The organism is Sphingomonas sp. GC_Shp_6 (assembly GCF_026540835.1).
Taxonomy (GTDB): Bacteria; Pseudomonadota; Alphaproteobacteria; order Sphingomonadales; family Sphingomonadaceae; genus Sphingomonas.
This window is the reverse complement of the sequence record NZ_JALNUO010000019.1, coordinates 1-57,671: the sequence shown is the minus strand read 5'-3', so window position 1 is coordinate 57,671 and position 57,671 is coordinate 1. Positions and strand designations below refer to the sequence as shown.

43 protein-coding genes, 1 tRNA gene and 1 pseudogene (1 of these 45 running past the window's edge) are annotated in these 57,671 nt (G+C 69.1%); 24 read left to right on the top strand and 21 right to left on the bottom strand.

From position 1 onward, the window contains the following. From OXQ95_RS16420 to OXQ95_RS16380, 9 genes are all read left to right on the top strand, one after another. Positions 1–848, top strand: part of the annotated coding region (locus tag OXQ95_RS16420) for a YDG domain-containing protein (RefSeq protein WP_267382566.1) (this coding region is incomplete at its 5' end). Its footprint begins 350 nt before the window's first position; 848 of its 1,198 annotated nt are in view. Further along, positions 848–3,406: a CHAT domain-containing tetratricopeptide repeat protein gene (locus OXQ95_RS16415; protein WP_267382565.1), complete on the top strand. Its 2,559-nt coding sequence runs from the start codon at positions 848–850 to the stop codon at positions 3,404–3,406. The genes OXQ95_RS16420 and OXQ95_RS16415, both read left to right, overlap by 1 nt. A gap of 22 nt (positions 3,407–3,428) precedes the next feature. Next, entirely contained in the window at positions 3,429–4,202 is a 774-nt protein-coding gene (locus OXQ95_RS16410) for a hypothetical protein (RefSeq protein WP_267382564.1), read from the top strand. After that, positions 4,199–6,142: an adenylate/guanylate cyclase domain-containing protein gene (locus OXQ95_RS16405; RefSeq protein WP_267382563.1), complete on the top strand. Its 1,944-nt coding sequence runs from the start codon at positions 4,199–4,201 to the stop codon at positions 6,140–6,142. The genes OXQ95_RS16410 and OXQ95_RS16405 overlap by 4 nt, the downstream gene beginning before the upstream one ends. Beyond that, entirely contained in the window at positions 6,142–7,842 is a 1,701-nt protein-coding gene (locus OXQ95_RS16400; RefSeq protein WP_267382562.1) for a POTRA domain-containing protein, read from the top strand. The genes OXQ95_RS16405 and OXQ95_RS16400 overlap by 1 nt, the downstream gene beginning before the upstream one ends. Positions 7,843–7,858: 16 nt before the next feature. Next, on the top strand, positions 7,859–8,707 hold the full coding sequence (locus OXQ95_RS16395; RefSeq protein ID WP_242097081.1) for a phosphodiesterase: 849 nt from the start codon (positions 7,859–7,861) through the stop codon (positions 8,705–8,707). A gap of 3 nt (positions 8,708–8,710) precedes the next feature. Continuing rightward, positions 8,711–9,151 carry a hypothetical protein gene (locus OXQ95_RS16390; protein ID WP_242097082.1) on the top strand — a complete coding sequence of 147 codons (441 nt, stop codon included), beginning with the start codon at positions 8,711–8,713 and terminating at the stop codon, positions 9,149–9,151. After that, positions 9,148–11,442: a GAF domain-containing protein gene (locus tag OXQ95_RS16385; protein WP_267382559.1), complete on the top strand. Its 2,295-nt coding sequence runs from the start codon at positions 9,148–9,150 to the stop codon at positions 11,440–11,442. The genes OXQ95_RS16390 and OXQ95_RS16385 overlap by 4 nt, the downstream gene beginning before the upstream one ends. Before the next feature lie 94 nt (positions 11,443–11,536). Then, entirely contained in the window at positions 11,537–12,733 is a 1,197-nt protein-coding gene (locus tag OXQ95_RS16380; RefSeq protein WP_267382557.1) for a DUF2252 family protein, read from the top strand. 135 nt (positions 12,734–12,868) lie between these two features. Here the strand turns inward: OXQ95_RS16380 and OXQ95_RS16375 are convergent, their stop codons facing one another. Genes OXQ95_RS16375 through OXQ95_RS16365 form a run of 3 tightly spaced genes read right to left on the bottom strand, consistent with a single transcriptional unit; the run spans position 12,869 to position 16,349 of the window. Further along, positions 12,869–13,441, bottom strand: coding sequence for an ABC-type transport auxiliary lipoprotein family protein (locus OXQ95_RS16375; RefSeq protein ID WP_267382555.1), 573 nt, complete (start codon positions 13,439–13,441; stop codon positions 12,869–12,871). Beyond that, on the bottom strand, positions 13,438–15,081 hold the full coding sequence (locus OXQ95_RS16370) for an MlaD family protein (protein WP_267382553.1): 1,644 nt from the start codon (positions 15,079–15,081) through the stop codon (positions 13,438–13,440). Before OXQ95_RS16370 ends, OXQ95_RS16375 begins: the two co-directional genes overlap by 4 nt. Then, positions 15,078–16,349 (bottom strand): paraquat-inducible protein A, encoded by a 1,272-nt coding sequence (locus OXQ95_RS16365; RefSeq protein ID WP_267382551.1) that lies wholly within the window; start codon positions 16,347–16,349, stop codon positions 15,078–15,080. The genes OXQ95_RS16370 and OXQ95_RS16365 overlap by 4 nt, the downstream gene beginning before the upstream one ends. A 281-nt stretch (positions 16,350–16,630) precedes the next feature. On the opposite strand from OXQ95_RS16365, the gene OXQ95_RS16360 reads away from it, so the two are divergent. From OXQ95_RS16360 to OXQ95_RS16335, 6 genes are all read left to right on the top strand, one after another. Beyond that, positions 16,631–19,741, top strand: a complete 3,111-nt coding sequence (locus tag OXQ95_RS16360) for a helicase-related protein (RefSeq protein ID WP_267382549.1) — start codon at positions 16,631–16,633, stop codon at positions 19,739–19,741. Between the two features lie 227 nt (positions 19,742–19,968). Then, positions 19,969–20,724, top strand: a complete 756-nt coding sequence (locus tag OXQ95_RS16355; protein ID WP_267382547.1) for a Crp/Fnr family transcriptional regulator — start codon at positions 19,969–19,971, stop codon at positions 20,722–20,724. Positions 20,725–20,757: 33 nt separating this feature from the next. Further along, on the top strand, positions 20,758–22,419 hold the full coding sequence (locus tag OXQ95_RS16350) for an MFS transporter (RefSeq protein WP_267382545.1): 1,662 nt from the start codon (positions 20,758–20,760) through the stop codon (positions 22,417–22,419). Beyond that, on the top strand, positions 22,416–23,552 hold the full coding sequence (locus OXQ95_RS16345) for an HlyD family secretion protein (protein WP_267382544.1): 1,137 nt from the start codon (positions 22,416–22,418) through the stop codon (positions 23,550–23,552). Before OXQ95_RS16350 ends, OXQ95_RS16345 begins: the two co-directional genes overlap by 4 nt. A 32-nt stretch (positions 23,553–23,584) precedes the next feature. Further along, on the top strand, positions 23,585–24,970 hold the full coding sequence (locus OXQ95_RS16340) for an efflux transporter outer membrane subunit (RefSeq protein ID WP_267382543.1): 1,386 nt from the start codon (positions 23,585–23,587) through the stop codon (positions 24,968–24,970). Next, positions 24,967–25,623, top strand: coding sequence for a hypothetical protein (locus tag OXQ95_RS16335; protein WP_267382542.1), 657 nt, complete (start codon positions 24,967–24,969; stop codon positions 25,621–25,623). Before OXQ95_RS16340 ends, OXQ95_RS16335 begins: the two co-directional genes overlap by 4 nt. 9 nt (positions 25,624–25,632) lie before the next feature. On the opposite strand, the gene OXQ95_RS16330 is transcribed toward OXQ95_RS16335, so the two are convergent. Next, positions 25,633–28,521 carry a PAS domain-containing protein gene (locus OXQ95_RS16330; protein WP_267382541.1) on the bottom strand — a complete coding sequence of 963 codons (2,889 nt, stop codon included), beginning with the start codon at positions 28,519–28,521 and terminating at the stop codon, positions 25,633–25,635. A gap of 2 nt (positions 28,522–28,523) precedes the next feature. Then, complete coding sequence (locus OXQ95_RS16325; protein ID WP_267382540.1) at positions 28,524–29,435, bottom strand: CoA ester lyase; 912 nt, start codon at positions 29,433–29,435, stop codon at positions 28,524–28,526. A 143-nt stretch (positions 29,436–29,578) separates the two neighbouring features. On the opposite strand from OXQ95_RS16325, the gene cyoA reads away from it, so the two are divergent. Genes cyoA through cyoD form a run of 4 tightly spaced genes read left to right on the top strand, consistent with a single transcriptional unit; the run spans position 29,579 to position 33,493 of the window. Next, positions 29,579–30,451: a ubiquinol oxidase subunit II gene (gene cyoA / locus OXQ95_RS16320; protein WP_267382539.1), complete on the top strand. Its 873-nt coding sequence runs from the start codon at positions 29,579–29,581 to the stop codon at positions 30,449–30,451. Beyond that, complete coding sequence (cyoB, locus tag OXQ95_RS16315; RefSeq protein WP_267382538.1) at positions 30,448–32,460, top strand: cytochrome o ubiquinol oxidase subunit I; 2,013 nt, start codon at positions 30,448–30,450, stop codon at positions 32,458–32,460. Before cyoA ends, cyoB begins: the two co-directional genes overlap by 4 nt. Then, entirely contained in the window at positions 32,457–33,095 is a 639-nt protein-coding gene (locus OXQ95_RS16310) for a cytochrome (ubi)quinol oxidase subunit III (RefSeq protein WP_267382537.1), read from the top strand. Before cyoB ends, OXQ95_RS16310 begins: the two co-directional genes overlap by 4 nt. Then, positions 33,092–33,493 carry a cytochrome o ubiquinol oxidase subunit IV gene (cyoD, locus tag OXQ95_RS16305; protein WP_267382536.1) on the top strand — a complete coding sequence of 134 codons (402 nt, stop codon included), beginning with the start codon at positions 33,092–33,094 and terminating at the stop codon, positions 33,491–33,493. Before OXQ95_RS16310 ends, cyoD begins: the two co-directional genes overlap by 4 nt. A gap of 134 nt (positions 33,494–33,627) precedes the next feature. On the opposite strand, the gene OXQ95_RS16300 is transcribed toward cyoD, so the two are convergent. From OXQ95_RS16300 to OXQ95_RS16260, 9 genes are all read right to left on the bottom strand, one after another. Then, positions 33,628–35,223 carry a choline dehydrogenase gene (locus tag OXQ95_RS16300; RefSeq protein ID WP_267382534.1) on the bottom strand — a complete coding sequence of 532 codons (1,596 nt, stop codon included), beginning with the start codon at positions 35,221–35,223 and terminating at the stop codon, positions 33,628–33,630. 81 nt (positions 35,224–35,304) lie between these two features. Continuing rightward, positions 35,305–36,594 (bottom strand): dicarboxylate/amino acid:cation symporter, encoded by a 1,290-nt coding sequence (locus tag OXQ95_RS16295; protein WP_267382532.1) that lies wholly within the window; start codon positions 36,592–36,594, stop codon positions 35,305–35,307. Next, positions 36,591–38,429 carry a glycogen debranching enzyme gene (locus tag OXQ95_RS16290; RefSeq protein WP_267382531.1) on the bottom strand — a complete coding sequence of 613 codons (1,839 nt, stop codon included), beginning with the start codon at positions 38,427–38,429 and terminating at the stop codon, positions 36,591–36,593. Before OXQ95_RS16290 ends, OXQ95_RS16295 begins: the two co-directional genes overlap by 4 nt. Then, positions 38,426–40,039, bottom strand: coding sequence for an alpha-D-glucose phosphate-specific phosphoglucomutase (locus OXQ95_RS16285; protein ID WP_267382530.1), 1,614 nt, complete (start codon positions 40,037–40,039; stop codon positions 38,426–38,428). Before OXQ95_RS16285 ends, OXQ95_RS16290 begins: the two co-directional genes overlap by 4 nt. Further along, a complete protein-coding gene (gene glgA, locus OXQ95_RS16280) occupies positions 40,036–41,457 on the bottom strand; it encodes a glycogen synthase GlgA (protein ID WP_267382529.1) in 1,422 nt (473 codons plus the stop codon). The genes OXQ95_RS16285 and glgA overlap by 4 nt, the downstream gene beginning before the upstream one ends. Positions 41,458–41,584: 127 nt before the next feature. Beyond that, positions 41,585–42,841: a glucose-1-phosphate adenylyltransferase gene (gene glgC / locus OXQ95_RS16275; protein ID WP_242097104.1), complete on the bottom strand. Its 1,257-nt coding sequence runs from the start codon at positions 42,839–42,841 to the stop codon at positions 41,585–41,587. Between the two features lie 35 nt (positions 42,842–42,876). Then, positions 42,877–45,051: a 1,4-alpha-glucan branching protein GlgB gene (glgB, locus tag OXQ95_RS16270; protein WP_267382528.1), complete on the bottom strand. Its 2,175-nt coding sequence runs from the start codon at positions 45,049–45,051 to the stop codon at positions 42,877–42,879. Beyond that, positions 45,048–47,480, bottom strand: a complete 2,433-nt coding sequence (locus tag OXQ95_RS16265) for a glycogen/starch/alpha-glucan phosphorylase (protein ID WP_267382567.1) — start codon at positions 47,478–47,480, stop codon at positions 45,048–45,050. Before OXQ95_RS16265 ends, glgB begins: the two co-directional genes overlap by 4 nt. A 331-nt stretch (positions 47,481–47,811) precedes the next feature. Continuing rightward, positions 47,812–49,146 carry an Nramp family divalent metal transporter gene (locus OXQ95_RS16260; protein ID WP_267382527.1) on the bottom strand — a complete coding sequence of 445 codons (1,335 nt, stop codon included), beginning with the start codon at positions 49,144–49,146 and terminating at the stop codon, positions 47,812–47,814. 178 nt (positions 49,147–49,324) lie between these two features. Between OXQ95_RS16260 and OXQ95_RS16255 the strand changes: the two genes are divergently transcribed. After that, on the top strand, positions 49,325–49,765 hold the full coding sequence (locus OXQ95_RS16255; protein WP_267382526.1) for a DUF2147 domain-containing protein: 441 nt from the start codon (positions 49,325–49,327) through the stop codon (positions 49,763–49,765). Between the two features lie 36 nt (positions 49,766–49,801). On the opposite strand, the gene OXQ95_RS16250 is transcribed toward OXQ95_RS16255, so the two are convergent. Next, a complete protein-coding gene (locus tag OXQ95_RS16250; protein ID WP_267382525.1) occupies positions 49,802–50,431 on the bottom strand; it encodes a DNA-3-methyladenine glycosylase 2 family protein in 630 nt (209 codons plus the stop codon). Between the two features lie 120 nt (positions 50,432–50,551). Between OXQ95_RS16250 and OXQ95_RS16245 the strand changes: the two genes are divergently transcribed. After that, complete coding sequence (locus OXQ95_RS16245; protein ID WP_267382524.1) at positions 50,552–50,869, top strand: 2Fe-2S iron-sulfur cluster-binding protein; 318 nt, start codon at positions 50,552–50,554, stop codon at positions 50,867–50,869. A gap of 1 nt (position 50,870) precedes the next feature. Here OXQ95_RS16245 and rlmB read toward each other — a convergent pair whose 3' ends face one another. Continuing rightward, the gene (gene rlmB, locus OXQ95_RS16240) at positions 50,871–51,623 is read right to left on the bottom strand and encodes a 23S rRNA (guanosine(2251)-2'-O)-methyltransferase RlmB (RefSeq protein ID WP_242097110.1); all 753 of its coding nucleotides are present in this window, start codon (positions 51,621–51,623) and stop codon (positions 50,871–50,873) included. A 147-nt stretch (positions 51,624–51,770) separates the two neighbouring features. Here rlmB and OXQ95_RS16235 point away from each other — a divergent pair. Beyond that, positions 51,771–51,856: transfer RNA gene (locus OXQ95_RS16235), tRNA-Tyr, on the top strand. Between the two features lie 77 nt (positions 51,857–51,933). Here OXQ95_RS16235 and OXQ95_RS16230 read toward each other — a convergent pair. The 5 genes and pseudogenes from OXQ95_RS16230 to OXQ95_RS16210 all read right to left on the bottom strand — a co-directional run bounded on the left by OXQ95_RS16230 (position 51,934) and on the right by OXQ95_RS16210 (position 54,860). Beyond that, positions 51,934–52,116 (bottom strand): hypothetical protein, encoded by a 183-nt coding sequence (locus tag OXQ95_RS16230; RefSeq protein WP_267382523.1) that lies wholly within the window; start codon positions 52,114–52,116, stop codon positions 51,934–51,936. A gap of 256 nt (positions 52,117–52,372) precedes the next feature. Beyond that, positions 52,373–52,663 carry a hypothetical protein gene (locus tag OXQ95_RS16225; protein WP_267382522.1) on the bottom strand — a complete coding sequence of 97 codons (291 nt, stop codon included), beginning with the start codon at positions 52,661–52,663 and terminating at the stop codon, positions 52,373–52,375. Between the two features lie 261 nt (positions 52,664–52,924). Further along, a pseudogene (locus tag OXQ95_RS16220) lies at positions 52,925–53,863 on the bottom strand (IS1182 family transposase); the annotation flags it as partial. Positions 53,864–54,014: 151 nt separating this feature from the next. After that, positions 54,015–54,434, bottom strand: coding sequence for a DUF3617 family protein (locus OXQ95_RS16215; protein WP_267382521.1), 420 nt, complete (start codon positions 54,432–54,434; stop codon positions 54,015–54,017). 171 nt (positions 54,435–54,605) lie between these two features. Next, positions 54,606–54,860, bottom strand: coding sequence for a hypothetical protein (locus OXQ95_RS16210; RefSeq protein ID WP_267382520.1), 255 nt, complete (start codon positions 54,858–54,860; stop codon positions 54,606–54,608). Between the two features lie 506 nt (positions 54,861–55,366). Here OXQ95_RS16210 and OXQ95_RS16205 point away from each other — a divergent pair. Further along, a complete protein-coding gene (locus tag OXQ95_RS16205) occupies positions 55,367–55,813 on the top strand; it encodes a DUF2231 domain-containing protein (RefSeq protein WP_267382519.1) in 447 nt (148 codons plus the stop codon). Between the two features lie 5 nt (positions 55,814–55,818). Further along, a complete protein-coding gene (locus tag OXQ95_RS16200; protein WP_267382518.1) occupies positions 55,819–57,129 on the top strand; it encodes a sorbosone dehydrogenase family protein in 1,311 nt (436 codons plus the stop codon). Positions 57,130–57,671 lie beyond the last annotated feature (542 nt).

The window sequence follows — 57,671 nt, the reverse complement described above, 5'->3', positions numbered from 1 at the left end:
CGACGAGCGGCAGTTACGACACCAAGAACGTCGGCACCGCGAAAACCGTGAGCGTCGGCAACCTGGCGCTGACCGGGAGCGACGCGGGCAACTACACCGTCAACACCAGCGCGAGCGCGGCGATCGGCAGCATCGCGGCCAAGGCGCTGACGGCGTCGCTCACCGGCATCGTCACGCGCACCGCGAATGGGGGCACGGCGGCGACGCTGTCGGCCGACAATTTCGTGCTCGCCGGGTTCGTGCCGGGCGAGGGGGCGAGCGTGACGCAGACGGCGGGCGTCTATGCCTCGCCGGGCGCGGGCACGGCGATCATGGTGTCGACGATGCTCGCCGAGGGCGATTTCGCGGCGAACGGGGGCACGGCGCTGGCGAATTATGTGCTGCCGCTCGGCGCGCTGTCCGGCACGGTCGGCACGATCAACCCGCAGATCATCGTGACGATCGCGGCGCAGCCCGTGCTGTCGGTCACCTCGGTGCCGGTGCCGACCACGCCCGCGCCGGCCGAAGCGGCACCCGCGCCCGCGCCGGTCCCGGCGGCGGCACCCGCCGCGGCGGTGGCCACGGTCGCCGCGCTGCCAATCGCCGCCGGGCTCGACCGGTCGCCGCCTTCGCCGGTCGCCGCGCAGAAGCCCCCGACGCCCGTCGATACGGCGGATGCGGGCGATCCGATCCTGGCGAGCGTCGAGCAGCCCTCGGGCGAGAAGCCCGCGAGCCACGGCACGCCCCAGAAGACGGTGACCACGCCCATCGCGGGCGGCCTGCTCGCCGAGCAGCGCACGCTGCCGTCGCGCGGCGGCACGGTGCCGGGCGTGGACGAGGCGTTCTCGGGCGGCGGCGCGTCGTTCTGATGGGGCTGGTGTCGATCCTGCTCGCGGGCGCGTTCGCCGCGGCCGCGCCGGTGCCCCAAACCGCGCCCGCGCCTGCGCCGCCCCCAGCCGCCGCCACGCAGACCCCGACCGCGCGGCTCGCTGCGGCGCTGCGCGCGGGGCGGACCGCCAACGCGCTCGGCAAATATGCCGATGCCGAGGCCGCGTTCCGCGAGGCGCTGGAGCTCCAGACCGGCGCGGCGAAGGCCGGGGACGAGGCGGTAGGCGCGACCCTGCTCGATCTGGCACTGAACGTCAGCAACCAGTCGCGCGGCGAGGAGGCGGCGGCGCTGTTCCGCCGCGCCGAGCCGCTGCTCCAGGCCTCCGCCAGTTCGCGGCTGCGCGCGCGGCTCGCCACCTATCAGGCGATCGACGGCGCGAATCGCGGCGATTACGCGGCCGGGCTCGCCTTTGCGCGTCGCGCCGCCGAGCAATGGGGCGCGCTCGTCGCCGCGCATGATTCGCAGGGCGTGACCGCAGACGGGGCGGGGCTGACGACCGGGGGCGGCAGCGGCGAGGCGGATCGCGGCGAATTCGCCAACATCCTCAACCTGCAGGCGCGGCTGGAGCTGCGCGCGGGCAACGTCCTGCCCGCCTACGCCGCCGCCAGCCAGTCGCTGCTGATCCTCAACACGCTGACTGCCGCGCCGCGCTGGTGGAAGGCGGATGCGCTCGTGGCGCTCGGCGAGGTGAGCGTGGCGCAGAACCGCCTGTCCGCCGCCGAAGCCTATTTCAACGCCGCGATCGCGATCCGCCGCCAGGTGTTCGGCGACGGCGCGCCCACGCTTCAGGTAATGGCGAGCCTCGGCCGCGCCTACCAGCAGGAGGGCATGAACAGCTCGGCGATCGTCACCTATCGCCAGGTCTTCGCGCTCGCTGCCAAACTGCCTTCCACCGCAGGCGTATTCACCGCCGACATGCTGGTGCCCTTCGCCACTGCCGTCGTCGCGACCGCGGCGACGCTGCCCGACGCCAAGGCCAGGCGCGGCCTCTATGCCGAGGCGTTCGACGCGTTCCAGCTCGTCCAGTCGCCGCTGGTGGACCAGACCATCGCGCAGGCCGCGGCGCGGCTGTCGACCGACGATCCCCGGATCGGCGCGCTGATCGGCGACCTGCAGGATCGCCAGCGCGAGGCGGACCAGGCGCATGTGAAGCTCGCATACCAGCAATCTTTGCCCGACAACGAGCGCGGCAGCGTGGCCGAGGAGGCGCTGAAGGCGCAGATCGCCGCGGCGATGGCGGCGGTGGCGGCGGACCGCAAGACGCTTGCCACCGAATTTCCCAATTACGAGCGGCTCGCTGCGCCCGCGTCGCTGTCGCTCGACCGGCTGCGCGGCACGCTGCGCGCGGGCGAGGGGCTGGTGGCGTTCCTGATCGGGCGCGATCAGTCCTTCGCCGAGCTGGTGACGCGCGACGGCGTGACGATCGCCGCGGTGCCGAGCGGTGCGGCGGCGCTGCGCGAGACGGTGACGGCGCTGCGCCGCCCGCTGGAGATCCAGGGCGGGGCAATCGGCGAATTCGATCTCGCCGCGGCGAACCAGCTTCACGACACGCTGCTCGGCGGGCTGGCACCGGCGATGACCGGGCTCGACCATCTGGTGGTGGTGTCGGCCGGCCCGCTGTCGAACCTGCCGTTCGGCCTGCTGGTGGAAAAGCCCGCGACGGCGGGCGATTATGCCGGCGCGGCCTGGCTCGTGCGGCGTCGGACGCTTGCCTATACGCCCTCGCTTCAGGCCTTCGGGCAATTGCGCACCGCAGCGCGCAAACAGGCGCCGACCCGACCGATGCTCGGCTTCGGCGCGCCGTCGCTCGACGGCCATGTGGGCGCGAAGGCGGAGGCGGGCGCGATGGCGCTGATCGCGGGCACCTGCCGGCAGGGCGGGCCGATGCCGCCCGCGCTGCTGCTGGCGCTGGCGCCGCTGCCTGACACCGCCACCGAACTCGCGACCGTGGGGCGGACGCTCGGCGCGCCGGGCGACGCACTGTTCCTGGGCGCGAACGCCACCGAGGCGAAGCTGCGCCAGCAGCGGCTGGACGAATACCGCGTGCTGTATTTCGCCACGCACGGGCTGCTGCCGGGCGAGCTGAAATGCCAGGCGGAGCCGGGCCTCGTCCTCACCCCGCCGGCCACCCCGACCAGCAAGGCCAATGACGGGCTGCTCGAATCGAGCGAGATCGCCAGCCTGCGGCTCAACGCCGATCTCGTCGTGCTGTCGGCCTGCAACACTGCGGCGGGCGACAACCGCTTTGGTGGTGGCGAGGCGCTGTCGGGGCTGGCCGAGGCGTTCTTCCACGCGGGCGCGCGCAACATGGTGGTCAGCCACTGGCAGGTGCCGTCGGCCGCGACGACCGCGCTGATGGCACGGATGTTCACCGGGTGGAGCAAGGGCGGCGCGGACGTGGGCGACGCGCTGCGCCAGGCGCAGCTTGCGCTGATCGGCGATGCCAAGACGGCGCACCCGTTCTTCTGGGCGGCGTTCGTGGCGATGGGCGACGGGATGGGGCGGCCCGCGACCGCCGCGACGGTGGCGGCACGCTGATGGGGGGACGGACATGGGGGGCATGATGCGCAGGGCGCTGGCCGGGGGGCTGGCGCTGGCGACGGCGGCGACGCTGATGGGGGTGGTGACGCCTGCCGGGGCGACGACGCTGATCGTGATCGACGCGCGCGGCGGCGGGCTGAAGCCGGGTCAGAAGATCGACAGCGCGAAGCCGATCGTGCTGAAGGAAGGCGAGCGGGTCACCGTGATCGGCCCCGACGGCAAGGCGATCACGCTGAAGGGCAAGTTCGCCGGGCCGCCGCTCGCGCATGCCGGCCCCGCGGCCGATCCGCGCTCGGCGCTGGCCGCGCTGATCTCGACGCGGAGCGCGCGGACGAGCTCGGTCGGTGTGGTGCGCGGCGGCAGCGACGCCGCGCCCTTGCCCGATCCCTGGCTGATCGACGCCTCGCGCTCGGGCGAGCGCTGCCTGAAGGCGGGTGACAAGCTGGTCTGGTGGCGGCCCGTGAAGACGAGCGCGGCGGAATTCACCCTCTTCCCGATCGACCGGTCTTGGCGCGCCGATTTCGCGTGGAAGCCGGGGCAGGACCGGATGGGCATGCCGTCGCTCGGCAAGATCGAGGGGCAGACGATGTTCGTGCTGCGTGCCGATCAGCAGGACCGCGTGATCGACGTGAACGTGATCCCCGCGGGCATCGATAGCGACGTCGTGCTCGCATCGTGGATGCTCGAAAAGGGCTGCACGCAACAGGCCGACGCGCTGCTCCGCCAGCTCCAGCAGGCGCAGGCGACGACCGCCGCGCCCGCCATTCCCGACTCCAATCAGGTGCGCCGATGACCAAGCCACTCCGCACCGGCCTGACTGCCGCCGCGCTCGCGCTGTTCGCGACCCTGATCGCCGTGCTGGCGATCGAGTATCTGCCGTTCATTCGCAGCCTGGAAAATAGCGCGAGCGATTTGCGCGTCGCGGCCAAATCGCCGCCGATGCCGCCATCCAAGGATATCGTGATTGCGGCGATCGACGAAAGCACGGTTGCGCAATTCCCCTATCGTTCGCCGGTCGATCGCGCCTTCCTCGCCACGCTCATCAAGCAGCTCGAGGCGAAGGGCGCCAAGGAGATCGGCGTCGACGTGCTGTTCGACCAGCCGACCGAACCCGCCAAGGATGCCGAACTGGCGCGCACGCTGCGCGAGGCCAAGGTGCCGCTGTTCGTCAGCTACACCAATTCCAAGAATGTGGTGGACGACGACCAGCTCAAATATCTGAACGCGTTCGTGCCGAAGAACCTGCGCGCCGGTGCGAACCTCGCGACCGATCCGTTCGACGGCAGCGTCCGCTGGATCTTCCCCGGCGAGACCGCGCCCGGCATGCCGATGGGCTTCGTGCGCAAGGCGCTCGCGCTGATCGGGATCAAGACGCCGCGCGACCAGGTCGAGATCGCCTGGCGGCCGAAGCAGGATGCGGAAACGCCGGCCTTTCCGCAATTTCCGGCACAGACCGTCGGCTTCCTTCCCGACGACTGGATCAAGGGCAAGGTCGTGCTGATCGGTGCGGTTCTGTCGATCACCGATCGCCAGCGCACCCCGCTCGCGATCATCGACGATGGCGATCAGGGCATGATGCCCGGCGTCGTCATCATGGCGCACGGCATTTCGCAATATCTGGAACACCGCACCACGAACCGGCTGGATCTTCCCGCCATCGCCCTCGTGACGTTGCTGTTCGCCGCGATCGGCGTGGCACTGGGCTTTCTGAAGCGTGGCCCCGCGGTCAAGTTCGGGGCCGGTGCCGTGGTCATCCTGCTCTACTGGGCAGCGGCGATCGAGGGCTATGCCAAGGGCGTGCCGATGGTGCCGCTCGTCGGCCCGACGCTGGCGTTCGCGGTGGCGCTGTGGCTGACCGACGTCGTAATCGGCCGCGCAGAGCGCAAGCAGCGCCAGTTCATCCAGGGCGCCTTCTCGCGCTACGTCTCGCCGGCGGTGGTGAGCCAGCTCGCCGCCGATCCCGAATCGCTCAGCATCTCAGGCACGAAGCGCGAGGTGACGTTCATCTTCACCGACATCGCGGGCTTCACCACCCTGTCCGAGGGGCTGACGTCCGAGAAACTGTCCGAGGTGCTGAACGACTATCTCGACGGCGCGTGCGCGATCATCCTCAAATATGAGGGCACGATCGACAAGTTCATCGGCGATGCGATCATGTCGATCTTCAACGCGCCGATCGCGCAGCCCGATCATGCCGAGCGCGCGGTGAAATGCGCGCTGGAGCTGGACGCCTATGCGGAAAGCTTCCGCAAGGCGCAGAATGCGGTCGGCGTGCCGATCGGGGTGACGCGGATCGGGATCCACACCGGCCATGCGACGGTCGGCAATTTCGGTTCGTCGTCGCGGATGGACTTCACCGCGCTCGGCGACACGGTGAACACCGCCGCGCGGACGGAGGGCGTGAACAAATATTTCGGCACGCGGATCTGCGTGACCGAGGAGACGGTGGCGCAATGCCCCAACCTCGCCTTCCGCCGGATCGGCGACGTGGTGCTGAAGGGCAAGACCAAGCCCGTCGGCCTGTTCCAGCCGGTTTCGGCGGCCGAGGCGGCCTCGGGGCTGGTGCCGGCCTATGACGCCGCGCTGGCCAAGCTGTCGGCGGGCGCGCCCGATGCGGTGGCAGCGTTCGATTCGCTCGACGCCACCTGGCCCGGCGATCCGATCGTCGCCTATCACCGCGCGCGCTTCGCCAAGGGCACGACGTCCTCGCTGATCGTGCTCGAGGACAAATAATGCGGTTGGGGGGGAAGGCCGCGTTCGGTGCGGCGGTGATATGGGGCGTGCCGGGAATGCTGGCGGCGCAGCAGGCGGCCCCGCCGCCGCAGACGCCGCCCGCGCTGCCGAGCCAGAGCGACATCTCGCGCGCGCGTGTCGGCCTGCCGCCGCCCGAGACGCCGGGCTTCGACCTTCGCATCCAGGCGCCGGAGAAATCGGCGGTGCCGAAAGCGGTGGATTCGATCGATTTCCACCTCAGCCGCATCGTCGTGGAGGGCGCGACCGCCTATCCGCATGGCGAGGCGGAGGCATATTTCGCCAAACTCGTCGGCGCGCCGACCGATCTGGAGGCGGTGCGCAATGCCGCCGCCGCGCTCGAGGCGCATTATCATGCCGAGGGCTATTTCCTGACGCGCGTGTTCGTGCCGCCGCAGCGCGTGGTGGACGGCACGCTCACCGTGCGCGTCGTGGAGGGCTATCTCGACGCGGTGCAGGTCGAGGGGATGGATGCGGGCAGCCGCCGCGCGGTCCATGCCATCCTCGCGCCGCTGATCGGCAAGACCCCGCTCGACCTGCCGGCGGTCGAGCGGCGGCTTCTCATCCTGAACGACCTGCCGGGCATCAGCGCGAGCGGCGTGCTGAAACCGGGCGGCACGTTCGGCGCGTCCACGCTCGTCGTCACGCTCGTGCGCCCGCGCAACGGCTATCAGGCGAGCGTCAGCAACACCAATTCGCGGCTGCTGGGCCCGTGGGTCTATGCGCTCAACGCCAATCTCAACCGGCCGATCGGCATACCCGGCGCGCTAAGCCTGGGCGTCAGCGCGAGCGGCCCGGGCTTCGCGCTCTCGCAGAGCGGCAGCGCGCGCTATTCGGTGAAGCTCGGCAATCGCGGGCTCATCGCGAGCGTCGGCGTGATCGTCGCGCGCGCCGAGCCCGGCGCCTCGCTCGCGCCGCTCGACATCCGCAACGACCTGCTCTCGGTCAGCGCAAGGATGCGCTATCCGCTGATCCGCAGCCGCGCGCAGTCGCTGTTCCTCGAAGCCGGGCTGTCGGTGAACCGGTCCACCACCGATATCCTCGGCCAGCAGCTCGTCAACGACCACACCACCGATGGCGACATCGCGCTGCTCTACCAGCAGAATGGCTGGCTGAACGGATCGACCTCGGTCACGCTCGATCTCTATCACGGGCTGCCGATCTTCGGCGCCTCGCCCGCCGATACGCCGCTGCCGTCGGTGAAGGACTTCAACCCCGATTTCGCGCGGCTCACCTATGCGGTGCAGCGGCTCCAGCGGCTGCCGCACCGGTTCAGCGCGCTGATCGCGGTGCAGGGCCAATATGCCAATTCGAAGCTGCTGACGGGCGAACTCGTCGCGTTCGGCGGCCCGGCGATCGGGCGCGGCTACGATCCCTCGACGATTACCGGCGACCGCGGCTTCGGCGGGCTGGGCGAGATCCGCTACGACCTGCCCGTCGGCAAGCCATGGCTGGCGAGCGCGCAGCCCTATGCCTTTCTCGACGGCGCGCAGGCGACCAGCCTGGCGTCGCAGGGCGTGCCCGAGACCGTGCAGTCGCTGCGCTCGGGCGGGATCGGGGTGCGGCTCTACGAGCGGTTCGGCACGATCGACCTTCAGGGCGCCAAGGCGTTCCGCCGGTTTCCCGGCGCGGACGAACGCCCCGATCCGCGCGTGCTCGTCACGCTGACGCTGTTTCATTGAGCCGGGAAAGACGCCCATGCTGATCGCGCAGATCACCGACCTGCATCTGGGCTTCGATCCAGGCAATCCCGACGAGGACAACCAGCGCCGCCTGGAGGCGGTGGTCGCGCGGCTGCGCGACGGGCCGAACCGCCCGGACCTGTTGCTGGCGACCGGCGACCTGGTCGATCGCGGCGCGCCCGAAAGCTATGCGCGGGTGAAGGCGGCGCTGGGCGCGCTGCCCTTCCCGGTGCATTACACGCTCGGCAACCACGACGATCGCACCAACTTCGCCGCGGCGTTTCCCGAGACGCCGATGCCGGACGGCTTTGCGCAATATGTGCTCGAGCGCGACGGGCTGCGCCTGGTGGTGCTCGACACGCTCGAGCCCGGCCGCCACGGCGGCGGCTTTTGCGAAACGCGCGCGGCGTGGCTGGCCGAGCGGCTGGCGGAGGATCGCACCACGCCCACCGTGATCGTGATGCACCATCCGCCGTTCGAGGCCGGGATCGCCTGGATGAACACGCATCCCGACGAACCCTGGGTGAAGCGCTTCGCCGATGCGCTCGCGGGCCACGATCAGGTGTTCGCGATCTGGTGCGGCCATATCCACCGCGCCATCGTGGCGCCGTGGAGGGGCAAGACGGTGACGATCTGCCCCTCCAGCTCCGCCGAACTGACGCTGGTGCTCGACGAGATCGATCCCGAACGGCCCGACGGCCGCTCGATGGTGATCGACGGGCCGCCGGGGCTTGCCTGGCACCGCTGGACGAAGCACGGCCTCGTCACGCTGTTCGACACCGTGGAGAGCCACGACGTGCTCGCCAGCTATACCGAGCGGATGCAGCCGCTGGTGCGCCATCTCGCGCACGAACGGCCGCACTGAGCGATGGACGACGCGACGTCCGCCGAGCGGATGGGCCAGCTCACCGACCTGCGCGCGGTGAACCAGCAATTGCAGGCGACGATCGATGCGCTGCGCGTGCAGATGGAGCAGGTGCGCCACGATGCCGACGACCGCGTCGTGCGCGCGCAGGCGGTGATGGCGGACGAGGTCTCGCAGCTGAAGGCCGCGGTGCAGGCGATGCGCGACCGCGCGGATGCGCAGGCGGCCGAGCATGCCAGCGCGATCCAGGCGGTGCGCGCGGGCGGCAGCGCGGAGACGCGGCAGTTGCAGGCGACGATCGACCAGCTCCGCCGCGAGCTGGAAGCGCAGAAGGCGAGCGGCGAACGCGCGCTGGACGACCGGCACGCCGAATATGAGCGCGAGCGCCAGACGCTCCAGCACCAGGTACAGGCGCTGCGCCTCGAATTGGAGAAGCGTGCATGACGACCATCGCCCCCCGCCGTGCGCCGGCGCGCGCGAAGCCGTCGAACACGGTCGCGCTGCGCCGCGCCAACGTCCTGCTCGAAGTGGCGCGGCGTTGCGCGCAGACCTCCAGCCTCGACGGCATCCTCCAGGTGCTGGTCGAGCTGACCTCGCGCGAGCTGGATTGCGATCGCGGCACGCTGTTCCTGAACGATCCGTCGAGCGGCGAGCTGTTCAGCCGCGTCGCGCAAGGGGGGCTGTCGCGCGAGATCCGCATCCTCAATTCCACCGGCATCGCCGGCGCGGTGTTCCAGTCGGGCGAGGCGCTGGTGATCGCCGACGCCTATGCCGACCCGCGTTTCAACTCCTCGGTCGACGAACGCACCGGCTACCGCACCAAGAGCGTGATCTGCGTTCCCGTCTGCACCATGTCCGACGAGGTGATCGGTGTGATGCAGAGCCTCAACAAGCGCGACGAGGCGGGTTTCACCGAGGAGGATCTGACGCTCCTCCAGGAAATGACGCGCCAGGCCGCGGTCGCGCTGCAGAGCCTGCAATATATCGAGCAGATCGAGCAGATCCGGCTGAAGGAGATGCAGTTCCTCGAGCTCGTCTCCGACATCAATTCGGAATTCGACCTTTCGGCCCTGCTCCAGCGTGTGGTGGCCGAGACGTGCAAGATGCTCGGCTCCGAACGCGCCACGATCTTTCTCCACGATCCCGCCACCGGCACGCTGTTCAGCCGGGTGGCGAGCGGCGGCGAGATCGCCGAGATTCGCCTGCCGAGCACGGCGGGGATCGCCGGATCGGTGTTCACCTCCGCCGAGAGCATGAACATTCCCTATGCCTATGCCGATCTGCGCTTCAATCCGGGATTCGACCGGCAGACGGGGTTCTTCACGCGCTCCATCCTGTGCGTGCCGATCCTCAACAAGGAAAACCGCGTCATCGGCGTGACTCAGGTGCTGAACAAGAAGGGCGGCGTCTTCACCGACGAGGACGAGCAGCGGCTGAAGGCGTTCACCGCGCAGGTCGCGATCGCGCTCGAAAACTCGAAGCTGTTCGACGATGTGCGCCGCGTGAAGAACTACAATGACTCGATGCTGTCGAGCATGTCGAACGGCGTCGTCACGCTCGATCCGGCGCTGAAGATCGTGACGAGCAACGCGGCGGCGAACCGCATCTGGGAGGGCGCGCCGCCGCTCGTCGGTGCCAGCCTCAAGGATCTGCTGGGCGAGGACAGCCTGTGGGTGATCGACAAGATCGCCAGCGTCCAGGCGGCGCACGCAAGCGACCTGCTGCCCGATGCCGCGGTGACGCTGGGCGGCGTCGCCAAATCGGTGAACCTGACGATCAGCCCGCTCGTGTCGGAGGACAGCGACAAGGAGCTGGGATCGATGCTGATGTTCGAGGACATCAGCTCGGAGAAGCGCATGAAGTCGACCATGTCGCGCTACATGGATCCGGTGATCGCCGCGCAGATGCTGGACGGCGACGGCGCGCTCGATCTGCTCGGCGGGGTGAGCGCGGAGGCGACGATCATGTTCTCCGACGTGCGCGGCTTCACCACCATCACCGAGGAATATGGCGCGCAGGGGACGGTGTCGTTCCTCAACGAATATTTCAGCCTGATGGTCGACTGCATCACCCGCGAAGGGGGGATGCTCGACAAGTTCATCGGCGATGCGATCATGGCGTGTTTCGGCCTGCCGGTGGCGCATGACGACGATCCCGACCGGGCGCTGCGCGCCGGCATAGCGATGATCGCCGATCTGTGGACGTGGAACGGCCAGCGCCGCGCCAAGGGGCTGAAGACGGTGGACATGGGGCTGGGGCTCAACACCGACACCGTCGTCTCGGGCAATATCGGCAGCCCCAAGCGGATGGATTATACGGTGATCGGCGACGGCGTGAACCTCGCCAGCCGCCTCGAAAGCGCCTGCAAGGCCTATTCCGCGCGCATCCTCGCCAGCGAATCCACCGTGAAGAAGCTGCGCGGCACGTATCGGACGCGCGATATCGATCTGGTGGTGGTGAAGGGCAAGACCGAGCCGGTTCGCGTCTTCGAGGTGCTCGACTATCACGACGCGCAGAGCTTCCCGAACCTGACCGACGTGGTGAACCAGTTCAACGACGGTATCGTGCAATACCGCGCGACACAGTGGGACAAGGCGATCGAACGTTTCGAACGCTGCCTCGCGCTCAACCCCGGCGACCGATTGTCGCAGACCTATATCGATCGCTGCCGCATCCTTCAGGCCAGCCCGCCGGCGGACGAATGGGACGGCGTGTGGGTGATGAAGGAGAAATGATGTGCTCTATCGCTATGACGCAGGTTAGCCGCGCGCGATTTCGCCTGAACCGATGCGCCGCCCGGCGGTTCGTCGCGGCATGATCGAAGACCGCATGCACGACCCCGTCACCGCCCAGGACCGTATCGCCACGCTGGAATCCGCCCGCACGCTGAAGATGGCGCGATCCGCCCATGCCTATGTGCGCGGGAACACCGTCAAATTCTACGAATGGCTGGCCGCCTCGCCGGTCGCCGGGCGGGTGCCGATGGGCCCGGCGATCTGGATTTGCGGCGATTGCCATCTCGGCAATCTCGGGCCGCTGTCGGACGGGGAGGGGCATGTGGCGGTGCAGATCCGCGATCTCGACCAGACCGTGATCGGCAATCCGGCGCTCGACCTGATCCGCCTGGGCCTCTCGCTCGCCACTGCGGCGCGCGGCTCGGACCTGCCCGGCGTCACCACCGCGCGGATGGTCGAGGAAATGGTCGAGGGCTATGCCGGCGCGCTCCGTCGGTCGGACGAGGATGCACCCGAACCCGATGTGGTGCGATCGGTGAAGCGCCGCGCGCTCGGCCGGCGCTGGCGGCATCTCGCGCGCGAACGGATGGGCGCGGCCGAGCCCAGGATCCCGCTCGGGCACAAGTTCTGGGCGCTGGAGGATGCCGAGCGCGCGGGGCTGACCGCGCTGTTCGAGGATGCCGGCGTCAAGCGGCAGATCCTGTCGCTCCAGCCCGACAGCGCGGACCGCGACGTGCGGCTGATCGATGCGGCCTATTGGATGAAGGGCTGCAGCTCGCTCGGGCTGCTCCGCTATGCCGCGCTGATCGCGATCAAGGGCGCCAAGGGCCGCGGCGACTATGCGCTGGTCGACATCAAGGAGGCGATCGCCCCCATCGCGCCTGCCGCCCCCGGCGCGGCGATGCCGCGCGATCCCGCCGAGCGCGTGGTGGCGGGTGCGCGCGCGCTGTCGCCCTATCTCGGCGAGCGGATGATCGCCGGGCGGCTGCTCGACCGATCGGTGTTCATCCGCGAACTGGCGCCGCAGGACCTGAAGCTGGAGGTCGAGCAATTCTCGCAAGGTCAGGCGGTGAAGGCGGCGCGCTATCTCGCGCGCGTGGTCGGCAAGGCGCATGCGCGACAGATGGACGAGGCGCAGCGCGGCGCCTGGCGGCATGCGCTGCTCGATCACCGCGGCACGTCGCTCGACGCACCGTCCTGGCTATGGGACGCGGTGGTCGATCTGTCGGGCAGCCACGAGGCCGGGTATCTGGAGCATTGCCGGCGTTACGCGCTGGCCAATGCCGCCTGAGGCGTCCTTGGAGGTGATGCCATTATCTTCCTTCGTTCGCCCTGAGCCTGTCGAAGGCCCTGTAACCGCAGAGCAATTCCCGCCTGCGGGAAGCGTGTTTCGACAGGATCGGCACGAACGGATCGGATAATCGGATCAACCCGGCGTCACCCCGCCCTGGCCCCGGGCCAGCGCCGCCGCGATCGAATCCGCAAGCGCGCCCGTCATCGTCGCCAGCGCGGCGGTCTGTGCGGCGACGTCGCCTTCGCCCGCGGGCGCATCCAGCCGCAGCGCGTGCGGCCGGGCGGCGGGGCCCGCAAGCGACCAGCTCGCCTGCATCACGAAACGGTCGCCGATCCGGCGCAGGTCGAGCACGTCCACGGTGATCCGGCGCAGCCCGGCGGGGGCGGGGGCGTCGGGGAAGACGACGCTGCCGCCCGGCATCCGCGCGACCAGATCCTGCGTCAGCGCGGTGCGGAGCAGGCTGCCGGGCGGCGCGCTCCAGCGATCGAAATCGAGCACCACGATCCGGTCCGCCTCGTCGTGGCGCACCACCTCGAGCCGGTCGATCGCGAGCGGCACGTGCACCGCGGCGATCTGCACGGGAGCCGTGCCGCGAGGGGCCGCGGGTGCTGGCAGACCGGCGAGCGGCTCGATCGTCCAGTAGCGCGTCGGGCTGCTGCTGCACGCGGCGAGCGCGGGCAGGAGGAGGAGGGGCCAGCGTCTCACTTCGGTTCCTTTTTGCCGCGCAACAGCGCTTCGGGGTGGCGCGAGAGATAGTCGGTCAGCGAGCGGATCGACCGTGCCGCCTCGGTCAACTGGCGGATCGCCGCGGGCAGGTCGGCATCCTGCGCGCCGCCGCCGCCGCCCAGCGTCCGGTTCGCCGCGGCGGCGGCGCCCTGCGCCTCGGTCGCGGTCTGCTGGAGCGACTGAAGCAGCGGCCCGATCTTGGGGCTTGCCTGCTTCAGCGTCGAATCGAGCGTGCCTAGCGCGCCGTCGAGATGCGTCAGGCTGTCGCGCAGTTCGGGCGATCCGGTCAGCGTGCGCAGGTTCGCGGTGACGCCGCGCAGGTTCGCGCCGATCGCCGCGATCGGCAGCTGGTCGACCTTGGTCAGAATGCCGTTCACCTTGGCGAACATGTCGTCGTCGCCCGCCGCCGGTAGCCAGGGCCAGGGCGATCCGGGCCGCAGCCGCCCGGCGCCGCCCGCCTTGGGATCGAGCGTCACCGTATAGGCGCCGATGAACGGTGGCGACTGGGTGAGCTTCGCGCGCAGTCCGCGCGCCACCATCCGCGCGACGATGGCGTCCACCGCGTCGCGCGTAGGGGCGACGTGCAGCCGCGTGCCGTCGATCGCGATCGTGACCGGCGTGCGGATCAGTCCCGTCTCGGGCTCGAAGATCGCCTGCGTCGCGACGACACGCCCGACGGTATAGCCGCGCAGCATCACCGGCGCGCCCGCGAACAGCCCGCCGACATCGCCGCCCAGCGCCACCTGGTACAGGGTTTCGGGGCCGATCGGCGCGGCGGCGGCGGAGCCTGCATCGGGATAGAGCTGGAAGCGCGCATGCGGGGGCGCCGGGCTCTTGTCCGCGGCGTCGGCCGGGGTCTCGAAGCTGACGCCGCCCAGCGCCGCGATCGAGGGCGAGGTGAGCCGCGCCTGCAGCCCGCCCGCGGTGCGCGTGATCTGGAAGGCGTTGGCATCCCAGAAATGCGACGAGCGCGTGACGAGCTGGACATAGGGCTCGCGCACGAATGCATCGACCTTGAAGCCCGTCAGCCCCACTGGCCGGATGCCGGCGATGGTGCCGACCGGCACGCCGTGCGTGTAGATCGAGGTGCCGGGCGTGATCGAGACAAGATCGGGCGCGGTCAGCACGAAATGCCGCCCGGGCGTTCCCGCCACGATGACGGGTGCATCGCGCACCGCGACGAAATGCCGTTCTGGCTCGCCGGGCCCGGGTGCGACGCCGATGCTGGGCCCCGCCACCGCCGCGCGCAGCGATGCGATGTTGGTGAAGCTGGGGTTCGCGCCCACCACCCAGAGCCGCGTGCCCGTGCGGAACAGGCTTTCCTGCGCCGAATCGATCCGCAGCGTCAGCGCGATGTTGCGGTGATCGTCGGCCAGGCGGATGTCGGAGACGCTGCCGATTTCCAGCCCGTTGTAATCGACATGCGTGTCGCCGGTGCGCACGCCCGTGGCGGAGGGCACGATCAGCTCGATCGACACGCCGCGGTTCGTGAGCGCGCGCAGGCCCAGCCAGGCGGCGATCATCAGGGCCGCGATCGGGATCGCCCAGACGAGCCCGGGCCAGCGGCCGCGATGGACCTCGGCTTCGGTGCGCGGGCCGGCGTCGGCGGTGTCGGTCATGCGGTCTGCGGCCTCGGGGAAAGGGTTTGGGGGGCACGCGCATCCCACAACAGGCGCGTGTCGAAGCTATGCGTCGAAAACATCGTCGTGACGACCACCACGAGGAAGGCGGCCATGCCCGGCATCGCCTGCGCATGCGCGATCTGGTCGAACTGCATCAGCGGCACGAAGGTGGCGATCGCCAGCACGTCGACCATCGACCAGCGGCCGATCTCGTGGATGATATGGTGAAGCCGCGTCTTGAGCCGCCGGTGGCGGGTCGATCCCGTGTGGACGGACCAGAGCAGCCAGCACATGCCGACGAGCTTCAGCAGCGGGATGGCGAAGCTCGCCACGAACACCAGGGCGGCGAGACCCCAGAGCCCCGCCTGCGCCAGATCGACGATGCCGCCGAACACCGTATAGGGCGACGGATCGGTCAACTGGATCGTCATCGCCATCGGCATCAGGTTGGCGGGCAGGTAGAAGATCAGGCCGGCCGCGACGAGCGCCATCGTGAGCGCCACGCTGTTCGTCTTGCGCGTTTCGAGGCTGGCGCCGCAGCGCGGGCAATCCTGGCCCTCGGCCGATCGCGGCAGCACGCGCGCGCACGCCTCGCATGACAGCGCGGGGCCATCGGGCGCGGGCGCCTCGGGCAGGATCGCGCGCCACACCGCGCGTTCGTCGAGAAAGGCGCGCGTCAGCAGCGCGGTCACCGTCGCCGCCGCCATGAAGATCGCGCCGCCTCCCGTCTTGAGATCGAACAGCGCCCCCAAGCGGCCGTAGGCGACATAGATGCCGAGCAGCATGACCTCGGGCATCGCCCAGACGCCCAAGGTCTGCGCGACGCGGAACGCCGCCCCCAGCCGGGGCGAGCCGCGCCCGGCGCGCACCATGCCGAGCACGAAGGTGAGCAGCCCGAAGCGCAGTAGCGGCAGGATGCAGACGAAGACGAGCATCGCGATCGCGGGCAGCGGCCAATGCTCCTCCCAGAACAGCCGCACGCCCGAGACGACATGGCTCGCGCGCGAACCAGTCAGCAGCTCCACGCGGTAGAGCGGCATCAGGTTGGCGGGGATGAGGAAAACGAAGGTGGCGAGCGCGCAGGCCGCGCCGGCGCCGATGTTCGTGCCCCGCGTCCGCTCCAGCACGCTGCGGCATCGCCGGCAGCGCGCATCCTCGCTGGGGCGAAGGATGGGGACGGTCTGGATCTCGCCGCAACTGGGGCACGCGATCGCCCCTTGTCCCGCGACGGCGCGTGCGTCGGACCTTAGCGGAATATCAGCCACAGGACGATGATGACCGGGATCGGCACGCCCAACAACCACAGCAGACATCCCTTGCCCATAATCCCCATGCCTCGTTGCTCACACCGTCCGATCAAACCGTTACGGACCCAGGACGGTTCCGATCCCGGCGCGGTCTTTTCAGGCGCGTGACGGACCATACCGAGCGCGAGCGGTCCGGCATCGCCTATTCGCCTCCGGCCGGGAACGCGCGTGAAGCAAGCCACGTTATGCCCCTCCAATTCCCTGACTTTCCGGGATGAGGCCGGTGTGGGGAGATGACGATGGCGGCAGCGGGCGACGGCGGAACGGTGGAGATGGTGCCCGTGGCGGTGATCGCGGCGCGCCTCGCGGGTGAAGCCGGCGACATCATGTTCGCCGCCGCCGACGAGCAGCGCGCCGAAGCCATCGCCGCCGCGCTCGCGGCCTTCGCGCCCGAACGCACGGTCGTCCATGTGCCCTCGAGCGACGCGCTGCCGGGCGATGCCGCGCCGCCCTCACCCGCCAATGTCGGGCGTCGCGTCGCGGCGCTCCGTCGGTTGCGCACCGCGCTGGCGGTGGCGGACCGCGCGCCCGCGGCGCTCGTCATCACCGCCGAGGCGACCGCGATCCGCTATGCGGTGCCGGCCGCGTTCGACACCGCGCCGCCGCGTTTCGCGGTGGGCGACGCGCTCGATCTCGACCAGTTCGCCGAACTCGCATCCGGCCTCGGCTATGTGGCCGACGACCGGGTGGACGATCCGGGCGAGGTCGCGGTGCGCGGCGAGGTGGTCGACATCTTTCCCGCCGATCACCCGATGCCCGTTCGGATCGAGGTGGCCGACGGCCGCGTGACCGCCATCCGCGATTATGATCCTGTCACCCAGCGCAGCGAGGCGCCGCGCGACGCAGTGGAGATCGGCCGCGCGAGCGAGCCCGCGGTCGAGGCCGGGGTGGCGCTGCTGGATCATCTGCCCGGCGCCGCGTTCGGCATCGATGCGGACGGCGATGCGCGCCGCGCGCGGTTCCTGCGGATCGCGGGTGCGGCGTCCGGGCTGGTGGACGAGTCGGCGTGGCGCGCGGCGCTGGGCGGGCGCGCGCGGATCGAGCCGGTGGCGGCGGACGCGGTGCCGCGCTTCGTCGAGCGCCGCGATCCGCTGCGGGCGTTCGCGCGCTTCGCCAAGGAGGCGCTGGCGGACGGCCGGTTGCTGCTGGCGGGATCGCCGCGCGACCTCCGCTTCCTGGGCTCGCGGCTGAAGGCGGCCGGCGGTTTCACGCCCGTCGCCAGCCTTCGGGAGGCGCAGGCCGCACCGGCGGGCACCGCGATGACGTTGGTCGCGCCGGTCGATCGCGGCTTCGCGATCGCGGGGCTCACCGTCGTCGCGGGCGGCGACCTGCTCGGCGGCCGCGCGCGGGGCGACGAGATGGCGCCCGCCGCCGGCGCCGCGGTCTTCGCCGCCGCCGCCGAACTCCATGTCGGCGACGTAATCGTCCACGAAACGTTCGGCATCGGCACCGTAGAGGGGCTGGAATTCACCGAAGCCGAGGGCGACGCGATCGTCTTGGGCTATGCCAAGGACGGCAAACGGCTCGTGCCGGTCGCGGAAGCGGACCGGATCTGGCGCTATGGCGCGGATGCCGATGCGGTGACGCTCGACGCGCTCGACGGCAATACCTGGATCAAGCGGCGCGGCGCGATCGACGCCGCCATCGCCGAAAGCGCCAAGGGGCTGGCGGCGATGGCGGCCGAGCGCGACGCGCGCACCACGGATCCGATCGTGCCCGATCCCTCGGCCTATGAGCGGTTCGCGGCGGGCTTCGCCTTCACCGAGACGCCCGATCAGGCGCGCGCCATTGCCGCCGTCCGCGCCGATCTGGCGAGCGGCAAGCCGATGGACCGGCTGGTGATCGGCGATGTCGGCTATGGCAAGACCGAGGTAGCGTTGCGTGCCGCCGCACTGGTGGCGCTGGCCGGGCGGCAGGTCGCGATCGCCGCGCCGACGACGGTGCTGGTGCGCCAGCATCTGGAAACCTTCGCGCGGCGCTTCGAGGGCAGCGGGATCGGCGTCGCCGGCCTGTCGCGCCTGTCGAGCGCCGCCGAGAAGGCGCGGGTGAAGGCCGGCCTGGCGGACGGATCGATCCGCGTCGTGATCGGCACCGGCGCGGTGGCGGGCAAGGGCGTGGCGTATCGCGACCTGGCGCTCGTCGTGATCGACGAGGAACAGCGTTTCGGCGCGGCGGACAAGGCGAAGCTCCATGCGCTCGGCGCCGGGCATCTGCTGACGCTCAGCGCCACGCCGATCCCGCGCACGCTGCAATCGGCGATGGTCGGGCTTCAGGCGATGTCGGTGATCGCGACCCCGCCCGCGCGGCGCCAGCCGATCCGTACCGCGGTGCAGCCCTTCGTGCCCGAGACGATCCGCACCGCGCTGCTGCGCGAACATGGCCGCGGCGGGCAGAGCTTCGTCGTGGTGCCGCGGATCGCGGACATGGCGCCGCTGGCCGCGCGGATCGCCGCGCTGGTGCCCGAGATCCGGCTCGTCCAGGCGCATGGCAAGATGCCCGTGGCCGAGATCGACGAGGCGATGGTCGGCTTCGCGAACGGCACGGGGGACAGCGGCGGCGACGTGCTGCTGGCGACCAACATCATCGAGGCCGGGCTGGACGTGCCGCGCGCGAACACGATGATCGTCCACCATGCCGATCGCTTCGGCCTGTCGCAGCTCCACCAGTTGCGCGGGCGCGTCGGGCGCAGCGGCCGGCGCGGGCAGGTTCTGCTCACCACCGATGCCGACACGAAGGTCGCCGAGGCCACGCTGAAGCGGCTGCGCACGCTCCAGGCGTTCGACCGGCTGGGCGCCGGATTCGCGATCAGCGCGCGCGACCTCGATCTGCGCGGCGCGGGCGACCTGATGGGCGAGGCGCAGGCCGGGCACATGAAGCTGATCGGGATCGACCTGTACCAGCATCTGCTCGGCCAGGCGCTGCGCAGCGCGCGCGGCGAGACGGTCGACGAATGGACGCCCGAACTGCATCTGGGGCTCGCCGGGCGGCTGTCGGAGGCGTGGATCCCCGAGATCGAGGTGCGGCTCGCGCTCTATGGCCGGCTCGCGCGGCTGATGGACGGGGCGGCGGTCGATGCGTTCGAGGCCGAGCTGGAGGACCGGTTCGGCGCGATCCCCGACGATGCCGCCCGGCTGGTGCTGCTCGCGCGGATCCGCGTGGCAGCGCGGGCGGCGGGCATCTACCGGATCGATGCCGGGCCGGCGGCGATCGCGCTCACCCCGCGGCACAAGGGCGATGCGCCCGGGGGCTGGGTGGCGAAGGGCGATCGCTGGGTGCTCGCCCAGCGCATCGACGCCCCCGACGACCGCGCCGAACGCATCCTCGATCTGCTCGAGGCGATGGAGGGCTAGACCGGATGCCATCCGCGTGATCGATCACGAGATCCGTTCGTGCTGAGCTTGTCGAAGCACGCGCTCCGCAGGCATGCCTTTGCAATTGAGACCGGCCCTTCGACAAGCTCGGGGCGAACGGATCAAAGTAACGTCATCGAACTTTAGCGGCGCGATCCTTTGCGAACGTCGGCGGCCCCGTTGCGGCGAGCGGGCGTGCGTGGCATCGTCGGGCCATGATCGACCCTATGTCCCGCCTCCGGCCGAACGCCATCGTCCAGCGGCTGTCGCATTATCTGCCGCTGACCGCCGACGAACGCGAGGCGCTCGCGCTGTTCGAAAAGGGCGAACGGCGTCTGGCGCCCGGCCATGTGCTGCTGCACGAGGGCGGGCTCAGCACCTCGCTCTTCGTGGTGCAGCAGGGCTGGCTCCATTCGTCGCTGCGCCTCGTCTCGGGCGCGCGCCAGATCACCCGCTTCCATTATGCCGGCGATCTGATCGGCACGTCGAGCATCGCCTGGGCGCAGGCCTCGGCCACGATCACCGCGATCAGCGACTGCATCGTGTCCGAGGTGCCGAAGTCGGAACTGGGCCTGCTGTTCCGCACGCACCCGCGGCTCGCCGGGTTGCTCTATGCGGTGGCGTCGGCCGAGAATGTCGCGATGGGCGACCGGCTGACCGCCGTCGGCCGCCGCCCCGCGCTCGAGCGCATGGTGATGCTGCTGCTCGACATCTTCGCCCGGCTTCGCGCGACCGCAGGCGGCGTGGTCGACTCGATCGACCTGCCGCTCACCCAGACCGATATCGGCGATGCGATCGGCACCACCAAGGTGCACGTCAACCGCACGCTGCGCGAGATGGAGCGGCTCGGCATGATCGTGCGCAGCGGCCGGCGGCTGCGGCTGGTGGACGAGGCGGCGCTGGTGGCGATGACGGGCTTCGTCGACCGCTATGGCGAGGTCGCGACCGACTGGCTCGTGGCGGACGACACGATCGCCGCCTGAGCACCAGGCATGGCTTTGCGGGCCGATCCGGTTATGACGGCCGCCATGTTCTCGCCGATCCGCAACATCCTGCGCGAACAGGACTGGCAGTTCGCCGAGCACGAGCGGCCCGCCATTCCGGGATCGCCCGCCAACCCCGTGCACCGGCCGGCGGTGCGCCTCGCTTATGGCGCGATGGGCGTGCTGCTCGGGCTGACGGGCGGGTTCGGCACCGCGCTCATCTCGGTCAACCTGCCGACGCTGCAGGGCGGGCTGGGCCTCGATCCCGCCGAGATCGCCTGGCTGCCGACCGCCTATGTAATGACCAACGCGTCGATGAACCTGCTGCTCATCAAATTCCGCCAGCAATATGGCCTCAGGCCGTTCGCGATGATCTTCCTCGGCTTCTACGTGCTGTTCACCGCGGCGCATCTGCTGGTGCATGGCTTCGCGTCCGCGATCGCGGTGCGCGCGGCCAGCGGGATGGCGGGGGCGGCGCTCAGCAGCCTGGCGCTCTATTACATGATGCAGGCGCTGCCCGCGCGGTGGCGGCTAAAGGCGATCGTGATCGGGATCGGCATCCCGCAATGCGCCACGCCGATCGCGCGGCTGTTCTCGCCCGACCTGCTCGCCATGTCGCAGTGGCGCACGCTGTACCTGTTCGAGCTGGGGCTCGCGCTGTTGTGCCTTGCGGGTGTCAGCCTGCTGCGCCTGCCGCCCACCGAGCGGCGCCGCGCGTTCGAGCCGCTCGACTTCGTCACCTTCGCGCTGTTCACGGGGGCGATGGCGCTGGTCGCGGCGGTGCTGGGCGAGGGGCGTTACGTCTGGTGGACGCAGGCGGCATGGATCGGTTGGGCGCTGGCGGCGGCGATCCCGCTGTTCCTCGCCGCGATCGCGATCGAGCATCGTCGCGCCAATCCGCTGCTCAACACGCGGTGGCTGGGAAGCGCCGACATCTTGCGCTTCACGGTCGTCACCCTCATGGCGCGTATCGTGCTCTCCGAACAGACCTATGGGGCCGTGGGCCTGCTCAACGTGCTGGGCCAGAACAACGACCAGATGGGCGTGCTCTTCGCCATCATCTCGGTCGCGTCGGTGCTCGGCGTGGTGGCGAGCGCGGTGACGATCGATCCGGAGCGGCTGACGCACCCGATCATGCTGGCGATCGGGCTCGTCGCGGTCGCCGCCTTCGCCGATTCGCACGCCACCAGCCTGACCCGCGCGCCCGAGATGTACGTGACTCAGGGATTGATCGCCTTTTCCGCCACCTTCTTCATCGGGCCCGCCCTGCTGTTCGGAATGACCCGCGCGCTGAAGGAAGGGGCGGGCCACGTCATCACCTTCTTCGTGCTGTTCGGCATCCTGAACAGCATCGGCACGCTGGCGGGATCGGCGGCGCTCGGCACCTATCAGACGATCCGCGAGAAGGCGAACAGCGCCGCGCTCGTCCAGACGATCGACCCGACCGATCCGATCGTGACCCAGCGTCTCGCGGCCGGCGGCGCGGCGGTCGGCCGGGTGGTGGGCGATCCGGTGCTGCAGCGCGCGGAGGGCACCGCGCTCCTGTCGCAGACGGTCACGCGCGAGGCCAATGTGCTCGCCTATGACGACGTGTTTCGCCTGGTCGCGGCGCTGTCGGGGGTGACGACCGCCTATCTGATGTTCATCCTGTGGCGACGGGGTCGCCGCGCGCGGCGCGCGCTGGTGGCGGCATGACCGATCCCCGCGCCCCCGTCACCGAGGAACGCGCCGCCGAACGGAGCGCGCCCGCGGCCGCCAGTGCCGGCACGGGATGGACGCCGCCGCGGCCGGGGCGCGTGTCGCTGCTCGTCATCCTGCTGATCGCCATCGTCGGGGTGGGCGCGGTGCTCGCGGCGTGGCGGCTGCCGCCCTTTTCGGGCGCGCGGCAATCGACCGACAACGCCTATGTCCGCGGGCGCACCACCGTCATCAGCCCGCAGGTGAGCGGCTATGTGACGCGCGTGCTGGTGCATGATTTCGACACCGTCGCCGCCGGCCAGCCGCTCGTCACGATCGACGACCGGATCTATCGCCAGCGCGTCGATCAGGCGCAGGCACAGGTCGATGCGCAGGCGGCGACCTTGGCGAACAGCCGCCAGTCTGCGGCCTCGCGCGCCGCCAGCCTCGCCGTCCAGGATGCCGCGGTCGCCAATGCCGGCGCGCAATTGCTGCGCGCGCAGGCCGACATGAACCGGGTGAACGATCTCGTCACCGACGGCTCCGTATCCTTGCGCGAACGCGACCAGACGCTCGCCGCGCTCCGCCAGGCGCAGGCGCAGGTGCAGCAGGCGAAAGCCGCGCGCGACATCGCGCGCGCCGATATCCGCACCGTGATCGTGGGGCGCGGCGGGCAGCAGGCGGGCGTGTCGGGCGCGGAGGCGGCGCGCCAGCTCGCGCGGATCGATCTGGCCAATACCGTGATCCGCGCGCCGGAAGGCGGCCGGCTGAGCGAGGTGGGGGTGCGCGTCGGCCAATATGTTACCGCGGGATCGCAGCTCATGTTCCTGGTCCCGCCCGACACCTGGGTGATCGCGAACTTCAAGGAGGCGCAGACCGCGCGGATGACGATCGGCCAGCCCGTATCCTTCACCGTCGACGCGCTCGCCAATGCGCGGCTGACCGGCCGGATCGAGCGGATCTCGCCCGCCGCGGGGTCCGAATTCGCGGTGCTGAAGGCCGACAACGCGACCGGCAATTTCACCAAGGTGCCGCAGCGCATCGCGGTGCGGATCCGCGTCGATCCGGGTCAGCCGCTGCGTGCCCGGCTGCGGCCGGGCATGTCGGTGCAGGCCGATGTCGATACGACGGACGGGCCGCGGGTGCGGTGACGATCGCGGCTCCGTTCCGCCAACGATCCGCTATGCGGGCGACGGGCCTGCTGGCGCTCGCCGCGACGCTCGCCGCCTGTGCCGGGCCGCGGACGTCGCCGCCGGGCGCCGCCGCCGTCGTGCCGCCGCCCGCCTGGCGCACCGCGCTCGGGCCCGGCCAGCCGATCCGCGCCGATTGGTGGCAGGCGTTCGGCGATCCCGTGCTGACCGGGCTCGTCGACCGCGCGCTTGCCGACAACGACGATCTGGCGATCGCCGTCGCGCGCATCGAACAGGCGCGCGCCACCGCCCGCGTCGCCCGCGCCCAGCGCACGCCCGAGACGAGCCTCGGCGTGCCGACATCGGAGGCGCGGACGCTCGACGCCTTCGCCAACCCCTATACCGCGTTCGGCGTCTCGCCCGAAGTGAGCGTGTCGTACGATCTGGATCTCTTCGGCCGCCTCCGCGCGTCGAGTGCTGCGGCCCGCGCGCAGGCGCTCGCCAGCGTCGGCGCGCGCGACGCGGTGCGGCTGGCGGTCGCGAGTGCGGTGGCGACTGGCTATATCGGGCTGCGCGCGCTCGACCTGCGGCTGGCGGTCGCCCGGCAGACGCTGGCGGCGCGGGGCGAAGCGCTGCGGATCGCGCGCCGCCGCGCGGAGACGGGCTATACCTCCAATCTCGAGCTGCGGCAGGCGGAGGGCGAATATCACGCCACCGAGCAGCTCGTGCCGCAGGCGCAGCTCGCGATCACGCGCGCGGAGGATTCGCTGAACCTGCTGATCGGCAGCGTTCCCGGCCCGATCCCGCGGGGGTTGCCGCTCGACCGGCTGCAGCCCCCGCCGGTGCCGGACGGCCTGCCCGCCGATCTGCTGCGCCGCCGCCCCGATCTCTATCAGGCGGAGCAGAATCTGGTCGCCGCCGATCGCAGCCTGGATGCCGCGCGCGCCGCGCTGCTGCCGGACGTGTCGCTGACGGGATCGGTCGGCGTGCTGTTCTCGACGATCCTCGCCAATCCGATCGGCGTGTTCTCGCTGGGCGGCAGCGTGCTCGCGCCCGTCTTCGACGGCGGTCGCCGCCGCGCGCAGGCGGATGCGAGCGCGGCCGCGCGCGACCAGGCGGCGTTCGCCTATCGCCGCGCCGCGATTGCGGCCTTTCGCGACGTGGACGATGCGCTCGCGGGCGTGCAGCGGTCGGGCCAGCAGGCAGTCGCCCTGACCGGCCAGCGCGATGCGCTTGCGGCGGCGCTGCGCAACGCCTCCAACCGCTACCGCGCCGGCTATTCGGGCTATATCGACCAGCTCGACGCGCAGCGCGGCCTGCTCTCGGCCCAGCTCGCGCTGGTGCAGGCGACCGCCGACCGTCTCGACGCCTATGTGGCGCTCTATCAGGCGCTGGGCGGCGGCTGGAGCGCGGCGGACGTGACGGCGACGCGGCGATGATCCCGCGCGTCCTGCTCGACAGCGCGGCGGTGCCGGGCGGCGGCGAGCTGCGGCTCTATCGCCGCGGCGACGAATATTCGATCATGCTCGGCGGCAACGAGCTGATGAACAGCCGATTGAGCGGGTCCGAAGAGGCACTCGCGACGCTGGGCTGCGCCGCGCTCGGCCCGGACGCGCGGGTGCTGATCGGCGGCCTTGGCATGGGCTTCACGCTGCGGGCGGCGCTGGCGATGCTCGCCCCCGATGCCGCCGTCACGGTGGCCGAGCTGGTGCCCGCCGTCATCGCATGGGCGCGCGGGCCCATGGCCGGGATCTTCGCGGGCAGCCTCGACGATCCGCGCGTCGACGTGTTCGAAGGCGATGTCGGCGACGCGATCGGGCAGGGCGGGTGGGACGCGATCCTGCTGGACGTCGACAATGGCCCGGATGGGCTGAGCCGCCCCGGCAATGATCGCCTTTATGGCGCCGCCGGGCTCGCACGCGCGCGCACTGCGCTGCGGCCGGGCGGTGCGCTCGCGATCTGGTCCGCGGCGCCCGATCGGCGCTTCACGGCGCGGCTGGGCGATGCGGGATTTACGGTCGACGAGCACGACGTCCGCGCGCGCGGCGCAAGGGGCGCGCGCCACCGGATCTGGCTGGCGCGGCGCCTCTGACGCGGTCCGCTACCCGCCCGCGTCGATCAGCGCCTTGATCCGCGCCGCCAGCGCTTCCATCGCGAACGGCTTGGTCATCACGTGCATCCCCGCATCGAGATGCCCGTTGCCGACCACCGCATTCTCGGCATAGCCGGTGATGAACAGGATCTTCAGCCGGGGGCGATGGACGCGCGCGGCATCGGCCATCTGGCGGCCGTTCATGCCGCCGGGCAGGCCGACATCGGTGACGAGCAGATCGATCCGCACGTCCGATTCCAGGATCTTGAGGCCAGCGGCGCCGTCGCCCGCCTCGATCGCGGCATAGCCCAGCTCCTCGAGCACCTCGACCACCAGCATCCGCACCGTCGGTTCGTCGTCCACCACCAGCACCGTCTGCCCCGCGACGGCGCGCGGGGCATCGGCGAGTTCGGCGGGATCTTCGGGTTCCTCGGCAGGGCCCAGGTGGCGCGGCAGGTAGATGCAGATCAGCGCACCGTCGCCCACCTCGGAATAGATCCGCACCTGCCCGCCCGACTGGCGCGCGAAGCCGTAGATCATCGACAGGCCGAGCCCGGTGCCGACGCCGATCGGCTTGGTCGTGAAGAACGGATCGAACGCCTTGCCAATGACGTCGGGTGTCATCCCGGTGCCGGTGTCCGAGACGCACAGCGACACATATTGGCCCGGCGGCAGATCGCGTTCGCGCGCCGCGCGCTCGTCGAGCCAGCGATTGCCCGTCTCGATCGTCAGCCGGCCGCCATCGGGCATTGCGTCGCGCGCGTTGATGCACAGATTGAGTAGCGCGTTCTCGAGCTGGTTGGGATCGACCAAAGTCGGCCACAGGCCGCCCGCGGCCACCACCTCCAGCTCGACCGACGGGCCGACCGTCCGGCGCACCAGCTCCTCCAGGCCCGCCACGAGGCGGTTCACGTCGGTCGGGCGCGGGTCGAGCGTCTGCCGCCGCGAAAAGGCGAGCAGCCGGTGGGTGAGCGCGGCGGCGCGCTTGGCGGCGCCCTGCGCGGCGAGCGAATAGCGCTCGACGTCGCTCAGCCGCCCTTGCGCCATCCGCACGCTCATCATCTCGAGGCTGCCCGAGATGCCGGTGAGCAGATTGTTGAAATCATGCGCCAGGCCACCGGTCAGCTGGCCGACGGCCTCCATCTTCTGGCTCTGGCGCAGCGCCTCCTCCGCCTTCATCAGGTCGTGCGTGCGCGCCGCGACCTGCTCTTCCAGCGTGTCGTTCAGCTCGGCCAGCCGCGCGGCCTGGCGCTTGGCGTCGTCGATATCGGTGTTGGTGCCCACCCAGCGGGTGATCGCGCCATCGGCGCCGCGCACCGGCTCGGCGCGGACGAGGAACCAGCGATATTCGCCGGCGACGCTGCGGATTCGGAATTCGGTTTCGTAGATGGCGCCGGTGTCGAGCGACCGGGTCCATGCCTGCGCGGCGCGGGCGAGATCGTCGGGATGGATCACCGCGGGCCACGCCTCGGGCCCGTCGAGCGAACCCGGTTCCCAGCCGCCATAGGCATAGACCTGCTCGTTGAACCAATAGAGATGGCCATCGGCATGCGCCGCCCAGATCTGGTTGGGCACGGCTTGCGCGAACACGCGGAACTGCTCTTCGCTCTCGCGCAGCCCCGCCTCCGAACGGACGCGTTCGGTGGCGACGCGCACGCGTTCGGCCACTTCGCGGATCAGCAGGAGATCGTCCTCGGTCCAGACGCGTGGGGAGGCATGGTTGGCGTAGATCAGCGCCACGAAGCGGCCCTGTTCGAGAAGCGGCATGTTGACGAAGGATTGCGCGGCGATCCGCTTCAGCGCGGCGGCGGTGTCGCGCGTGCGCGGATCCTGTTCGGCATCGGGCACCACGACGGTCGTTCCGGCCTTCAGATCGTCGATATAGGTGCCGTAATCGCGGAAATGCAGCACGCCGGCGATCGTGCTCACGCCCGGCGCGTTCCAGTCGCGATCGATCGTGATCGTCTCCGCCACCTTGTCGATCACGCCGTATCCGGTGCGGCTCACGTCGAGCGTGCGGCCCAGCACTTCGCAGGAGACATAGGCGATCTCGGTCGGATCGGTCAGGTCGCGGATGCGGTCGCTGAGGTCGAGCAAGGTCGCCTGGCGCGCATCGGCGGCCTTGCGGTGCGTGATGTCGAAGCTGACGCCCGGGAAATGCAGCGGGCTGCCGTCCGGGTTGAACGAGCACCGCCCCTCGGCGGCGGCCCAGCGGATCGAGCCATCCGCCTGAACGAGCCGGTATTCCTCGCGGAAGAGCGCGCCCGTCGTCAGCGCGCGATCGACCGACGCCTGGACGCGGGGCCGGTCGCCCGGATGGATGCCGGCGAAGAATTCGCTGATCGGCGCGCCAGCGGCGGCGCGTTCGGGATCGACGCCGTAGAGCGCGGCGAAGCGTGCGTCCGACGTCACCCGGTCGCTCGCCACATACCAGATCCAGGTGCCGACGCCGTTTCCGGCCGACAGCGCCTGGTTCAGCTGCTCCTGGCTGTCGCGCAGCGCCTGCTCGCTGCGGCGCCGTTCGGAGATGTCGTCGAACACGATCGCGATCCGGTTCTGCCCCGGCTCGCCCACGCGAAACGCCTGCACGTCGAACCATCGGTCGAGTGCCGCCACCCGATCCTCGAACCGGGCGGGCTTGCCCGTCCGCGCGACGGATCCATAGACGTCGAACCAGCGCCGTTCGAGATCGGGAACGAGTTCGCTCGCCGTGCGGCCCACCGCGTCCACGAGCCCGGTCGCGCGTTCGAAGGCGGGGTTGACGTCGATGAACCGGTAATCGGTCGCGCGATCGTCCGCGAACAGGACTTCGACGATGCAGACGCCGGTGTCGATCGCCATGAACATCGCCCGATAGGAATCCGCATCGGGCATGGTGGCGAGAGGCGCTTCGGTCATCGTCATTCCGGATCGTGGCTGGCAGGGCGCGTAGCGAAAGGCAGTCCCGTCCCCAAACTCCGGACAGGGGCAGACGATCCGGCGATCGCGACGAGGCGTTCGGCCTCGGCCAGGTGCAGCCGCTCCACCATCGCGCCACCCAGCCGGATCGCGCCGCGCCCGTCGGCGGCGGGATCGGCAAAGGCGGCGATCACCGCGCGGGCCCATTCGAGCGTCGCGGCGTCGGGCGCGAAGGCCGCGTTGGCGGCGGCGATCTGCGCCGGGTGGATCAGCGTCTTGCCGTCGAACCCCATCGCCGCTCCTTGCGCGCATTCGACCGCCAGCGCCTCGGCATCGTCGATCGCGTTGGACACGCCGTCCAGCGCGATCATGTTGCCGGCGCGCGCCGCGCATATGGTGAGCGTCAGCGCGGGCAGCAGCGGCGTGCGGGTGGCGCCGGGCGTGCAGCGCATCTCCTTGGCGAGGTCGTTGCCGCCGAACACCAGCGCGCTCGTGCCGGTGGGCGCCGCCGCACACGCGAGCGCGCCCAGATCGAGGATCGCGGCACAGGTCTCGATCATCGCCCACACCTCGGGGCCGCGATCGCCGAGCGCCGCGCGCGCCGCGTGCAGTCCCGCCGCATCCGCCACTTTGGGGAACAGCACCGCATCCGGCGCGACGCTCGCGAGCGCCGCCAGATCCTCGGCATGCCACGGCGTGTCCGCGCCGTTCACGCGCACCACCAGCCGGCGGTGCCCGAACCCGCCGTCGCGCACCGCTGCCACCGCCTGGTCGCGGGCGCGGGCCTTCTCCTCGGGCGCCACCGCGTCTTCCAGGTCGAGGATCACCGCGTCGCAGGCGAGGCTGCGCGCCTTGGCGATCGCGCGGGCGTTGGAGGCGGGCATGTAGAGCGCGCTGCGAAGGGGGGATGGCATCCGGACGTTCTTAATCCGATGAACCGATGCGGCAAGACTTGCGCGTCACGCAACCCATGTTGGCATGACGACGGGTGGCGTCCGCCGGCATGTACGGCTATCATACTGCGGTGCAACGCCGTTTTTCCCTTCTTCGGTGCGCCGTGTCCAGCCGCAGCGCGCTCAGGTGGGTCGCGCCCGCGACATGTCCTCTCCTGACGGGTTGCGGGCAGGGCGTGCTGGATCCGGCGGGCCCGGTCGCGGCGGGAGAGCGGCTGCTGCTCTTCAACTCGCTGGCCATCATGCTCGCGATCGTCGTGCCGGTGATCGTGCTGACGCTTGCCTTCGCCTGGTGGTTCCGCGCCGGCAACACCCGCGCCCGGCACTTGCCCGATTGGTCCTATTCGGGCCGGCTGGAGCTGCTCGTCTGGTCGATCCCGGCGCTCGTCATCATCTTCCTCGGCGGCCTCGCCTGGATCGCCAGCCACGACCTCGATCCCGCGCGGCCGATCCCCGGCCGCACCCGGCCGATCGAGGTGGAGGTCGTGGCGCTCGACTGGAAATGGCTGTTCATCTATCCCGACCAGGGCATCGCCAGCATCAACCGGCTGGCGATCCCGGTCGGCACGCCGGTGCATTTCCGGATCACCTCGGCGACCGTCATGAACAGCTTCTTCGTGCCGCAGCTCGGCAGCCAGATCTATGCGATGTCGGGCATGGAGGCGCAGCTCAACCTGCGTGCGGACCGGATCGGGCGCTTCCACGGAATCTCCGCGCATTATAGCGGCAAGGGCTTTGCCGACATGACGTTCGCGGTGGACGCGATGCCGCCGGCGCAGTTCGCGAACTGGGTCGCGGGCACGCGGGCGGCCGGGCGCACGCTCGATGCGCGCGCCTATCTGCAACTGGCGCGGGTGCATGCCAGCGCGGCGCCCGTCACCTTCGGGCAGGTCCAGCCGCATCTCTTCGAAGCGGCGATCCGCCAGGCCGGCACCGCCACCGCCAAGACCGCGCAGGACGGACGGGAGGATCGATGACCCTATTCGGTAAGCTCGGATGGGACGCGATCCCGTTCGACCAGCCGATCCCGCTGGTCGCGGCGGGGCTCGTCGGCACGGTGCTGCTCGGCGTGCTGCTCTGGGTCTGGCGTGCAGGGCATATCCCCTATCTGTGGCGCGAATGGATCACGAGCGTCGATCACAAGCGGATCGGCGTGATGTACTGCCTGTTCGCGCTCGTCATGCTGGTGCGCGGCTTCGTCGATGCGGCGATGATGCGCGCGCAGCAGGCGGTGGCGATGAACGCGCCGGGCTATCTGCCACCCGACCATTACGACCAGATCTTTTCCGCGCACGGCACGATCATGATCTTCTTCGTGGCGATGCCGTTCATGATCGGTCTCATGAACTTCGCGCTGCCGCTCCAGCTCGGCGTGCGCGACGTGGCGTTCCCGACGCTCAATTCGGTGTCGTTCTGGCTGACCGCGAGCGGCGCGCTGCTCATCAACATGAGCCTGATCGTCGGCGAGTTCGCGAAGACGGGCTGGGTGGTCTATCCGCCGCTGTCCGAGCTCCGCTTCTCGCCGGGCGTCGGCGTCGATTATTATCTCTGGGCGCTGCAGATCTCGGGCGTGGGCACGCTGCTGTCGGGGGTCAATCTCGTCACCACCATCCTCAAGCTGCGCGCGCCCGGCATGGGCTATACGCGCATGCCGATGTTCTGCTGGACCAGTCTTGCCACCAATCTGCTGATCGTCGCGGCCTTCCCGATCCTCACCGCCACGCTCGCGATGCTGATCCTCGATCGCTATCTCGGCTTCCACTTCTTCACCGGCGATGCCGGCGGCAACCAGATGATGTTCGTCAACCTCATCTGGGCCTGGGGCCATCCGGAAGTCTATATCCTGATCCTGCCCGCGTTCGGCATCTTCAGCGAGGTCGTCTCCACCTTTTCCGGCAAGCCGCTGTTCGGCTATCGCTCGATGATTATCGCCACCATGGCGATCTGCCTGCTCGCCTGGATGGTGTGGCTGCACCATTTCTTCACCATGGGCGCGGGCGCCGACGTGAACGGCTTCTTCGGCGTGACGACGATGATTATCGCGGTGCCCACGGGGGTGAAGATCTTCAACTGGCTGTTCACCATGTATGGCGGCCGCATCCGCTTCTCGGTGCCGATGCTGTGGTCGATCGGCTTCATGGTGACGTTCGTGATCGGCGGCATGACGGGCGTGCTGCTCGCGGTGCCGCCCGCCGATTTCGTGCTGCACAATTCGGTGTTCCTCGTCGCGCATTTCCACAACGTCATCATCGGCGGCGTGCTGTTCGGCGCGTTCGCGGGCTATACCTACTGGTTTCCCAAGGCGTTCGGCTTCCGCCTGCACGAGGGCTGGGGCAAGGCGGCGTTCTGGTTCTGGATCATCGGCTTCTACGTCGCCTTCATGCCGCTCTATGTGCTGGGCCTGATGGGCATGACGCGGCGGCTGCAGCATTACGACGTGCCCGAATGGCAGCCCTGGCTTCAGGTCGCGGCGCTGGGTGCCGCGCTGATCGCGTGCGGCATCGCCTGCCTCGCCATCCAGCTCTACGTCTCGATCCGCGACCGCGAGGCGCTGGCCGACACGACGGGCGATCCGTGGGACGGCCGCAGCCTGGAATGGATCACGACCTCGCCGCCGCCGGCGTTCAACTTCGCGGTGCTGCCCGACGTGCGCGGCGAGGAGGCCTATTGGAGCATCAAGTCCAAGGCGCGCGACACGCAGCGATTGAGCGAGCGGCCCGACTATGCGGCGTTCGAGATGCCGCAGAATTCGCCGACCGGCTTCGTCACCGCCTTCTTCGCGACCGCGCTGGGCTTTGCGATGATCTGGCACATCTGGTGGCTGGTGGGGCTTGGGTTCCTGGGCGCCTGGGCCACTTTCGTGGTCTTCGCGTGGCGCAACGAGACCGAATATGAGATCTCCGCCGAAGAGGCCAAGCGCCTCGACGACGAGCGGCGGCGTGCGAAGGCCGCGATGCTCGGCCTGTCGCCGGATGCGGTCGCATGAGCGCGGCATCGACCCAGGGCGATCCGCACCGGTTCGGCCGCGGCGACACGCCGCTGAGCGAGCGCGGCCCCGCGCCCAAGCGGATCGTCGTCTCCTACGGCTTCTGGATCTTCCTGCTTTCCGACTTCATCATGTTCTCGGGCTTCTTCGCGGCCTATGCGGTGCTGTCCGGGGAAACCGCGGGCGGCCCCGGCGGCAAGGACCTGTTCGAGCTGCCGCTGGTCGGGGTGGAGACCGTGCTGCTGCTGCTGTCCAGCTTCGCCTGCGGCATGGGCGGCATCGCGATGCAGGCGAAGAGCACGCGCTGGTTCCAGGTGGCGATGGCGGCCACCGCGCTGCTCGGCGCGGGCTTCCTGGCGTGCGAGCTTCATGAATTCACGCATCTGATCGGGGAAGGCGCGGGGCCGTCGCGCAGCGCGTTCCTCTCCAGCTTCTTTGCGCTCGTCGGCTGTCACGGGCTTCACGTCACGCTCGGTCTCGTCTGGCTGACGACGATGATGGCGCAGGTCTGGGCGAAGGGCTTCCGCGCGGATATCGAGCGGCGCGTGCAATGCTTCATGCTGTTCTGGCACGCGCTCGACATCATCTGGGTGGCGTTGTTCACCGTGGTCTATCTGCTGGGGATGCGCGCATGAGCGAGGAACGGCGCGAGCATGCGCGCGGCGAGGCGGATTCGGCGCCGGGCGAGGGGCAGGATCATGACACGATCGCGGGCGGCGTGCGCGGCTATGCGATCGGCCTCGGTCTTGCGGCACTGCTGACGGCGGCGTCGTTCGTCCTCGTCGGCACGCACGGGCTCATCTGGGGCCCCGGCGTGCCCGTCGCGCTGATCGCACTGGCGATCGGGCAGATGGGCGTGCACCTCGTCTTCTTCCTGCACATCACGACCGGGCCCGACAACACGAACAACACGCTGGCGCTGGCGTTCGGCGTGCTGATCTGCGCGCTGGTGCTGATCGGATCGGTGTGGATCATGGCGCATCTGAACCACAATCTGATGCCCGCCGACATGATGCGCGGGATGCAGCGCTGACCAGATTGATCGGAGGCGGGTCCAACGCTCTCCGCGCTCGTGCCTTCGCATTCGGTACAGGCCCTTCGACGGGCTCAGGGCGAACGGGGCCGAGGTAAGGTCACCGCATCCTAAGATCATCCCGCTCCAGCCGATCAGCTCGCCCGGATCATGTCCGCCGCTTTTTCCGCGATCATGATCGTCGGCGCGTTGGTGTTCGAGCTGACCAGATTGGGCATCACCGAGGCGTCCACCACGCGCAGCCCGGTGAGGCCGCGTACGCGCAGTTCGGGATCGACCACCGCCTGCGCATCGTCCGCCGCGCCCATCCGGCAGGTGCCGACCGGGTGGTAGATCGTCTCGGCGGTGGCGCGCACCCAGGCGTCGATCTCGGCATCGCTGCGCACCGCCGGGCCGGGCGCCAGTTCGGCGTCGCGACAGGGATCGAGCGCGGCCTGCGACGCCACGTCGCGGCCGATCTTCACCGCCTCGCGCATCACCCGGCGATCCTCGGTGCTGGCGAGATAATTGGCGTGAATCACCGGATCGGCGAAGGGATCGGCCGACGCGATGCCGATCCGGCCGCGGCTTTCGGGGCGGAGCTGGCAGAGATGCAGCGAGAAGCCGTCCTCCACGGGCTTGTGCTTGCCATGTTCGCGCATGATCGCCAGCACCGCATGGATCTGGATGTCGGGGCGCGACAGCCCCGGCCGCGACGGCAGGAACGCGCCCGATTCGAGGAAATTCTGCCGCCCCAGCCCGGTGCCGCGCAGGAGATATTCGACGCCCACCGCCAGTTGCCGCCACCCCTTGGTCGCGGCGAACACGGTCGTCAGCCCCTTGCTGCGCCAGTTGAGGATCACGTCGAGATGGTCCTGCAGATTCTCGCCCACGCCCGGCAGATCGTGCACTACATCGACGCCCGCCGCGCGCAGCCGCCCGGGATCGCCGATGCCCGACGTCTGGAGGATCTGCGGCGATTGCACCGCGCCCGCACATAGCAGCACCTCGCGCGCGGCGTCGGCGCGCACCACCTGTTTCCGCCGCCCGGCGACATACTCCACCGCCACCGCCCGGCCGCGTTCGACGACGATCCGCGTGGTGCGCGCGCCGGTGACGACGGTGAGGTTCGGCCGCGCCAGCACCGGCCGCAGATACGCCTCCGCCGCGCTCCACCGCCGGCCGTTGGAAATGGTGAGGTCATAGGGGCCGAAGCCTTCGAACCGCTCGCCGTTGAAATCCTCCGTGGTCGGATAGCCGGCCTGCGCCCCCGCCGCGATCAGCGCGCCGTTGAACGGGCTGTCGCTCTCGCCCGCCGAGACGTGGAGCGGGCCGTCGCTCCCATGCAGCTCGCCGCCGCGATGGTGGCGTTCCAGCTTGCGGAAATAGGGCAGCACGTCGGCGAACGACCAGCCGGGCAGGCCCATCTGCCGCCATTCGTCATAATCCTGCGGGTGGCCGCGCATATAGATCATGCCGTTGATCGCCGAACTGCCGCCAAGCCCGCGGCCGCGCGGCCAGAACAGGCGGCGGCCGTCCAGATGCGGCTCGGGCTCGGTCAGGAAGCCCCAATTATGGGCGTTGCGGTCCTTCATGATCTGCGAGACGCCCGCGGGCATCCGCACCAGCATGCTCGTGTTGCGCCCGCCCGCTTCCAGCAGCAGCACCGACACGCCCGGATCCTCGCTCAGCCGCGCGGCGAGCGTGCACCCCGCCGAACCGCCGCCGACGATGACGTAATCCTGGCCCATGCGCCTCTCCCGATCGCGGCGCCGTCAGGAGCGTCTCGCGTGCATGGATGCTATGCCGCCCGGCGCGTGCGGTAAAGCCCGTCAGCCGCCGAGCGCCGCCGTCAGCCGCGCGCGGTCGAGCCCGCCCTCCCAGCGCGCGACGACGATCGTCGCCACCGCATTGCCGATGAAGTTGGTGAGGCTGCGGCATTCGCTCATGAACCGATCGACGCCCAGGATCAGCGCCATCCCCGCCACCGGCACCGACGGCACGATCGACAGCGTTGCCGCCAGCGTGATGAAGCCCGCGCCCGTCACGCCCGCCGCCCCCTTGGACGACAGCATCGCGACCCCCATCAGCAGCAGCTGCTCGCCGAACGCCAGGTGAACGCCGCACGCCTGCGCGATGAACAAGGCGGCGAACGTCATATAGATGTTGGTGCCGTCGAGGTTGAACGAATAGCCCGTCGGCACGACCAGCCCGACGATCGCCCGGTCGCAGCCCGCCGCCTCCAGCTTGGTCATCAGGTTCGGCAGCGCGGCTTCCGACGACGAGGTGCCGAGCACCAGCAGCAATTCGTCCTTCAGATAGGCGACGAGGCGCAGCACCGAAAAGCCGTGCGCCCAGCCGATCGCGCCGAGCACCACGACGACGAACAGGATCGCGGTGAGATAGAAGGTCGCGACCAGCGCGCCGAGCTGCACCAGGCTGCCCGCGCCATAGGCCCCCACGGTGAAGGCGATCGCGCCGAACGCGCCGATGGGGGCGAGGCGCATCAGCATGCCGACGATGCGGAACACGATCAGCGTCAGCCGCTCGATCAGGTCGAGCACCGGCCGCGCGGGCTCGCCGACGAGCGACAGCGCGACGCCGAACAGAATCGCGACGAACAGCGTCTGGAGGATCGATCCCTCGGTGAGTGCGGAGACCATCGTGTCGGGGATGATGGCCATCGCGAAACCGGTGAGGCTCGTCTCGTGCGCGGCGGCGGCATAGCCCGCGACCGCGCCGGCATCGAGCGTGGCGGGATCGACGTGCAGCCCGGCGCCCGGCTGGAGCAGATTGCCGATGGCGAGCCCGACGAAGAGCGCGAAGGTGGAGACGACGAGGAAATAGCCGAGCGCCTTGGCCGCCACGCGCCCCACCTGCCCCAGTTCGCGCATCCCGGCGATCCCGCCCGCCAGCGTCAGGAAGATCACCGGTGCGATCACCATCTTCACCAGCTTGATGAAGCCGTCGCCCAGCGGTTTCAGCGCCTTGCCCGTATCCGGCCAGAGATGCCCGATCAGCGCACCGATCACGATGGCTGCGAGCACCTGAACGTACAGATGCCGCCAGATCGGCAGCGGGCGGGCGGGCGCGGCGTCGGTCGCGGGGGTCGGCGGGATCATGCCGCGTTCTGGCCGGGAACCGCGCGGCTGTCGAGGATGCGCGCGCGGGCCAGCGTCACGCGGCGCGCGGGGCGATCGAAGCGTAGGATCAGCGTGTCGTCGCCATCGGGCAGCCGCAGTTCGAAGCCTTGGGCGGCGTCCCATGCCTCGGCCGTCATCGGCCGGCCGGCGAGATCGCGCCAGTCGCCATGTTCCAGCGCTACGGGGTCGGCGAGCGGGGTGCCCGCGCGAAACGCGGCGAGCGCGGCGACGAAAGCCTCGAGCGCGGTGTCTCGCCCCGCCCAATCCACCCAGCCGGTGGCATTGTCCTGCGCATAGGCATTGTTGTTGCCGCCCTGGGTGCGGCCGAATTCGTCGCCCGCGGCCAGCATGATCGTGCCCTTGGACGCGAACAGCGTGGCAAGCAGCGCGCGCCGGTCCGCATCGCGCCTGGCGAGGATGGCGGGATCGTCGCTCGCGCCTTCGGCCCCGCCGTTCCACGACCAGTTCTCGCCATGGCCATCGCGGCCGTCCTCGCCATTGGCCGCGTTGTGACGGCGTTCGTGCGCCACCAGATCGGCGAGCGTGAAGCCGTCATGCGCGGCGATGAAGTTCACGCTGCGGGTGGCGGCCCCGCGGAAGATGTCCGCCGACCCCGCGATCCGCGTGGCGAACGCGCCCGCGCCGCCGTCGCCGCGCCAGAAGCGGCGGACATCGTCGCGGTAGCGGTCGTTCCATTCGAGCCAGGTCTCGGGAAAGGCACCGAGCCGGTAGCCGCCGGGGCCGATATCCCAGGGCTCGGCGATCATGACGCGGCGGGCGAGCAGCGGATCGGCGGCGATCGCGGCGAAGAGCGGCGCGTGCGCGTCGAAGCCTGGCCCGCGCGCGAGGATGGGGGCGAGATCGAAGCGGAAACCGTCCACGCCCGCGCGCGCGAAATGGCGCAGCGCTGCGAGCGTCAGCGCGCGCACCGGCGGATAGGCGAAATCGAGCGTGTTGCCCGTGCCGCTGTCGTTCACCAGCGCGCCGTCCGCCCCGCGCCGATAGGCCCGGTCGTCGAGCCCGCGGAAGGAGAGGGTGGGGCCGCCTTCGTCGCTTTCGCCGCTATGGTTGAACACCAGATCGAGGATCGTGCCGATGCCGGCCGCGCGCAGCGCCGCCACGGTGGCGCGCAGTTCGGCCACGCCGCCTGGCACCAGGCCGGGATCGAGCGCCATCGGCACGACGGGGTTGTAACCCCAGGCGTTGACGAGCCCCAGCGGCGGCAGATGCCGCTCGTCGATCCAGGCGACGATCGGCATCAGCTCGACCGCGGCCACCTTCAGGCGTTGCAGATGCGCGATCACGCCCGGATGCGCGAGCGCGGCGAGCGTGCCGCGTTGCTCGGGCGGCACGTCGGGATGGCGCATCGTATAGCCGCGCACGTTCAGTTCGTAGATCAGCCCGCCGGCCGCGAAGATCGGCGGCGGCGGATCGGTGGCGGGCAGGGGGGCGGGCACGATGGCCTTGGGCACCAGCGCCGCCGTGTCGACGCCGCGCGCGCCGAGCCGCGGGTCATAGGCGAAGCGGCGGTCGAGTTCGGTCGCATGCGGATCGACCAGCAATTTGGCGGGATCGAAGCCCGGTGCCGCGCCATCCGCGCGGTAGCCATAGCGCGTGCCGGGCGGCGCGTCCGCCGTCTCGGCCACCCAGGCGTCGCCGCGGCGCGCCATGGCGATGCGCGTCTCGCGATCGCCGTCGAACAGGCAGAGCGCGACCCAGGCGGCGTCCGGCGCGCGCACCGCGAACCGGGTGACGCCGCCGCCGACCCGCACCCCCCAATCTCCTCCCGCGCCGGAGGAGACCGGTTCGCTCACGTCACCACGTCCGGCGCGGTGCGGCCGGTATGCGCGGCGATGCCGGCGATCGCCTCCGCCGCCGCGACGATACCGGCGAGCATCGCGGTCGTATCGCCGTCGATCGCCACGGCTTCGTAACGTTCGAGATACACGCGCAGCGTCGCGCCCTGCGTGCCCGTGCCCGACAGGCGGAACACCACGCGGCTGCCGCCTTCGAACAGCACGCGCACGCCCTGGCGCAGGCTGGTCGATCCGTCGACCGGATCGGCATAGGCGAAATCGTCCGCCGCCGCGACGACCAGGTCGCCGAACCGCGTGCCCGGCAGCGTCTCCAGCCGCGCGCGGAGCGCCGCCATCAGCGCGTCCGCGCCCGCGCTCGCCACGCCCTCATAATCATGGCGCGCGTAATAATTGCGCCCGAACCGCGCCCAGTGATCGCGCGCGATTTGCGCCGCGCTCTCGCCGCGGACCGCGAGGATGTTGAGCCACAGCAGCACCGCCCACAGCCCGTCCTTCTCGCGGACATGGTCGGAGCCGGTGCCCGCACTCTCCTCGCCGCACAAGGTCGCGCGCCCCGCATCGAGCAGGTTGCCGAAGAATTTCCAGCCAGTGGGCGTCTCATAGGCGGGGATGCCCATCGCCTCTGCCACCCGGTCCGCCGCCGCGCTCGTCGGCATCGATCGCGCGATGCCCTTCAGCCCGGCGGCATAGCCCGGCGCCAGATGCGCGTTGGCCGCCAGCATCGCCAGGCTGTCGGAGGGCGTGATGAAGATGCCCCGGCCGATAATGAGGTTGCGGTCGCCATCGCCGTCCGACGCCGCGCCGAAATCGGGCGCATCGGGGGCCATCATCGTGGCGTGGAGTTCGTGCGCATGGACGAGGTTGGGATCGGGATGGTGTCCGCCGAAATCCTCCAGCGGCATGCCGTTCCGCACGGTGCCGAGCGCGAAGCCCAGCCGGCGTTCGAGGATCTCGGTCGCATAAGGCCCCGTCACCGCGTGCATCGCGTCGAATGCCATCGTCAGCCCCGCGGCGCGGATCGCGGCGAAATCGAACAGGTTCTCCATCAGCGCGGCATAATCGGCGACCGGATCGACGATCTCGACAGGCATGCCGCCCACCGCGATCTCGCCGATCGTGTCGAGGTCGATATCGGGCGTGTCTTCCGCCAGCCAGCGGTCGATCGTCTTCGTCCGCGCGAAGATCGCATCGGTCACGCCCTCGGGCGCGGGGCCGCCATTGGCGATATTGTACTTGATGCCGAAATCGCCGTCGGGGCCGCCGGGATTGTGGCTGGCGCTGAGGATCAGGCCGCCGATCGCGCCGCACTTGCGGATCAGGTGGCTGGCGGCGGGGGTGGAAAGGATGCCGCCCTGTCCGACGATCACGCGGCCGAACGTCGCCGCCGCCGCCATCCGGATCGCGGTCTGGATCACGGTGCGGTTGAGGAAACGCCCGTCGCCGCCGATCACCAGCGTGGCGCCCGCCTTGTCGTCCACCACGTCGAACAGCGACTGGATGAAATTTTCCGCATAATGGGGTTGCGCGAAGACCGGCACGGTCTTGCGCAGGCCCGAGGTGCCGGGCTTCTGATCGGGAAAGGGCGTGGTGGCGACGATGCGGATCATGCGGTTTCCGTGAGATTGCGGTAGAGTCGGGCATAGCGCAGTCCGCTGCGTGCCCAGGAGAAATCGGCGCGCATGCCGTTGCGCTGGAGCGTGCTCCAGACGGTCGGCTGCGCGTGGAGCGCGATCGTGCGGGCGAGTGCGCGCAGCAGCGTGTCGGGGTCGACGCCGTCATGGACGATGCCCGTCGCCACGCCCGCCGCCAGCGCGGCCTCGTTCGCGTCGATTACCGTATCGGCGAGCCCGCCGGTGCGTGCGACGACGGGCACGCAGCCATAGGCCAGGCCGTATAACTGGGTCAGGCCGCAGGGTTCGAAGCGCGACGGGATCAGGATCGCGTCGGCGCCGCCCTGCAACCGGTGCGACAGCGCCTCGTCATAGCCGATCCGCACGCCGATCCGGCCGGGATGGCGCGCCGCCGCCGCCAGGAACGCGGCCTCGAGCGCGGGTTCGCCCGAGCCCAGCAGCGCGAGGCGGCCGCCCATCTGCACCAGCGCGTCGGTGAGGCCGGCGAGCACGTCCATCCCCTTCTGCCCGGTCAACCGGCTGACGACGGTGAACAGCGGGCCGCCTTCGCCGAGCCCATATTCGCGGGCGACGGCGCGCGCATTGACGCGGCGCTTGGCCAGGGTGCGCGCGGTGAAGGGCTGGGCGAGCGCGGCATCGGCCTCCGGGTTCCACACCGCCGGATCGATGCCGTTGACGATGCCGTGCACCGATGCGCTGCGCGCGGCGATCAGCCCTTCGAGGCCCATGCCGAACTGAGCGCGGTGGATCTCGGCGGCATAGGTCGGGCTGACGGTGGTGATCGCATCCGCCGCCTCCAGCCCCGCCTTCAGGAAGCCGACGCCGCCATAATATTCGACGCCGTCGAGCGCGAACGCTTCTGGCGGCAGATCGAGTTCGGGAAAGATCTCCGCAGGAAAGGCGCCCTGGAACGCGATATTGTGGATCGTCACGATCGTGCGCGTGGTGCGCGCCGGGGCATAGCGCAGATAGGCCGCCGCCATCGCCGCCTGCCAGTCATGCGCGTGGAGGATGTCGTAATCGCCCGCGATGTCGGCGGCGGCGCGGCCGAGCGCGGCGAAGCGGCGCCAATTGTCGGGATAGTCGCCCTCCGCATCGCCATAAAGGCCGCCGCCGCGCGCGAAGAGCGCGGGCGCATCGAGCACGAGGAGGGGGTGGCCGGCGATCTCGCCCTTCAGCAGCCGCGCGGGGGTGCCGAGCAGATCCGGCCAGCGCCGCACCACCCTGGCGCGGCCGATCGCCTGGCCTACCGCCGGATAGCCCGGGATCAGCGTCGTGACCGCAACGCCGTGCGCCGCCAGCGCACCGGGCAGCGCGCCCACGACATCGGCGAGCCCGCCCGTCTTGGCGAGCGGGTATGCCTCGGAGGCGACCGAGAGGACGGAAAGCGTCATCCTATGTTCCCCAGCGAAGGCCGGGGCCCAGTTGGGGGACTCAGGTGATGGAGCGAAGCGCGCGCCAAAATGGGCCTTCCCCACTGGACCCCGGCCTTCGCCGGGGAACGGTCGCGGCATCTGTCACTCACAACCGCGCCACCATCGATCCGGTAATCAGGCACACGCCATTGTCCGTCCGGCGAAAGCGCTGCGCGTCGAGGATCGGGTCCTCGCCCACGACCAGCCCTTCGGGGATCTCCACGCCGCGATCCACCACCACCTTGGACAGCCGTGCGCCGCGGCCGATCACGCAACGCGGCAGGATCACCGCCTGGTCGAGCTGCGAGAAGCTGTGTGCGCGCGTGCCGGTGAAGATCAGGCTGCGGTGGATCGCCGCGCCCGAGATGATGCAGTCGCCCGAAACGAGGCTCGACACCGCCTCGCCGCGCCGACCGTGCACGTCGTGGACGAATTTGGCGGGGGGCGTCACCTCCGAATAGGTCCAGAGCGGCCAGCTCCGGTCGTAGAGGTCGAGCTGCGGCACCACGTCGGTCAGGTCGATGTTCGCCTCCCAATAGGCGTCGATCGTGCCGACGTCGCGCCAATAGGCGGCGGGCTCGCCCTCGGTGCGCACGCAGCTGTCGGCGAAGCGGTGCGCCATCGCCTTGCCGTGTTCGACCAGATAGGGGATGATGTCCTTGCCGAAATCGCGGGTCGATCCCGGCGTTTCGGCATCGCGGCGCAACTGGTCGAACAGGAAGCGCGTGTTGAACACGTAGATGCCCATCGAGGCGAGGCTGACATCGGGCTTGCCGGGCATCGGCGGCGGATCGGCGGGCTTTTCCACGAACGCGGTGATCCGGTCGTCGCCGTCCACCGCCATCACGCCGAAGCCGCTCGCCTCGGCGCGGGGCACCTCCATACAGGCGACCGTGACGTCGGCGCCCGCATCGCAGTGCTGGCGCAGCATCAGCTCGTAATCCATCTTGTAGATGTGATCGCCTGCCAGGATCACCATATATTCGGGCGCGTGGCTCTCGATGATGTCGATATTCTGGTACACCGCATCGGCGGTGCCCTCATACCATTGGAACTCGCTGATCCGCTGCGAAGCGGGCAGAATGTCGAAGCTTTCGTTGCGCTCTTCGCGAAGAAAGTTCCAGCCGCGCTGCAGGTGACGGATGAGCGAATGCGCCTTGTACTGCGTCGCCACCCCGATCCGGCGGATGCCCGAATTGATCGCGTTGCTGAGCGCGAAATCGATGATCCGGCTCTTGCCGCCGAAATAGACCGCGGGCTTCGCGCGCGTGTCGGTCATCTCGAACAGCCGGCTGCCGCGCCCGCCCGCCAGCACATAGGCCATGGCGTCGCGGGCAAGCGGTTGCCCCCTGCGGTGATCCATCCTCGTCCCGTCCATCGCCACCGCTCCCGGCTTGTCTATGCGGCATCATTCCGCACTTGCTCGTCCAGTTCCAGCATGATCGTGGCGAGCGGCGGCAGCGTGATCCACGCCACCCCGCCACGCGCATCCACCGCGCCCAGATTGCCGAGCCCGCTGCCCGAGTAATCGAGCGCGTCGCTGTTCAGGATCTCGCGCCAGTGTCCGTCCGCGGGCATCGGCACCCGGTAGGGCGCGCGCGCGATCGGGGTCATGTTGGCGATCACCACCACCGGTTTCGCGCCCGGCGCGCGACGCACCCAGGCGAACACCGAATTCGCCGAGTCGTCCGCGATCAGCCATTCGAACCCCTCCGCCTCGCAGTCGCGCGCGTGGAGTGCGGGGTGGCTGACATAGAGGTGGTTCAGATCACGCACGAGCTTGCGCACGCCCTCGTGCGCGCGGGCCTGGCGCAGATCCCAGTCGAGCGCGCGGCTTTCGTCCCATTCGCGGCGCTGCGCGAATTCCTGGCCCATGAACAGGAGCTTCTTGCCGGGATAGCCCCACATCAGCGCATAGAGGCAGCGCAGATTGGCGAATTGCTGCCAGTCGTCGCCCGCCATCTTGGTCAGCAGCGATCCCTTGCCGTGCACCACCTCGTCATGGCTGAGCGGCAGGACGAAATTCTCGCTGAAGGCGTAGTGCAGCCCGAAGGTGATCTCGCCGTGATGGTGGCGCCGATGCACGGGCTCGCGCCGCATATATTGCAGCGTGTCGTGCATGAAGCCCATGTTCCACTTGAAGCCGAAACCCAGGCCGCCGGCATCGGCAGGCGCGGACACGCCGGGCCAGGCGGTGGATTCCTCGGCGACCGTGAACACGCCGGGATGCTGCGCATAGACCTGCGTGTTCATGTTGCGCAGGAAGCCGACCGCTTCCCAATTCTCGCGCCCGCCGGCGTCGTTGGGGATCCATTCGCCCGGCTCGCGCGAATAGTCGCGGTAGAGCATCGAGGCCACCGCATCGACGCGCAGCCCGTCGACATGATAGCGTTCGGCCCAGAACAGCGCGTTGTTGACGAGAAAACTCGACACCTCGCGCCGCCCGAAATTGTAGATCGCGGTGTTCCAGTCGGGATGGAAGCCGAGCCGCGGATCCTCGTGCTCGTAGAGCGCGGTGCCGTCGAACCGCGCCAGGCCGAACGCGTCGGTGGGGAAATGCGCGGGCACCCAGTCGACCAGCACGCCGACCCCCACCTTGTGCGCGCCGTCGACGAAGCGCGCGAAGCCCTCGTGATCGCCGAAGCGCGCGGTGGGCGCATAGAGGCCGGTCGCCTGATAGCCCCAGCTCGGATCATAGGGATGTTCGCTGATCGGCAGGAACTCGATATGGGTGAAACCCATCTCGATCACATAGGGGATCAGCCGGTCGGCCAGCGCGTCCCAGCTCAGGAACCAGCCGTTTTCGTCGCGGTCCCAGGATCCGGCATGGACCTCGTAGATGCTGATCGGCACGCGCCGCGGATCGATCCCCGCCCAATGCGCGCGGTGCGCGGCATCCTGCCACACATGTTCGGGCGGCGCGGTCGTGATCGACGCGTTGGCCGGGCGCAGCTCGGCGGCGAAGGCGAAGGGATCGGCCTTCAGCGGCTGGACGGTCCCGTCCGGGCCGATGATCTCGAACTTGTAGCGGCGGCCGGCGCCGATATCGGGCAGGAAGATCTCCCACACGCCCACGTCGCCCCGCCGGCGCATGCCGTGGCGGCGCGAATCCCAGTCGTTGAAATCGCCCACGACCGCGACGCGCTGTGCGTTGGGCGCCCAGACCGCGAAATGGATGCCGTCCGCGCCCTCGTGATGGACAAGGTGCGCGCCCATCTTGTCGTGGAGCCGCAGATGCGTGCCCTCGGCCATCAGCACGTCGTCGATCGGGCCCAGCACGGGGCCGAAGCTGTAGGGATCGGCCACCCACCATTCGCTGCCGCCACCCGTCGCGCGGTAGCGCAGCGGCTGCGGATCGCCCGTGATCGGCCCCTCGAACAGGCCCTCGTCGTCCACCCGATCGAGCGTGCCGAGCGGCGCGCCCGCCAGATCATGCGCCTCGGCGGTCTCGGCGCCCGGGATCCAGATGCGCGCGAACGCGCCTTCGGGTCCCGCATGGACGCCCAGGAGCGCGAAGGGATCGGCATGGCGACCCGCCATCAGCGCGGCGATGGCGTCCGCGGGGGGCGTCACATCACGTTCCAGATGTCATGGGCATAATCCCGGATGGTGCGATCGGAGGAGAACCAGCCGACGCGCGCGACGTTGCGCACGGTGGCGCCGCGCCAGCCCGCGGCGTCCTGCCAGCGCGCATCGACGTCGCGCTGGGCCTGGGCATAGGCATCGAAATCGGCGGCGACCATGAACCAGTCGTGATCGCGGATCCCGTCGACCAGCCCGGCATAGCGCGCCGGATCGTCGGGCGAGAACACGCCCGAGCGGATCGCCGCCAGCGCCTGCGACAATTCGCGCGAGGCGGCGATCGCGTCGCCCGGCACATAGCCCTCGGCGCGTTTCGCCGCCACCTCGTCCGCGGTCAATCCGAAGATCACGATGTTCTCATGCCCGACATGATCGCGGATCTCGACATTCGCGCCGTCCAGCGTGCCGATCGTCAGTGCGCCGTTCAGCGCGAACTTCATGTTGCCGGTGCCTGATGCCTCCATCCCCGCGGTCGAGATCTGTTCGCTCAGATCGGCCGCGGGGATGATCTTCTCCGCCAGCGAGACGTTGTAATTGGGCACGAACGCCACCTTCAGCATGCCGCCCACCGCCGGATCGGCGTTGATGCGCCGCGCCACGTCGCCCGCCAGCTTGATGATGAGTTTGGCGTTATGATAGCTCGACGCCGCTTTCCCGGCGAACAGCTTCACCCGCGGCACCCAGTCGCGCTCGGGATGGCTGCGGATCTGGTCGTACAGCGCCACGGTCTCGACGATGTTGAGCAATTGCCGCTTATATTCGTGGATCCGCTTCACCTGCACGTCGAACAGCGCGTCGGGGTTCAGCCTCAGCCCCATCGTCTCCTTCAGATAGTTGGACAGCGCCACCTTGTTCGCGCGCTTCACCTCGGCGAACCGCTCGCGGAACGCCGCATCCTCGGCGAACGGCGCCAGATCGGCCAGCCGCTCCGCATCGTCGAGAAACGCATCGCCGATGGCATCGCGGATCAGCGCGGTGAGCGCCGGATTGCACTGCTGGAGCCAGCGGCGCGGCGTGATGCCGTTGGTCTTGTTGTTGATCCGGTCCGGGTAGAGGCGGTGGAGATCGGCGAAGACGGTGCGCTTCATCAGATCGGTGTGGAGCGCCGCCACGCCGTTCACGCTGTGCGATCCGGCAAAGGCCAGGTTCGCCATCCGCACGCGCCGCTCGCCGCCCTCGTCGATCAGGCTGATCGCGGCGATCGCCTGGTCGTCCGCGCCGCTCTTGCGCGCCTCGCGCAGCAGCTTGGCGTTCACGCCGTACACGATCTGCATGTGCCGCGGCAGCAGCCGTTCGAACAGCGGCAGCGGCCAGCTTTCCAGCGCCTCGGGCAGCAGCGTGTGGTTGGTGTAGCCGAAGGTCCGCTTCGTGATCTCCCACGCCTCGTCGAAGCCGAATTCGTGATGGTCGATCAGCAGCCGCATCAGCTCGGCGACCGACACTGCGGGATGCGTGTCGTTCATCTGGATCGCCGCCTTGTCGGGCAGCGTGCGGATGTCGCCGAAATACTGGACGTGGCGGCGGACGATGTCCTGGATCGAGGCGGACGAGAAGAAATATTCCTGCCGTAGCCGCAATTCCTGCCCCGCCGCGGTGGAGTCCGCGGGATACAGCACGCGCACCAGGCTTTCCGCGCGGTTCTGCCCGGCCAGCGCGCCGATATGGTCGCCCGCGTTGAACGCGTCGAGGCGGATCGGGTCGAACGCCCGCGCGGTCCACAGCCGCAGCGTGTTGACGCGCTTGCCGCGCCAGCCGACGACGGGCGTGTCGACCGCGATCGCCTCCACCGCTTCGGCCGGCTTCCAATGCACCGCATCGCCGTTGGTGGCCGCCACCTCGCCGCCGAAGCCGATGAAATACGCGCTCTCGCGCCGTTCGAACTCCCAGGGGTTGCCGTAAGCGAGCCAGGTTTCGGGCAGTTCGACCTGCCAGCCGTCGTCCAGCCGCTGGCGGAACATGCCGTTCACATAGCGGATGCCATAGCCGTACGCGGGCAGATCGAGGCTCGCGAGGCTTTCCATGAAGCACGCCGCCAGCCGTCCCAGCCCGCCATTGCCGAGCGCGGCGTCGGGCTCGATCTCCTCGAGCTGCGCCAGATCGACACCCAATGTGGCGAGTGCGCGCGCGACATCGGCGTTGCGGCCCAGATTCGAGATCGCGTCGCGCAGCAGCCGGCCGATCAGGAATTCGAGGCTCAGATAATAGACCCGCTTGGCGCCTGCGGCATGCGCTGCCTTGGTCGATGCCATCCAGCGTTCGATGATGTCGTTGCGCACCGTCAGGATCGTCGCCGCCAGCCAGTCGTGCGGCCGCGCCGCCTGCGCATCCTTGCCGATCCGGTGGACGAGCGTGTCGAGGATCGTGTCGGCAAGGCGCTCGCGCGCGGGAGAAGCGGCGTCAGAAGCGGAGGGGGCGGGCATGGCGGCATCCGGATCGTGGACGGAAGATGCCACCCTAGTCCCGTTCCCGGACTTGTCGATCCGTGTTCCGGCGCTTCGCATCCGATTCCGCGCGTGTCTCGGGGGCAGTCGACGGGGCGGGTCGGTTCGCGCGAAGTCACGATGAAGAAGGCGGTTCACGCGGCGGCGCGGAGGGATGGCTCCGGCCGCGATGTCAGCGCGTCATCATCGGTGGGTGAAGATAAGAGCGCTGCCGTGCTCGAACCATCTCCGCGCCTCCGCGCCGCCGCGTGACCCCCTTTGGCGCGGCACGAACGGTGTGAAAGACGGAGCCAACTCACGCCGTTCCGGCCTAGATCATCCCCCACAACAGGGTGCCGTTCAGGCCGACGATCAGCGCGCTCACCGCCCAGGCGACCGCCTGCAGCCAGCGCGGGTTGGCGAACGGGCCCATCACCGCCATGCGGCCGGTGAAGATCACCAGGGGGATCACCGCGAACGGCAGTTGCAGGCTCAGCACCACCTGGCTCAGCACCAGCAGCTTCGTCGCGCCCGCATCGCCGCTGGCCGCCACCACGAACACCGCGGGCACGATCGCCAGCAGCCGGGTGACGAGCCGCCGCGCCCAGGGCGGAATGCGCAGATGGAGGAACCCCTCCATCACGATCTGCCCCGCGAGCGTTCCCGTGACGGTCGAATTCTGCCCCGCCGCCAGCAGCGCGACCGCGAACACGACGCTCGCCGCCCCGGCGCCGAGCAGGGGGGCGAGCAGCCGGTACGCCTCGTCGATCTCGGTCACGCCGCTATGGCCGCCGCCGTGAAAGGCCGCGGCGGCCAGCACCAGGATCGCGGCGTTGATGAAGAAGGCGAAGCCGAGCGCCGTCGTGCTGTCGATCGTGGCGAGGCGGATCGCCTGGCGCTTGCCGGCATCGTCTTCGGCAAAGGCGCGGGTCTGCACGATCGAGGAATGGAGATAGAGATTGTGCGGCATCACGGTCGCGCCGAGGATGCCGATCGCCAGATACAGCATCGCCGGATCGCGCACGATCGCCGCGCTGGGCCACAGCCCCGCGGCGGCGGCGCCCCAATCGGGCCGCGCGAGCACCAATTCGAACGCGAAGCAGCCCGCGATCACGACGAGCAGTGCCACCACGAACGCCTCCAGCCGGCGAAATCCCTTGTTCTGGAGCGCGAGGATCAGCAGCACGTCGAACGCGGTGACGCACACGCCCCACAGCAGCGGCAGCCCGAAGAGCAGCTTCAGCGCGATCGCGGTGCCGAGCACTTCGGCCAGATCGCACGCGACGATCGCGATTTCGCACACCAGCCACAGCGCGACGGAGACGGCGCGGGGGTAATGCTCGCGGCACGCCTGCGCCAGATCGCGGCCGCTGGCGATGCCGAGCCGCGCCGACAGCGCCTGGAGCAGCATCGCCATCAGGTTCGACAGCAGCACCACCGACAGCAGCGCATAGCCATAGGCGGAGCCGCCGGCGATGTCGGTCGCCCAGTTGCCCGGATCCATATAGCCGACCGCGATCAGATAGCCGGGCCCCGCAAACGCCAGCAGCCGTCGCCAGAACGGCCCGCCCACTGGCACCGCGACGCTGCGGTGGCTGCCCGACAGCGACGCGCCGGACGGATCGGTGCGCGCACGCGTCGCGGCGGGGGGATCGAGGGGCGGCATTGCGCGGCGCCTTGCACGGATTGGGCCGCGCCCACAACGACATCGGCGTCGATGCGGGCTTTCGCGGGCGACAGGATCGGGTAGAGGGCGCGGAACCCGAAAGGCAACCGGGCCGTCCACCCCGCGTTCAGCCCGGGGCCTCCATCAGGCCGTTCACCGACACCGACAAAGGATCGATATGCGTTTCCGTCCCCCAGCGCTGCCCCCGATCGTCGCCGGCATGTTCACGGCCGCCGCGCTCGCCGTCGGCGGGCCCGCCGCCGCCGCGGTGCCCATCGTCGGCCATTGGCTGACCGAGGACGGCAATGCCGTGATCGCGGTCGCGCCATGCGGGCGGGTGCTGTGCGGCCATGTCGAACGCGTCGTGAAATCGCCGCCGGGGGCCGCCAAGACCGATTCGCACAACCCCGATCCGGCGCTGCGCGGCCGCCCGATCGTCGGCGTGCCGATCCTCACCGAATTCACCGACGCCGGCGCCGACTGGCGCGGCCGCATCTACAATCCCGAGGACGGCCGGACCTACAAGTCGATCGTCACGCACGAGACGAACGGCACGCTGAAGGTGAAGGGCTGCATCTCCTTCTTCTGCCGCGCCCAGACCTGGAGCCCCGCGAAGTAGGAGACGCCGGGTCGCGCACTCCGGTGGTCCTGGGTTTCACACCGGCGCGGCATCCGCGCCGGCGCCGTAATGGTGCCAGGTGAAGATCGCCGCCGCGCCGCGGTGGGGGCGCCAGGCTTCGGCGAGGTCGCGCGTCATCCGTTCGCTCGGGCGGGTCGCGTGGCCGAGGATGCGGCCCACCTCGATCTGCACCGCCAGGTCGCCCGCGGGCCAGATGTCGGGGCGTCCTTCGGCGAAGAGCAGATACACCTCCGCCGACCAGCGCCCGATGCCCTTCACCGCGACCAGGGCGGCGATCGCCGCCTCATCGTCGTCCGGCAGCCGGGCGAGATCGAGCCGTCCGCTCGTCACCTCGTCGGCCAGGCTGCGCGCATAGGACGCCTTTTGCCGCGACAGGCCGGCGGCGCGCAGCGTCTCGTCGTCGGCGCGCGCGATCGCGGCGGGATCGGTCGCGCCGCCGACGCCTGCGTCGAGCCGACGCCACACCGCGTCGGCCGAGGCGACGCTCACCTGCTGCCCGACGATCGTGCGCAGCAGCGTGGCATAGCCGCGCTCGCGGATCCGCGGCGCGGGATAGCCCACGCGCGCGACGGCCGCGGCGAAGGCGGGCTCGATCGCACCGAGCGAATCGAGGCCGGCGCGAAGCTGCTGCGCGTTCAGGCCCATCGCGCTCGATCCCCGATCGCCCGATCCCCGATCGCCCGATTCCCAATCGCTTGATCCCCAATCGCTTGATCCTGGGCCGGCGGCGCGGCATGGCCGGGGGGGAGTTTCACGGAGACCGTCATGCCGCAGCTTACCGTCATCACCCGCCAAGGGGAAGAACGCACCCTCGACGGCGAGGCCGGCCTGTCGGTGATGGAGGTGATCCGCGAGGGTGGCATCGACGAGCTGCTCGCGCTGTGCGGCGGCAATTGCAGTTGCGCCACCTGCCACGTCCATGTCGATCCGGCCTGGCTCGATCGCCTGCCCGCGATGGGCCCGGACGAGGACGACCTGCTCGATTCGGTCGACGACCGCGACGCCACGTCGCGGCTGTCGTGCCAGATCCCGTTCGAGGATTCGCTCGGCGGCCTGATCGTCACGATCGCCGCCGAGGAATAGCTCAACCGCGCGCCGCGACCGCGTAGAGCGCGACCGCGGCCGCGTTCGACACGTTGAGGCTCTCGACCGCATCGGTGATCGGCAGCTTGGCCAGCTCGTCGCAATGCGTCTCGGTGTTCTGGCGCATGCCCTCGCCCTCGGCGCCGAGCACGATGGCGATGCGCTGCGTGCCCATCACCTGCGCGAGCGTCTGCGACGCATGGCCGGTGAGGCCGATCCGCCAGAAGCCGGCCGCCGCGATCTCCTCCAGCGCGCGCGCCAGATTGACCACGCGGACCCAGGGCACCGTTTCCAGCGCGCCGCTCGCCGCGCGCGCGACCGTGCCCGATTCGGGCGGCGCGTGCCGGTCCTGCGTCACGATTCCGAGCGCGCCGAACGCCGCCGCCGAACGCAGGATCGCGCCGACATTGTGCGGATCGGTCACTTGATCGAGCACCACGAGCGGGCGCTGGTCGTGCGCACCCTGCTGGAGCAAATCGCCCAGATACAGGTCCTCGAGCGGATCCACCTCTGCCACCAGCCCCTGGTGCGGCGCATCGGAGGGCACGAGCCGGCCGAGATCGGCGACGTCGGCGAAGGTGACGGGGATGGTGGACGGGATGCTGATCCCCAGCGCCGCCATCGCCTCGTGCGTCGCCCAGAGCTTGCGCACCACGCGTTCGGGATTGGCGAGCGCGGCGGTGACGGCATGCCGCCCCCAGAAACGGGGACGGCCGCCGGGGGCCTGGCTCGGGCGGTGGCCGCGGCGTGCCATCAGCGGGCCCCGCGCGGCGAGAAGGAGAGATATGCCATGGCCGCTTCCGCTAGAAGCCGCACGGGCGCGGCGCAACCCGCGGTTCTCGCGTTGACAGGGGGCGAGGCGCACGGCATGGAGCCGCCTCGCTCGAAAAAGCGGCCCAATGGACAGGTGGCCGAGTGGTTAAAGGCAGCAGACTGTAAATCTGCCCGTGCAAGCGTACGCTGGTTCGAATCCAGCCCTGTCCACCAAGGCCCAGAAAAAAGGGCCGGATCACAAAGGGTTAGCCGTCGTCGGTAATCCTTCCCCACCGATAGACCAACACCAGCTATCGGGTGCTAGCGGGCTGGCGAGCCCCAGATCCGGCAGCAGCATTGTACGCGGCCGACGCGTCAATTAGTTCACGCGATGACTGCTGATCGGTCCCGCGGATGCCGAGAAACAGCAGCGCAAGCAGGCCGAACGCCAGGTTACCCAGAAAAACGCCAAGCGCGATTTTGCCGACTAGCATGCGAAGCTCCTTAGAAGGCGAGGACGCTAGGCCTGCCGCAGAGACGATGCTAGCCGCTTCGGCGCGCCGCTGCCCGATCGGCGCCCGCATGGCTGCCGCGCCGCCCGCTGCGCTTCTAGCTCGTCACCGCCAGCCTGCGCGATCCACGCCCGCAATGTTCGTGAGCAAGCGCCATAATGCCGTTCGATACCGCGCCAGCCATCGGCGAGATAAACGGCGGCAAATTCATGCGGCAGCGGAAGGCATTTTACAAAACTCAAAGCGGGATTACCCCAAAGTCGGCTTCTTCAAGTGACTCCACGATCATTCGGCGGACGGCGGGGTTCGCCCGGTTGCAAGCCTGCGCGATGGCGCGGAATAGGCCGTCCTCGGGGTCGTCATCTTCGGGCGGATGGTAATCGCCGCTGGCGACTCGTAGCCGTAGCACCGCGGCGCGCGTCTGTTTCGCGGTCCAGCCATTCGCCAGCGCGTCCGCCAGCATAGCGTCCCGATCGGTGTCAGAGTCGAGCTTCAGGGTCGCTGCGTGATGCTCGAAGGACAACGCCATCTGCCGTCGTTCGGGTGGGAACGCCCGAGCCACGGCCAACAGCCGGGTGAAGTCGCTCAGATCGGTTGCGGATTTGTGGATAGGCGTCGAAACGGGACCCCACCTGTCAGCAACGCAAGTAGTTGTTTCTAAAATGGAAAACCCGTTTTCAAGGGGGTCCCGATCGGCGCCGATCGGAACCCCTTCTATCCGAAATTATCGGCCAAATTGATGTAGTTACAATGAGATATGATGGGGTCCCGTTTCGACGCCTATCTACACGATACCGGCCGCTTCGCAGGCCAGCACTTCGGGACCCGAGAAGTAGCCGCGATCCGCAAGCACGGTGAGCGTGCCGCTGCCCGTCGCTTCACGCGCCTGGCGGCCCATGCTCGCCAGCGATGTCCGGTCGTGGCTCAGGTTGATGATCTCATGCGCGACGATGATGTGGCTGCCGGTATCGACCGCCGCCTGAAGGTTGTAGCCGACCTGCCCGGTGCCCGTGCCTGCCGACGCCATCGCGTGGGCATCCGGGTCGGTCAGCGAGATCTGCCGATCAGGCGATGCCGCTACTGCCTGTTCCATCGCTTCCAGTTCACGCATCTGGCGTCGAAGCTCGTCCAGGCGTGTGGTCAGCCGCGCCGTGCGCAGGTCAGCCGCTTCGCCTTCCTGCCGGTCGGCGGTGTCGAGCATGCCGAGATAGCGCTCGATGCTGGCATCGAGCTGTTCCATCCGGCGTCGGATGGTCACAGGCGTGAAGTTGCGATCGCGTGCGTTCACCGCCCGCATGCGGCTACCGTCCACCGCCACAGTCCCACCGGCGATCAGGCCCAGGTTGCGGCACACCATGACGAACCGCCGGCACGCAGCCTGGATCGCAGCGCCGTGCTCGCGGCGGAAGTCGGCGACCGTCTTGAAGTCGGGCGCGAGCTTGCCCGTCAGCCACATCACCTCGACGTTGCGGCCCGCTTCGCGTTCCAGCCTGCGGCTCGACTGCACCTGGTTCAGATAGCCGTAGATGTAGAGCTTCAGCAGCGTCGCCGGATGATAGCCCGGACGCCCGGTCGCCGCCGCGTCGGCAAATCCCAACGCTGCCAGGTTAAGCTCGTCCACGAACACATCGACGACGCGAACAGGACTGTCCTGAGCGACGTAATCGTCAACACAATCAGGCAAAAAAAGCTGCTGCCGGCGGTCGCAACCCTCGATGAAACGACCCATCCGACGCCTCCCGCTAACACCTCACGGCATAGCATATTATGTCGTTTTCACACAGCCTCGGTGGTGAGCGGCCCGTCTGCTTTCTGGCAGGTGGATGCGGAAAAATCGGAAAACGCGACCGCGCCATACCTGCAAACGCCCCATCGGGGTGTTACCCGCCGGTTCTCACCGCACGCTGATCGAGCACGATGCTGATCGGCCCTCTCGATGTGACCCCTGCCACCGTTGCGCGCCCGACAAACCCTGTCCTGTCGTATGTCCCGCCGCGCGTGATGTGCAACGGATCGCCTTGCTTCTGCGGACAGGAAAGCGTCTGCATATAACGTCCATCCTCGACCCGCTGACCTTCGATGCGACACATCGCTTTGGGATCCGGCGCAAGAAGCGTTTCGATGCCCTGCGCAGCCGTAAGTCGCTTTTCTTCGGATTTGGTCTTGCCGCGCGCCATGCGTTGCAGGAACTTGGGTATGCCCGGCACCGCCATCTCCACGACGGTCGATTTTACTTCCCATCTACCGGGTTGAACGATCGGAGCGGCGGCGGCGATAGCCATGACAAGGAATATCTTCACGACTGATCAGTGCCTCGCCCGGGCTGGGTGGGCAAGGTTAAAGCGACGAAGATCCAAAAGACTCTTGAATGGAACTTCCACGCCTCAATTACTAAATAGAACACATCTTACATGATGATGTATAAAGCGGGTGGCGGAAGTCGATTCGGCCACCGCGCCTTGAGCCTCGCGTTACATGTTGTTGCCGTTAGGGCTATCGCCGTTCGACGACCCCATTGAGGAATTCGTATTCGGCATCGTCTTCTTATGCATAGCCTTCTTATGCATGGTCTTCTTGTGTGTCATCATGTGCTTTGCCGGCATCTTGCCGCTTGAGGTGGACATCGAGCCGCTCTGCATGGCGCTTGAGTTGCCCGCGGTCATCTGGGCGCCAGCGGCACCGGTCAAAGTCATGGCGGCTGCGGTAACGATCATCATGTTAATCATGTGACTCTCTCCTGACGTACCGCACCGACCTTCGTGTCAGGGGGCGTCTGAGACAGAATGCTTCCCGAGCGATGTCGGACCCAACCTGTTGAAAATAGCCCGAAAAGCGGGCTAGTGATGATCGTACGTTGATTGGATAGGTCGAGCCGATCTCTCGCGTCTTTCTGATCGCTCCGTTCGCGGTTAGCTGTGCCGAGTGGGAAAGACACGTTTTGCGGCGTTTGCGACTGGCGCCTTCTGGCGTCCGCATTGCTAATCGCGGATGGCGCATTGTGGTGGAAAGCTGGCGACAGTATTGCAGGCAGCGAACGACTGAAGCGTGCCGAGACGGAGTCATTACGGTTCCCAATCGAACCGCGTCAGTGGTGTCCATTGTGGCCGCGGCCAGCGGCCGAGATGAATGAACGCGAATTTGCCTGCATCGCCGGGTTGCCCGCCACCCGCGCACGCTGCTAGCCATGGATGGGACATCCGGGCACCTGGTTAGCCGGTCGAACTACACCGCGATGAAGGAGCCGAACATGGCGAGGTCAATGGGCGAAGGTCCGATGCCGGTGCACCCGTTCTTCATCGGGCTGGGTGGGACGCTGCTGATCGCGGCGCTGTTCACCGACTGGATGTATTCCGAAAACTCGCTGATGCAGTGGGCAAACTTCTCGGCGTGGCTCATCACTGGCGGCCTCGTGCTGGCGTTGGTCGCCGTCATCGTGCTGCTGCTCGAGATGGCGTTACTTCGGCTGGGACCGGTCCGCTGGATCGATCTGGTGCTCGTCGGTGCAGCGGCGCTCCTGTCGCTCGTGAACGTGTTCGTCCACACGCGCGATGCCTGGACCTCCGTGGCTCCGACCGGCATCACCCTGTCGCTGGTCGTCGCCATCCTATTGCTGATCGCAGGGCTTCGCGGTTGGCGTGTCACTGCCATCCGATCGTTCGAGCGGGGGGACGTTCGATGATCGGCATGCATCTCAGAGCGACGGCCGGGCTGGCCCTTCTCGCATCGATCACCGCATGCAGTGGCCCAGGCGGCGACCCGTCACGGCAGTACGGCGCCAATCCCTATCTCCCCGAGCCGGAGCAATATCTGATTCCGCCGATGAGCGTGCCGCAGGTGGTCGGCTGGAAGTCGGGCGAAACGCCGACGGTCCCCGCCGGGATGCGCATTCAGGCGATGGCGAGCGGACTGATGCACCCGCGCATCGTCTATCCTCTGCCCAATGGCGACGTCCTCGTCGTCGAGAGCAACGGCCCGGGCACCGAGCCCTTCCGACCGAAGGACTATATTCAGGGCAAGGTGAAAGCACGCGCCGGCGCCGCGGCCAAGGGCGGCAACCGTATCACGCTGGTGCGCGACGCCAATGGCGACGGCGTGCCCGAAATGACCACGGTGCTGGTCGATCATCTCCACTCGCCCTACGGCGTGGTGTGGGTCGCTGGCACCCTGTACGTCGCCAATACCGACGCGATCATCGCTTTCCCGTTCACGCCCGGGCAGACCAAGATTACCGCGCCTGGCGTCAAGCTGGCCGACCTGCCCGCTGGACCGATCGATCACCATTGGACCAAGTCGATGGTTGCCAGCCCGGACGGATCGAAGCTGTATGTCGGCGTCGGTTCGAACAGCAACATCACCGAGAACGGCATGGCGGTCGAGGAGGGACGCGCCGCGATCTACGAGGTGGACCGATTGACCGGCGCCAAGCGGATCTTCGCGACAGGCACCCGCAACCCGACCAATCTGGCAATCCAGCCCGGAACCGGCCAGCTGTTCGCGGTCGTCAACGAACGCGACGAGATCGGACCTGACCTCGTTCCCGACTATCTGACCTCGATCAAGGAGGGCGGCTTCTATGGCTGGCCTTACAGCTATTGGGGGCAGCATGTTGATGTTCGCGTTCACCCGCAGAACCCGGCAATGGTCGCAAAGGCGATCAAGCCGGATTACGGGCTCAGCTCGCATGTCGCGGCACTGGGTGTCACGTTCAGCCAGGGCGAGACGTTATCACCGCGGCTCAGCAATGGCGCGTTCGTCGGCGAGCATGGCAGTTGGGACCGCGAGCCGCTGAACGGCTATAAGGTCGTGTTCGTGCCTTTCGCCAACGGCAGGCCCAATGGAACGCCGGTCCCGATCGCGACCGATTTCCTCGCGTCCGATCACAAGACGGTGCGCGGACGGCCGGTAGGCGTGGCGCTTGACCGGACAGGAGCGCTGCTCATCGCCGATGATGTCGGGAATACGGTCTGGCGGGTCAGCGGCGTCGCTGGACGCTAGCGCAATACCAGCCTTTTGGCTGTGATGCAGATCCCGACGTACCCTGGCGACGGAGTGGTGATTGGTGATGAGCAGTCCGGCCGCTTCAGGGTTCTGCCGCGGTGAGGACTCCCGCACTAACCCTGAAAACAGGCAAATAGGCCTGAAGCAAAGTCCGATTTCGAAGCTCGAAAAGCCTGCACGAGTGACCCACTTTTGGTCGAAGTGGCTCTCGAGGCCGCAACAGCGGCGGCGCCGGTCCGCGATTGGTTTACCTCAGGGCCCAGAAATGCATAAGCGATGAGGCTGCGCAGCCCGTGCGCGGCATGACAGCGCCGGCCTTGGCTGCGTCGATCGAAGCGTTGACGGCGAGCATGTTCGGCTGTGTCGCCGGGTCAGCAATGAGTGCGACGATCCTATCGATGAAGAGCGCGCGACGCGCCCGGCCGGCAAGTCTGAAAGCGAGTTTAGACAACAAACGCGCGGTCGCATCGTTCTATCGTCAAGGTTGTGGATAGGCGTCGAAACGGGACCCCACCTGTCAGCAACGCAAGTAGTTGTTT

What these genes read in the sequence shown, in the direction of transcription:
- OXQ95_RS16370 (WP_267382553.1), bottom strand. Translation starts at nt 15,081, where the DNA reads ATGACCGACACCGCCGACGCCGGCCCGCGCACCGAAGCCGAGGTCCAT.
- OXQ95_RS16390 (WP_242097082.1), top strand. Translation starts at nt 8,711, where the DNA reads ATGGACGACGCGACGTCCGCCGAGCGGATGGGCCAGCTCACCGACCTG.
- rlmB (WP_242097110.1), bottom strand. Translation starts at nt 51,623, where the DNA reads ATGGCACGCCGCGGCCACCGCCCGAGCCAGGCCCCCGGCGGCCGTCCC.
- OXQ95_RS16405 (WP_267382563.1), top strand. Translation starts at nt 4,199, where the DNA reads ATGACCAAGCCACTCCGCACCGGCCTGACTGCCGCCGCGCTCGCGCTG.
- OXQ95_RS16330 (WP_267382541.1), bottom strand. Translation starts at nt 28,521, where the DNA reads ATGACCGAAGCGCCTCTCGCCACCATGCCCGATGCGGATTCCTATCGG.
- OXQ95_RS16395 (WP_242097081.1), top strand. Translation starts at nt 7,859, where the DNA reads ATGCTGATCGCGCAGATCACCGACCTGCATCTGGGCTTCGATCCAGGC.
- OXQ95_RS16255 (WP_267382526.1), top strand. Translation starts at nt 49,325, where the DNA reads ATGCGTTTCCGTCCCCCAGCGCTGCCCCCGATCGTCGCCGGCATGTTC.
- OXQ95_RS16205 (WP_267382519.1), top strand. Translation starts at nt 55,367, where the DNA reads ATGAAGGAGCCGAACATGGCGAGGTCAATGGGCGAAGGTCCGATGCCG.
- OXQ95_RS16345 (WP_267382544.1), top strand. Translation starts at nt 22,416, where the DNA reads ATGACCGATCCCCGCGCCCCCGTCACCGAGGAACGCGCCGCCGAACGG.
- glgA (WP_267382529.1), bottom strand. Translation starts at nt 41,457, where the DNA reads ATGACGCTTTCCGTCCTCTCGGTCGCCTCCGAGGCATACCCGCTCGCC.
- OXQ95_RS16350 (WP_267382545.1), top strand. Translation starts at nt 20,758, where the DNA reads ATGACGGCCGCCATGTTCTCGCCGATCCGCAACATCCTGCGCGAACAG.
- OXQ95_RS16410 (WP_267382564.1), top strand. Translation starts at nt 3,429, where the DNA reads ATGATGCGCAGGGCGCTGGCCGGGGGGCTGGCGCTGGCGACGGCGGCG.
- OXQ95_RS16250 (WP_267382525.1), bottom strand. Translation starts at nt 50,431, where the DNA reads ATGGGCCTGAACGCGCAGCAGCTTCGCGCCGGCCTCGATTCGCTCGGT.
- OXQ95_RS16385 (WP_267382559.1), top strand. Translation starts at nt 9,148, where the DNA reads ATGACGACCATCGCCCCCCGCCGTGCGCCGGCGCGCGCGAAGCCGTCG.
- OXQ95_RS16360 (WP_267382549.1), top strand. Translation starts at nt 16,631, where the DNA reads ATGGCGGCAGCGGGCGACGGCGGAACGGTGGAGATGGTGCCCGTGGCG.
- OXQ95_RS16335 (WP_267382542.1), top strand. Translation starts at nt 24,967, where the DNA reads ATGATCCCGCGCGTCCTGCTCGACAGCGCGGCGGTGCCGGGCGGCGGC.
- OXQ95_RS16340 (WP_267382543.1), top strand. Translation starts at nt 23,585, where the DNA reads ATGCGGGCGACGGGCCTGCTGGCGCTCGCCGCGACGCTCGCCGCCTGT.
- OXQ95_RS16285 (WP_267382530.1), bottom strand. Translation starts at nt 40,039, where the DNA reads ATGATCCGCATCGTCGCCACCACGCCCTTTCCCGATCAGAAGCCCGGC.
- OXQ95_RS16380 (WP_267382557.1), top strand. Translation starts at nt 11,537, where the DNA reads ATGCACGACCCCGTCACCGCCCAGGACCGTATCGCCACGCTGGAATCC.
- OXQ95_RS16300 (WP_267382534.1), bottom strand. Translation starts at nt 35,223, where the DNA reads ATGGGCCAGGATTACGTCATCGTCGGCGGCGGTTCGGCGGGGTGCACG.
- OXQ95_RS16400 (WP_267382562.1), top strand. Translation starts at nt 6,142, where the DNA reads ATGCGGTTGGGGGGGAAGGCCGCGTTCGGTGCGGCGGTGATATGGGGC.
- OXQ95_RS16210 (WP_267382520.1), bottom strand. Translation starts at nt 54,860, where the DNA reads ATGATTAACATGATGATCGTTACCGCAGCCGCCATGACTTTGACCGGT.
- OXQ95_RS16260 (WP_267382527.1), bottom strand. Translation starts at nt 49,146, where the DNA reads ATGCCGCCCCTCGATCCCCCCGCCGCGACGCGTGCGCGCACCGATCCG.
- glgC (WP_242097104.1), bottom strand. Translation starts at nt 42,841, where the DNA reads ATGGATCACCGCAGGGGGCAACCGCTTGCCCGCGACGCCATGGCCTAT.
- OXQ95_RS16200 (WP_267382518.1), top strand. Translation starts at nt 55,819, where the DNA reads ATGCATCTCAGAGCGACGGCCGGGCTGGCCCTTCTCGCATCGATCACC.
- OXQ95_RS16245 (WP_267382524.1), top strand. Translation starts at nt 50,552, where the DNA reads ATGCCGCAGCTTACCGTCATCACCCGCCAAGGGGAAGAACGCACCCTC.
- OXQ95_RS16415 (WP_267382565.1), top strand. Translation starts at nt 848, where the DNA reads ATGGGGCTGGTGTCGATCCTGCTCGCGGGCGCGTTCGCCGCGGCCGCG.
- OXQ95_RS16265 (WP_267382567.1), bottom strand. Translation starts at nt 47,480, where the DNA reads ATGCCCGCCCCCTCCGCTTCTGACGCCGCTTCTCCCGCGCGCGAGCGC.
- OXQ95_RS16225 (WP_267382522.1), bottom strand. Translation starts at nt 52,663, where the DNA reads ATGGCGTTGTCCTTCGAGCATCACGCAGCGACCCTGAAGCTCGACTCT.
- cyoB (WP_267382538.1), top strand. Translation starts at nt 30,448, where the DNA reads ATGACCCTATTCGGTAAGCTCGGATGGGACGCGATCCCGTTCGACCAG.
- OXQ95_RS16295 (WP_267382532.1), bottom strand. Translation starts at nt 36,594, where the DNA reads ATGATCCCGCCGACCCCCGCGACCGACGCCGCGCCCGCCCGCCCGCTG.
- OXQ95_RS16325 (WP_267382540.1), bottom strand. Translation starts at nt 29,435, where the DNA reads ATGCCATCCCCCCTTCGCAGCGCGCTCTACATGCCCGCCTCCAACGCC.
- OXQ95_RS16355 (WP_267382547.1), top strand. Translation starts at nt 19,969, where the DNA reads ATGTCCCGCCTCCGGCCGAACGCCATCGTCCAGCGGCTGTCGCATTAT.
- cyoD (WP_267382536.1), top strand. Translation starts at nt 33,092, where the DNA reads ATGAGCGAGGAACGGCGCGAGCATGCGCGCGGCGAGGCGGATTCGGCG.
- OXQ95_RS16230 (WP_267382523.1), bottom strand. Translation starts at nt 52,116, where the DNA reads ATGCTAGTCGGCAAAATCGCGCTTGGCGTTTTTCTGGGTAACCTGGCG.
- OXQ95_RS16310 (WP_267382537.1), top strand. Translation starts at nt 32,457, where the DNA reads ATGAGCGCGGCATCGACCCAGGGCGATCCGCACCGGTTCGGCCGCGGC.